The organism is Formosa haliotis (assembly GCF_001685485.1).
GTDB classification, from domain to species: Bacteria; Bacteroidota; Bacteroidia; order Flavobacteriales; family Flavobacteriaceae; genus Formosa; species Formosa haliotis.
Map to the genome: position 1 here is coordinate 2080927 of NZ_BDEL01000001.1, position 57671 is coordinate 2138597.

The 57671-nt window shown below is 34.6% G+C and carries 54 protein-coding genes, 1 tRNA gene and 1 pseudogene (2 of these 56 only partly in view); 18 read left to right on the forward strand and 38 right to left on the reverse strand.

All coding sequences use genetic code 11. The features are described 5' to 3' along the window. From A9D35_RS08495 to A9D35_RS08525, 6 genes are all read right to left on the reverse strand, one after another. Window positions 1-586: the 5' end (the start) of a peptidylprolyl isomerase gene (locus A9D35_RS08495; protein WP_066221590.1), read on the reverse strand. It extends 1538 nt beyond the left edge of the window; the window shows 586 of its 2124 coding nt (coding positions 1-586); its start codon is at window positions 584-586; its stop codon lies beyond the left edge, outside the window. A gap of 107 nt (window positions 587-693) precedes the next feature. Beyond that, complete coding sequence (locus tag A9D35_RS08500; protein ID WP_066221592.1) at window positions 694-1983, reverse strand: hemolysin family protein; 1290 nt, start codon at window positions 1981-1983, stop codon at window positions 694-696. Window positions 1984-2218: 235 nt separating this feature from the next. Then, on the reverse strand, window positions 2219-2740 hold the full coding sequence (gene lptC / locus A9D35_RS08510; RefSeq protein WP_235817873.1) for an LPS export ABC transporter periplasmic protein LptC: 522 nt from the start codon (window positions 2738-2740) through the stop codon (window positions 2219-2221). Window positions 2741-2771: 31 nt separating this feature from the next. Further along, window positions 2772-4148: a type 1 periplasmic-binding domain-containing protein gene (locus A9D35_RS08515; RefSeq protein ID WP_235817874.1), complete on the reverse strand. Its 1377-nt coding sequence runs from the start codon at window positions 4146-4148 to the stop codon at window positions 2772-2774. A gap of 27 nt (window positions 4149-4175) precedes the next feature. Further along, entirely contained in the window at window positions 4176-5492 is a 1317-nt protein-coding gene (gene bamG, locus A9D35_RS08520; RefSeq protein WP_066221604.1) for a BamG family beta-barrel-assembly machinery protein, read from the reverse strand. After that, the gene (locus A9D35_RS08525; RefSeq protein WP_066221606.1) at window positions 5489-6220 is read right to left on the reverse strand and encodes a type III pantothenate kinase; all 732 of its coding nucleotides are present in this window, start codon (window positions 6218-6220) and stop codon (window positions 5489-5491) included. Before A9D35_RS08525 ends, bamG begins: the two co-directional genes overlap by 4 nt. A 100-nt stretch (window positions 6221-6320) precedes the next feature. Between A9D35_RS08525 and A9D35_RS08530 the strand changes: the two genes are divergently transcribed. Then, window positions 6321-6396 (forward strand) — tRNA-Phe (locus A9D35_RS08530). Window positions 6397-6504: 108 nt separating this feature from the next. Here A9D35_RS08530 and A9D35_RS08535 read toward each other — a convergent pair. The 4 genes from A9D35_RS08535 to A9D35_RS19675 all read right to left on the reverse strand — a co-directional run bounded on the left by A9D35_RS08535 (window position 6505) and on the right by A9D35_RS19675 (window position 9028). Beyond that, window positions 6505-7425, reverse strand: coding sequence for an ISAon1 family transposase (locus A9D35_RS08535; RefSeq protein ID WP_218017731.1), 921 nt, complete (start codon window positions 7423-7425; stop codon window positions 6505-6507). A gap of 58 nt (window positions 7426-7483) precedes the next feature. Next, window positions 7484-7837, reverse strand: a complete 354-nt coding sequence (locus A9D35_RS08540) for an ISAon1 family transposase N-terminal region protein (protein ID WP_066220852.1) — start codon at window positions 7835-7837, stop codon at window positions 7484-7486. A 76-nt stretch (window positions 7838-7913) separates the two neighbouring features. Further along, a complete protein-coding gene (locus A9D35_RS19670; protein WP_369692158.1) occupies window positions 7914-8540 on the reverse strand; it encodes a DUF2914 domain-containing protein in 627 nt (208 codons plus the stop codon). Beyond that, window positions 8537-9028: a hypothetical protein gene (locus A9D35_RS19675; RefSeq protein WP_369692159.1), complete on the reverse strand. Its 492-nt coding sequence runs from the start codon at window positions 9026-9028 to the stop codon at window positions 8537-8539. Before A9D35_RS19675 ends, A9D35_RS19670 begins: the two co-directional genes overlap by 4 nt. Before the next feature lie 420 nt (window positions 9029-9448). Between A9D35_RS19675 and A9D35_RS08550 the strand changes: the two genes are divergently transcribed. Next, the gene (locus A9D35_RS08550; RefSeq protein ID WP_066221609.1) at window positions 9449-10975 is read left to right on the forward strand and encodes a GH3 family acyl-acid amido synthetase; all 1527 of its coding nucleotides are present in this window, start codon (window positions 9449-9451) and stop codon (window positions 10973-10975) included. 1 nt (window position 10976) lies between these two features. On the opposite strand, the gene A9D35_RS08555 is transcribed toward A9D35_RS08550, so the two are convergent. Both A9D35_RS08555 and A9D35_RS08560 read right to left on the reverse strand, forming a co-directional pair. Further along, window positions 10977-11657, reverse strand: coding sequence for a M48 family metalloprotease (locus tag A9D35_RS08555; RefSeq protein WP_235817875.1), 681 nt, complete (start codon window positions 11655-11657; stop codon window positions 10977-10979). Beyond that, window positions 11632-12534 carry a mechanosensitive ion channel family protein gene (locus A9D35_RS08560; protein WP_066221611.1) on the reverse strand — a complete coding sequence of 301 codons (903 nt, stop codon included), beginning with the start codon at window positions 12532-12534 and terminating at the stop codon, window positions 11632-11634. The genes A9D35_RS08555 and A9D35_RS08560 overlap by 26 nt, the downstream gene beginning before the upstream one ends. 283 nt (window positions 12535-12817) lie before the next feature. On the opposite strand from A9D35_RS08560, the gene A9D35_RS08565 reads away from it, so the two are divergent. Continuing rightward, window positions 12818-15139 carry a patatin-like phospholipase family protein gene (locus tag A9D35_RS08565; protein ID WP_083191661.1) on the forward strand — a complete coding sequence of 774 codons (2322 nt, stop codon included), beginning with the start codon at window positions 12818-12820 and terminating at the stop codon, window positions 15137-15139. 11 nt (window positions 15140-15150) lie between these two features. Here the strand turns inward: A9D35_RS08565 and A9D35_RS08570 are convergent, their stop codons facing one another. Then, complete coding sequence (locus tag A9D35_RS08570) at window positions 15151-16392, reverse strand: cation:proton antiporter (RefSeq protein ID WP_066221617.1); 1242 nt, start codon at window positions 16390-16392, stop codon at window positions 15151-15153. Window positions 16393-16560: 168 nt separating this feature from the next. On the opposite strand from A9D35_RS08570, the gene A9D35_RS08575 reads away from it, so the two are divergent. From A9D35_RS08575 to A9D35_RS08640, 14 genes are all read left to right on the forward strand, one after another. Then, on the forward strand, window positions 16561-16896 hold the full coding sequence (locus A9D35_RS08575; RefSeq protein ID WP_066221620.1) for an arsenosugar biosynthesis-associated peroxidase-like protein: 336 nt from the start codon (window positions 16561-16563) through the stop codon (window positions 16894-16896). Window positions 16897-16950: 54 nt separating this feature from the next. Further along, entirely contained in the window at window positions 16951-18006 is a 1056-nt protein-coding gene (arsS, locus tag A9D35_RS08580; RefSeq protein WP_066221623.1) for an arsenosugar biosynthesis radical SAM (seleno)protein ArsS, read from the forward strand. 240 nt (window positions 18007-18246) lie between these two features. Beyond that, a complete protein-coding gene (locus tag A9D35_RS08585; RefSeq protein WP_066221625.1) occupies window positions 18247-18921 on the forward strand; it encodes a TIGR04282 family arsenosugar biosynthesis glycosyltransferase in 675 nt (224 codons plus the stop codon). Then, window positions 18918-19730: a purine-nucleoside phosphorylase gene (locus A9D35_RS08590; protein ID WP_066221631.1), complete on the forward strand. Its 813-nt coding sequence runs from the start codon at window positions 18918-18920 to the stop codon at window positions 19728-19730. The genes A9D35_RS08585 and A9D35_RS08590 overlap by 4 nt, the downstream gene beginning before the upstream one ends. A gap of 161 nt (window positions 19731-19891) precedes the next feature. Further along, window positions 19892-20782 (forward strand): sterol desaturase family protein, encoded by an 891-nt coding sequence (locus tag A9D35_RS08595; RefSeq protein ID WP_066221634.1) that lies wholly within the window; start codon window positions 19892-19894, stop codon window positions 20780-20782. Further along, window positions 20775-21476 (forward strand): DUF547 domain-containing protein, encoded by a 702-nt coding sequence (locus A9D35_RS08600; protein WP_066221637.1) that lies wholly within the window; start codon window positions 20775-20777, stop codon window positions 21474-21476. The genes A9D35_RS08595 and A9D35_RS08600 overlap by 8 nt, the downstream gene beginning before the upstream one ends. Further along, entirely contained in the window at window positions 21469-22170 is a 702-nt protein-coding gene (locus A9D35_RS08605) for a TIGR04283 family arsenosugar biosynthesis glycosyltransferase (RefSeq protein WP_066221640.1), read from the forward strand. Before A9D35_RS08600 ends, A9D35_RS08605 begins: the two co-directional genes overlap by 8 nt. Window positions 22171-22245: 75 nt before the next feature. Then, window positions 22246-23784, forward strand: a complete 1539-nt coding sequence (locus A9D35_RS08610) for a carboxypeptidase-like regulatory domain-containing protein (protein ID WP_066221642.1) — start codon at window positions 22246-22248, stop codon at window positions 23782-23784. 201 nt (window positions 23785-23985) lie between these two features. Next, complete coding sequence (locus A9D35_RS08615) at window positions 23986-25284, forward strand: NAD(P)/FAD-dependent oxidoreductase (protein ID WP_066221645.1); 1299 nt, start codon at window positions 23986-23988, stop codon at window positions 25282-25284. Then, window positions 25281-26879, forward strand: coding sequence for a 4Fe-4S binding protein (locus tag A9D35_RS08620; RefSeq protein ID WP_066221647.1), 1599 nt, complete (start codon window positions 25281-25283; stop codon window positions 26877-26879). The genes A9D35_RS08615 and A9D35_RS08620 overlap by 4 nt, the downstream gene beginning before the upstream one ends. A gap of 76 nt (window positions 26880-26955) precedes the next feature. Then, complete coding sequence (locus A9D35_RS08625) at window positions 26956-27648, forward strand: glycosyltransferase family 2 protein (protein WP_066221650.1); 693 nt, start codon at window positions 26956-26958, stop codon at window positions 27646-27648. After that, complete coding sequence (locus tag A9D35_RS08630; protein ID WP_066221653.1) at window positions 27645-29135, forward strand: cellulose synthase family protein; 1491 nt, start codon at window positions 27645-27647, stop codon at window positions 29133-29135. The genes A9D35_RS08625 and A9D35_RS08630 overlap by 4 nt, the downstream gene beginning before the upstream one ends. Window positions 29136-29344: 209 nt before the next feature. Continuing rightward, window positions 29345-30349: a methylmalonyl Co-A mutase-associated GTPase MeaB gene (gene meaB / locus A9D35_RS08635; RefSeq protein ID WP_066221657.1), complete on the forward strand. Its 1005-nt coding sequence runs from the start codon at window positions 29345-29347 to the stop codon at window positions 30347-30349. Window positions 30350-30418: 69 nt separating this feature from the next. Next, window positions 30419-31039, forward strand: coding sequence for a hypothetical protein (locus A9D35_RS08640; RefSeq protein WP_066221659.1), 621 nt, complete (start codon window positions 30419-30421; stop codon window positions 31037-31039). Between the two features lie 91 nt (window positions 31040-31130). Here the strand turns inward: A9D35_RS08640 and scpA are convergent, their stop codons facing one another. The 8 genes from scpA to mce are packed head-to-tail and all read right to left on the reverse strand — an operon-like array spanning window position 31131 to window position 40712. Further along, on the reverse strand, window positions 31131-33269 hold the full coding sequence (gene scpA, locus A9D35_RS08645; protein WP_066221662.1) for a methylmalonyl-CoA mutase: 2139 nt from the start codon (window positions 33267-33269) through the stop codon (window positions 31131-31133). 59 nt (window positions 33270-33328) lie between these two features. Next, window positions 33329-35152, reverse strand: coding sequence for a methylmalonyl-CoA mutase family protein (locus A9D35_RS08650; RefSeq protein WP_066221664.1), 1824 nt, complete (start codon window positions 35150-35152; stop codon window positions 33329-33331). An 18-nt stretch (window positions 35153-35170) separates the two neighbouring features. Then, window positions 35171-36457: an acetyl-CoA hydrolase/transferase family protein gene (locus tag A9D35_RS08655; RefSeq protein WP_066221667.1), complete on the reverse strand. Its 1287-nt coding sequence runs from the start codon at window positions 36455-36457 to the stop codon at window positions 35171-35173. 45 nt (window positions 36458-36502) lie between these two features. Then, entirely contained in the window at window positions 36503-37819 is a 1317-nt protein-coding gene (locus A9D35_RS08660) for a sodium ion-translocating decarboxylase subunit beta (protein ID WP_066221670.1), read from the reverse strand. Between the two features lie 58 nt (window positions 37820-37877). After that, window positions 37878-38300 (reverse strand): biotin/lipoyl-containing protein, encoded by a 423-nt coding sequence (locus A9D35_RS08665; protein ID WP_066225968.1) that lies wholly within the window; start codon window positions 38298-38300, stop codon window positions 37878-37880. Window positions 38301-38340: 40 nt separating this feature from the next. Further along, window positions 38341-38721 carry an OadG family protein gene (locus A9D35_RS08670; protein WP_066221672.1) on the reverse strand — a complete coding sequence of 127 codons (381 nt, stop codon included), beginning with the start codon at window positions 38719-38721 and terminating at the stop codon, window positions 38341-38343. Further along, complete coding sequence (locus A9D35_RS08675; RefSeq protein ID WP_066221675.1) at window positions 38721-40280, reverse strand: acyl-CoA carboxylase subunit beta; 1560 nt, start codon at window positions 40278-40280, stop codon at window positions 38721-38723. The genes A9D35_RS08670 and A9D35_RS08675 overlap by 1 nt, the downstream gene beginning before the upstream one ends. A gap of 24 nt (window positions 40281-40304) precedes the next feature. Then, on the reverse strand, window positions 40305-40712 hold the full coding sequence (gene mce, locus A9D35_RS08680; RefSeq protein ID WP_066221678.1) for a methylmalonyl-CoA epimerase: 408 nt from the start codon (window positions 40710-40712) through the stop codon (window positions 40305-40307). A gap of 175 nt (window positions 40713-40887) precedes the next feature. Here mce and A9D35_RS08685 point away from each other — a divergent pair, with 175 nt between their 5' ends. After that, a complete protein-coding gene (locus A9D35_RS08685) occupies window positions 40888-42261 on the forward strand; it encodes an MptA/MptB family glycosyltransferase (protein WP_066221681.1) in 1374 nt (457 codons plus the stop codon). Window positions 42262-42495: 234 nt separating this feature from the next. Here the strand turns inward: A9D35_RS08685 and A9D35_RS08690 are convergent, their stop codons facing one another. The 17 genes and pseudogenes from A9D35_RS08690 to A9D35_RS08770 form a co-directional block, all read right to left on the reverse strand. Beyond that, window positions 42496-42723 carry a hypothetical protein gene (locus A9D35_RS08690; RefSeq protein ID WP_066221684.1) on the reverse strand — a complete coding sequence of 76 codons (228 nt, stop codon included), beginning with the start codon at window positions 42721-42723 and terminating at the stop codon, window positions 42496-42498. Window positions 42724-42728: 5 nt separating this feature from the next. Then, window positions 42729-43082 (reverse strand): hypothetical protein, encoded by a 354-nt coding sequence (locus A9D35_RS08695; RefSeq protein WP_066221687.1) that lies wholly within the window; start codon window positions 43080-43082, stop codon window positions 42729-42731. Between the two features lie 16 nt (window positions 43083-43098). Continuing rightward, window positions 43099-44073 carry a deoxyhypusine synthase family protein gene (locus A9D35_RS08700; RefSeq protein ID WP_066221690.1) on the reverse strand — a complete coding sequence of 325 codons (975 nt, stop codon included), beginning with the start codon at window positions 44071-44073 and terminating at the stop codon, window positions 43099-43101. After that, complete coding sequence (gene speB, locus A9D35_RS08705; protein ID WP_066221694.1) at window positions 44063-44998, reverse strand: agmatinase; 936 nt, start codon at window positions 44996-44998, stop codon at window positions 44063-44065. Before speB ends, A9D35_RS08700 begins: the two co-directional genes overlap by 11 nt. Beyond that, on the reverse strand, window positions 44988-46388 hold the full coding sequence (locus tag A9D35_RS08710; protein WP_066221698.1) for an arginine decarboxylase: 1401 nt from the start codon (window positions 46386-46388) through the stop codon (window positions 44988-44990). The genes speB and A9D35_RS08710 overlap by 11 nt, the downstream gene beginning before the upstream one ends. A gap of 345 nt (window positions 46389-46733) precedes the next feature. Next, window positions 46734-47591, reverse strand: a complete 858-nt coding sequence (locus A9D35_RS08715) for a pseudouridine synthase (protein WP_066221704.1) — start codon at window positions 47589-47591, stop codon at window positions 46734-46736. A gap of 65 nt (window positions 47592-47656) precedes the next feature. Continuing rightward, window positions 47657-48562: a geranylgeranylglycerol-phosphate geranylgeranyltransferase gene (locus A9D35_RS08720; RefSeq protein WP_066221706.1), complete on the reverse strand. Its 906-nt coding sequence runs from the start codon at window positions 48560-48562 to the stop codon at window positions 47657-47659. 47 nt (window positions 48563-48609) lie between these two features. Then, window positions 48610-49538 (reverse strand): annotated as a pseudogene (locus A9D35_RS08725) (mevalonate kinase family protein). A gap of 167 nt (window positions 49539-49705) precedes the next feature. Next, the gene (locus A9D35_RS08730; RefSeq protein WP_066221709.1) at window positions 49706-50797 is read right to left on the reverse strand and encodes a diphosphomevalonate decarboxylase; all 1092 of its coding nucleotides are present in this window, start codon (window positions 50795-50797) and stop codon (window positions 49706-49708) included. Between the two features lie 4 nt (window positions 50798-50801). After that, on the reverse strand, window positions 50802-51338 hold the full coding sequence (locus A9D35_RS08735) for a DUF1697 domain-containing protein (RefSeq protein WP_066221714.1): 537 nt from the start codon (window positions 51336-51338) through the stop codon (window positions 50802-50804). Then, window positions 51335-52558, reverse strand: a complete 1224-nt coding sequence (locus A9D35_RS08740) for a BaiN/RdsA family NAD(P)/FAD-dependent oxidoreductase (protein ID WP_066221716.1) — start codon at window positions 52556-52558, stop codon at window positions 51335-51337. Before A9D35_RS08740 ends, A9D35_RS08735 begins: the two co-directional genes overlap by 4 nt. A gap of 792 nt (window positions 52559-53350) precedes the next feature. Beyond that, window positions 53351-54040 carry a glycerophosphodiester phosphodiesterase gene (locus A9D35_RS08745; protein WP_066221719.1) on the reverse strand — a complete coding sequence of 230 codons (690 nt, stop codon included), beginning with the start codon at window positions 54038-54040 and terminating at the stop codon, window positions 53351-53353. 3 nt (window positions 54041-54043) lie between these two features. Next, entirely contained in the window at window positions 54044-54916 is an 873-nt protein-coding gene (locus A9D35_RS08750) for an acyl-CoA thioesterase (RefSeq protein WP_066221722.1), read from the reverse strand. Window positions 54917-55063: 147 nt separating this feature from the next. Then, complete coding sequence (locus tag A9D35_RS08755; RefSeq protein WP_066221725.1) at window positions 55064-55498, reverse strand: hemerythrin domain-containing protein; 435 nt, start codon at window positions 55496-55498, stop codon at window positions 55064-55066. Window positions 55499-55519: 21 nt separating this feature from the next. Continuing rightward, complete coding sequence (locus tag A9D35_RS08760) at window positions 55520-55888, reverse strand: YtxH domain-containing protein (RefSeq protein WP_066221730.1); 369 nt, start codon at window positions 55886-55888, stop codon at window positions 55520-55522. 108 nt (window positions 55889-55996) lie between these two features. Continuing rightward, window positions 55997-56953 (reverse strand): aldo/keto reductase, encoded by a 957-nt coding sequence (locus tag A9D35_RS08765; RefSeq protein WP_066221732.1) that lies wholly within the window; start codon window positions 56951-56953, stop codon window positions 55997-55999. A 64-nt stretch (window positions 56954-57017) separates the two neighbouring features. Beyond that, window positions 57018-57671, reverse strand: the 3' portion of a protein-coding gene (locus A9D35_RS08770) for an L-histidine N(alpha)-methyltransferase (protein ID WP_066221735.1). Its footprint extends 285 nt past the window's final position; the window shows 654 of its 939 coding nt (coding positions 286-939); the start codon falls outside the window, past its right edge; its stop codon occupies window positions 57018-57020.

Genomic DNA, 57671 nt, shown 5'->3' on the forward strand with positions numbered 1-57671 from the left:
TATCTACTTTATTGTTTTCTAAATCATGCTCTACTTTTCCTTCTGCTAAAGTACCATTAACACCCGCCTTAACCATATTTACATAGTCTTGTTGCATGCCGCTTTCTGCAATAGATTGTTCGTAATCTACCCATTGTTGGTATGCTTCAGCCGACGTAGCTTTTAAACTAGCGATATATTCATTTAATTTATTCTCGTCGAATAAACCAGCTTCATTTTGGAATTCAGGGCTATTAGATAAATTTGTTCTTAACAAATCTCTCATTTGATCGCGCTCTACACTAAACCCTAATGGCTTATATTGAGATTCTAATACAGCTTGTCTCACTTCTTGCTCCCAAACACGGTTCATAGCTTGTGTGTTAGTAACACCTTGCCCCATTTGTCTTTGTGCAAATTCTACTTTACGTAAAAAATCTTCTCTAGAAATTTCTTTCCCGTTAATAGTAGCAACTACATTTTGAGATTTATTTGATAAAGCACTACCATTTTGGAACAATCCAGATAGTACAAAAGAAAATAATGCTAATGCAATAATTAGGATTAAGAAAAGTGAACGTTGTCTAATTTTATTTAAAACTGCCATTTGTCATTTAAATTATATGAAATATTGGGCGCGAAAATACCATTTTCTATTTAATAATAAAAGCAGAAAACATCAATAATTCATTTAATTTCTAGGATTTAGACAAATTAGTCGGGCTTAACTTTAGATAGTGCGACTAAGTCGATTTTTGTATTAGATACTTCAAGAATTTTAAACTGAAAATCTCCTACTACAACCACTTCATCCTGAGCAGGAATTTCTTCGGTATGGTTAACTATAAATCCACCAAGCGTCTCGTAATTTTCACTTTCCGGAATATTTAATTTATAATTTTCGTTTAAATAATCTACTTCTATCCTAGCAGATAGGGTATAATTATCATCGTCTATTTTTTCCTCTATAAGGTCTACAGTATCGTGTTCATCTTCTATTTCGCCAAACAATTCTTCCACGATATCTTCTACTGTCATAATCCCAGAAGTCCCGCCATATTCATCTAAAACCACCGCGATACTTTTTCGCTTTTTTATAAGCACACTCAACACATCTTTAATAAGCATGGTCTCTGGAACAAGCTCTACTGGTAATAAAATAGACTTGATAGTTTTCGGTTTTTTAAACAACTCAAAAGAATGTACGTACCCCAAAATATCATCTATAGTATCTTTATATACGATTATTTTAGAACAGCCTGTTTCTGTAAATAAACTGTTTAAAACCTTAGTCGATTCATGAAGTTCTACGGCTATAATTTCGGTTCGTGGCACCATGACTTCTCGGGCTTTTACTTCCGAAAATTCTAATGCATTCTGAAAAATCTGAATTTCGGAATCGACTTCGTCATGTTCTTCAACCGATTGCATTTGCTCTGTAATATAATTTCCTAGCTCTACCTTAGAAAAGGCTAACTGCACTTGATCGCCTTCGGTTTTAAAAAAACGTTTTAAAACAAAGTCTGAAATCCATAACACAAAATCTGAAACCCAAGAAAACAAACCGTAAAAAATATAAGCCGGTACAGCAAAGACTTTTAGTAGGTTGTTGGCATAAATCTGGAAAAATACTTTTGGTAAAAATTCTGCAGTAATTAATATAATAAGTGTCGAGATTACGGTTTGAGTTAACAAACTAAGATCGTTTAGCATATAATCTATAAATGCAGATCCCGATGGCAACATAGACTGAAACCATTCTACTAACAAATCGCCCATAAAAAACCCATAAATAACCAAGGCTATATTGTTTCCAATAAGCATGGTGGCAATAAATTTAGAAGGTTTAGCCGTAAGCTTGGTTAAGATTTTGGCAAGAAATCCTTTTTGTTTTTTTTCGATTTCGATATGGATTTTATTAGACGACACATAGGCAATCTCCATACCCGAAAAAAATGCAGATAAAATTAAGGACAGTATAATGATTATAATAGCAGAACTCATTTACAACTATTCGTCTTTATTTTAAATTTCTTATTGAATTTCTGTCTGAAGAAAAACATAAAAGTTGCTGCTATACAAAGTAACAGCGAAGAATATGTAATAACTCCTGTATTCATATATTTTGTAATTACATCATATAAAAAATATAAAGCAAAAGCCAAATACGCGTATTGAAAAATCTTAAAAGCGTTATTCATGATTTAGGGTAAATTAAATTTAAAGTAAAGGTAACGAATTATTCGTCAAGTGTAATAATTCCGTTAATTTCTAGCACTTCGGCTTCTTCGAATTTAACATCGGAATCGAAACCATTTCCGTGAATTAAATCACCTCCGGTTCTAAACGTTACGGGTTGGTTTGTAGAAAGCCATTGTTTGGCCTGATCGTAATATAATTGGTCTGCAAATAGCGTGTCGTTAGTAGCTGTAGAGAGCATAACATTACCTTGCAAATCGATTAAACCTGTTTTATCGTAAACAATGGCATAATCTGAAATAATGGTACTTTTATTTCTATCCTTATCGTAAATATATAAATTAATGCCTTCTGTAAATTCTGAAAATGAAAACTCTCTATTCGAGTAATCTAACATTTTTGGACTAAGCAAATTGGCTTTTAGCCTGCCAGAATCGGTATATTTTAAGTTAATATCTTCGGCTACACCTCCTGGTTCGTTTACAGAAAAAGCCGTGTTACTAACTTGTTCTAAGCCTTTACTACAAGAAACAAACATGGTCATAGCAAACGCTATGACCATGAGTATACATTTATGATGTTTAAAAAACATATTATAGGTTTGGTACAGTTACACTAGAACCAATCCAACATCCAATTTTAATAGTTTGTCCAGCATTCCCCTCAGAGAAGATATCTGATTTTTGAGGTGCTTTAGCTCTATAACTTGTAGCCGATTGAGAAGCATGAGATTTTAAAGTTGGATCTACACGACCAGCTTTACTAGCTTCGTCTGCAGCTAACCAGAATACAGCACGTTTGTTAAAGTTTGTATCTCCACAATCGTTAGCACTTGCTGCATACATAGATGCGATTTGTAAGTGAGGACGACCGTTTGATGGGTTTAAACTTAAAGACTCACGGTAGTAGCTTCTCGCTTTACTGTAAGAGTGTTGTTTCTTTAATTTATCTCCAATTTTACTGTATAATTTAGCTTTCTTATAAGAATCTGTTTCTAAACTTAAAGCTTGCTCGTAATACTTAAGTGCTTCGCTACTTTTGTTTTCTTTATCTTTTAAGATTCCTAAGTAGTATGCAGAGTTAGCCGAAGGTTTTAAATCGTGGTATGCATTTACCAATTTAAAGAATAATGGGTCGCTTGTACATTCTTTCTCAGACATTTTTCCTGCTGCTCTTTGTAACCAAACTGCATTTGTTTTGTTAGCTTCGAAATCTTTTTCGTATAACGGAATTAAGTTTTCACAATTAGCACGCTCTCCTAATTTACCATTAATACTACCACCAATCTTATCGTAAGCATCTAGGTAACTAGAGTACATTTTTTTGTATTGTAATTCTTTACTTGTTAAGGCAGTACCAGCTTCTTCTTTAGCAATTAATTTATTTAAATCTTCAGAGTAATTTGCTACTTCTGCATCTACACGCTCTACAACGTCATCGTATTTGTTAAATAAATCTTGAGCCGATTTTTCTTTAGCGTCATATAAATCTACCATTAAAGAGAAGTAAGTATATAATCCTTTTGGACTTTTAAAGTTATCCTTATCTGTAGTATAAGCTTTATCGAACGCGTTATAAACATCTAAATCTGATAATCCTAATACCGCTTTGTTATCGTACATTAATTGGGCTTTTTGAACTAAAACTTCTCCTTGAGTTGTTCTACTTGGAAAGTTTGTTAACTCTTCGTCCCAAAGTTTCATTTGGTCTTCGATAAATGCCTTCTTTTCTGCTCCTGCAGATTTTTCGATTTTATGATCTAAAATCTTGTTACCATCAATAATGATCGCTTTATTAAATTTAGGACAGGCCTTTCTAACAGCCATCCAAGGCTCGTATGCAGCATCAAAATTTTTAGCTTTTACGTACTCGTGAAAGATAGATAATTTAGTTGTACATTCTTCTTGACTTTGAGCAAAACTATTAGTTAGCCCTAAACACAATAGTGCTACTATTAAAGTAACTTTCATTTTCATCGTTTTTATTTTGAGTAATAATTAATCATATTTACGTTTTACAAACCATCTGTCGTTTAAAGATAAACTGACGTTAAAATTAAAAAAATTTTCTTGAATTAAATTTTTATTTGTTGTTCCTCTTTTTCCAATCTCAAATCCAATATTGGCATTAGAAAAAATGGTGCCTAATGGTAAACCTGCACCAAAAGATATGCCAAATTCATTAATCGACTCATCATTAACAACTAAGCCCGTACTTTCTGTTCTAAATCCAGCGCGATATACTACGCGATTCCAATATCCCGTAAAGGCATTATAATTTGGAATATAAAATCCTCCTAAAGACATACCAACGGCATCTTTATAGGATACATTCGGACTTTCGTTGTGTTCGTTTGCAAATTTAGAAGTTTGTCTAAAAGTACCTTCTACCCCAACAAACCATTGTCTTGGCTGACCAATACCTGTACCTACGGTAAATTGCGAAGACACATCTACTTCGGTCTCTAAACGACCTGCATCGATAAGCGATTGCTCTCCATCTATAACATCGACAATAGTTTCCGATCCTGTAGTAGGATTAATGGTAATGGTAGAAAATGTTCTAGAATTTTGCGAATGTAACACATTGCTAGGCGAGTAAGTTGCCGATGTTACCCACTCAAATCGATCGTTAATCATAGTCGTATACGACGCTCCTAGATTAAAACTAATTCCGCTTAAATCGGATCTATTATTTTGTTTGGTTTGATAATTTAAAAGTAAGCCGTCTGTATCATACACATACTCTATAACGCTATTTTTAAGGTTTCCGAAACCATATCTAGCCTCAACACCTACACTTAATCCTTTGGTTACTAAATACCCAACCGATAAAAACACATTATTTAAACCTCCTTCTCCATCAAAGCGATCGTTAATAGAACCATCGTCATGATGTGTGTTTAACTTATATCCTACAGAAGTATAAGGCATTAAACCAATTCCTACACCAAATCGACCAATAGGAATAGATAAGGCAATATAGTCGAAAGTAGATGAGTTGGAATTATCTGAATTATTTTCGCTTTCTAAGCTAGTTCTTGTATAACTTCCTCCAATAGCAAATTTTACTGGACGACTTTCGTTATTATAGCCTTTTAGATTTTCTGTAGCGTAAGATGCTGGATTTCGAAGATTAATATGGATACTGTCATTATAAACACTAAGGCCACCCATACTTCTATTCTCCACAGTTCCCCTGAATTTCTGACTACCTATACCGTAATACGAATAAGGTGAAGATGTACCACCACTTTGAGCATAACTATTAACTGCAAAAGCAGCAATAAAAACTAATACAAGTTTTTTTATCATTCTTGTGAATTAAATTGTAAAATTGAGTTCAATCCTTCTAAAAGAAAATTCGAGATCGCAAATATGCTACTTTTTAATTGCTTAGACAAGAAATTCGTGTCACCTCCTGTTAAAATAACTGTTAAATCTCCAAATTGTTCTTGGTAATTTAAAATGTTTCCATCTATTTCATTTAAAATTCCGAATACAATTCCAGAATGAATTGAAGCTCGTGTAGAGTCGCCAATAAGATTTATAGGCATCTCTGGTTCTAACAACGGTAATTTTGCCGTAAAATTATTTAAGGCCTTATATCTTAAATTTAATCCTGGAGAAATTCCACCGCCGTGATAAATTCCGTCGCTAGATACAAAATCGTAAGTAATGCATGTTCCTGCATCTATCACCAACACATTTTTGTTTTTAAATTGCGACACAGCGCCACTTACCAACGCAATACGATCTATACCTAAAGTTGAAGGTGTGGCATATTGATTTACAAAGGGCACTGGTGTGTTATGATCTAGTTGCAATAATTTACAAGACTGTTTTATGGCTAAAACATCTAATTCTGATAAATTTCCTACCGAAGACAGGATACCCTTCTCTATATTTTGATGCTTTTCAATAAATTTTTTAAATTTTTCTAAAAAATTTTCTGCCCGTACAATTTCTTTATCAAAAATTCTATCCGCTTCAAAAACAGCAAGTTTCACAAACGAATTTCCAACATCTATTATTAAATTCATATCAAATTATTAGAAATGCTAATTTACAAAAGCATTTTTTATAAAATTTATTTTGGAGAACAATAAAAAGGATATATATTTGCACTCGCAATTACGCACTGGTGCCTTAGCTCAGTTGGTAGAGCAAAGGACTGAAAATCCTTGTGTCCCTGGTTCGATTCCTGGAGGCACCACCAGAAAACCCTGAAAACTTTACGTTTTCGGGGTTTTTGCTTTTTAAACGGTTTCTTAATTGTCAACCAATAATACTACGGATCAAGTCTAAAAGTTGTGGGATTTATATATTACGCATAAATAGATGCTAGTCTAAATAAGAAAAAATCTATATTTCTGACACCTCTAAATTGTGCTCTAAAAGCTTTTATTTTAGCATTGAAAGATTCAGCCGATGCGTTTGTACTTCTGTTATCGAAATAATTTAGTATATTTTTGTAATGAATAGACATGGTTCTTGCTATTGTATTAAAGCTTTTAAACTCCGCTTTTCTTACTTTTTCATCCCATTTCGCTAGTCTAATTAATGCAGATGTTTTATCTTTTGAATTATTAAATATCCATGATAAGTTCTGACATAGATTATATGCCTTTTCTAAATCTGGATATCTCTGAAATAGAACTTCCGCTCTTTGAGATTGATTTTTAGTCCATTTTGAACTTGATTTGTATAGTAAATATCTGCTTCTAGCGAGTAACTGTTTGAGTGTATCTCCATTTTTAAGGAGTTCAGGGGTAAACTTCAGGGATTTACTTCTTGCTTTTTCTATAGCATCGTTTTCTAGGTCTATAGCATCCCATCTATGCTTAATTCTAATCTCTTGTAATGCATCTAGTGCTAATTTTTGAACATGGAAACGATCTATAACCAATGTCGCATTGGGGAATGATTTCTTAACTATCAGTCCCATATTTCCAGCCATATCTAAAGTTACTTCCTTAACCTTACTTCTTTGTTTTAGAGGGATTTTGCGTAGTATATTAATAACCGTTTCAGCTTTGGTTCCTTTTACCATTGCTATTATAGCTCCTGTCTTTCCTTTTGCGGATTTATTTGTTATTATGGTATATAAATCACCATTGGAGAAAGCTGTTTCGTCCAATGAAAGGTAACCCCCGATGTTTTGAGGAAATAACATCCAATTTCTTGCATGCGACTTTTGATCCCAAGATTTAAAGTCACTTAAATAATCTTTATATTGTCTTTGCATACTTCTAGGGTTTACTCCATAGAATTTAGCGACCAGAGTTGTGCAAGAAGCATTATTACTAATAGAGTTCTTTTAAAAAAGCAGCAAATTCACTAGTCATTCTAGTGCCTTTTGCTACTAATTTCCAATCCCTTGTAACCACTTTATTAGTGTCTTGATTAATCCATCTTCGTCTAGTGATATGTAAGAAAACATTCTTACCTCTTATGGGGAAATCCTGAATACTAGCTTCTGGAAAAAAACCTTTAGAGTGTAGTTTTTCATCTTTATGATCCAATGGTGCATTGTTTAGTTCTGTGAAATAAAAATGAATTTCTTCAGCTTTAACCTCATGCTTAGTTAAGTCAAAATAGGTTACTAAAACTTCTGGAAGTAATAAATTAGCAATTGATAATAGAGTGTCTGAGGACATGTATTTCTTTTATTCAAAGGTCTTCCAATTTTTTGTACTCCACAACTTTTTGTGTTGAGCCAATACTACCTAATAATTAAAATGTTTTCTGGATTACACGAATCGCATCTTGAGGGCTTCGTGTTATAATATCGAAATTAATTATACCTAGAATTAAACCTTCCTCGGTAACTACTTCAACTTTCCACAAACCTGGTTTCACATTGCTTTTGTAAGTATATCCACGATAACCTGCGTCCCTTCCGCCAGTAATATCATAACCAATTTCATCTACAACTTCCCAGTCCTGGGTACTTGTATTATACCATTTCCAACGATGAAAAATCGACTTTTTTATATCTGTAGGCGCAAAAATGGAAGTAAAAACATACACCTCTTCTCCTGGACTATAATTATATTTAAACTTATGTGCTCTCCAAAACACGTACCACTTGTCACTTTCATAAGCAACCACATACTTGTTATTTTCTTTTTTAACACTGTGGGCCACCATACCATCTTCTAAAGCTAGAGGCACGGGCGGAATAAGGTTGAAAAAATAAAACAAATTTATAGTACCATATATAAGCGCCACTAAGCCTAACATTTTACCTAAATGAATTTCACTACGCGTACTCGGGCTACTCTTATAAATAACAATAATTAACAACAGGGTAATAACTAAACTTATAATCCCCGATAAAATAAATACATTCGTACTCATTGCTTTATAAAAACCGGAATGATAAAAGTGAAAAAAGTAAAACTCAAAAAAAAGTAGACACTAAACTGAAGGTATTTATTAGAAATTCGCTTTTTTAAAAACTCGTTAGCCACCAGCAACATTATAAGGATAATAAAAAATGAAACGGTTTTTGTTAAAGACACACTTCTAGAAAAATAAATAACATAGGCACTAGACAAGGCCCCAAAAAAGAATTGAATAGCCAGAGGAAAATACTCTTGAAACTTATTGAGCATTGTATCTACCCACTTCCCGTCATCGGCTAAATTATAAAGATATAATGTAATGGTTAACGACGACATATGCAGGCACAACACCACCAAATCATAAGTTCTATCAATACGACCAAGCGTTAAGGTGTCGAAAATAAATCCGCCTATAAAAAAAAGCAGTGGCGTATACTTTTTATGTCTCACAATAAAATTCTGAAACTTACTATCCTTAAATTTAGCTATAGTATTATGCATTTTCACCCTTGTTTGTAATTCCCAAAACAGATAGTAACACTCCAACTAAACCTTCTAAAGAATTCTGCATGTAATATTTCATTTTTTTCTGTTGAAGCACGTGTAAACCCTTTCATTCTTACATCAATTTCAATCATCTATTTTTAATTGATAGTGTATTTAAATAGACTAAAGATTTAGCACACTTAGATAAACAAAGATATAAAACCTAAAAGTACATTTTTAACTCTAATCAATTTGATGCTTCGGCAGTCAGTTATCAGCCCTATTTAATCCTTAAAAATTATGTACTACATTGGCACAGATAATTATTTGTTTTAGAATAAAATTTCAGGCATTTAAGTTATATTTTAGATGAATAGAGTACTTCAGGTTACGCTTAAATAATTACATTTATATCGATAAATAATCGCATAAAAAATGGCTATAATTGGTAGTATTATAAAAGGTGTTATTCAACTAAAAGACACATTAACTCCAGAATCGAATCCTGTAGAAAATCAGAAATTGGTTTTAAAATCATTATTAGAAACCGCTAAAGACACTGCTTTTGGATCTCATTATAATTTTAGCGCTATTTTGCAAAGCGAAAATATAGCTAAAGCGTATGCCGACACCATACCTTATTTCGATTATAATAAAATTAACGACGAATGGTGGTATAGGTTACACGAAAACGAAACCGATATTACCTGGCCCGGAAATCCAGATTATTTTGCATTAAGTTCTGGAACTACCGGTAATTCTAGTAAGCGCATTCCTGTTACTAAAGAGATGATAGAATCTATTAGAAATGCAGGAATAGAACAAGTTTTTGCTCTTAACAATTTCGATTTACCGTCTGATTTCTTTGAAAAGGAAATCATGATGCTTGGAAGTTCTACCGACTTAATTGAAAAAGAGGACCACATGGAAGGAGAAATTAGTGGGATTAGTGCGAGTAATATTCCGTTTTGGTTTCGCGGGTATTACAAACCTGGAATAGAAATTTCAAAAATTGACGATTGGGACGAGCGCATACAACGCATCGCAGAAAATGCTAAAAATTGGGATATTGGCGCACTAAGCGGCATTCCCTCTTGGCTTGAACTCATGCTTAAAAAAGTTATCGATCATCACAATGCAAACGACATTCACGATGTTTGGCCAAATTTACAGGTTTACACTAGCGGAGGCGTAGCTTTCGAGCCTTACGAGAAAAGTTTTAACGCCTTAACCAAAAAGCCAATTACCGTAATTGATACCTACTTGGCTTCCGAAGGTTTTATAGCCTTTCAAGCACGACCGGAAACCTCAGCCATGCAATTGGTAACCGATAATGGTATTTATTTTGAATTTGTACCGTTTAAAGCGGAATACATTTTAGAAGATGGCTCTATAACTGCAGATGCTCCTTCAATTACTTTAGCCGATGTTAAACAAGATGAAGAGTATGTCCTTATTATAAGTACAGTGTCTGGAGCATGGCGTTATCTTATAGGAGACACTATAAAATTTACAGATGTAGAACGTGCCGAAATAAAAATTACAGGACGTACAAAATTCTTTTTAAACACTGTAGGGTCGCAGCTTTCTGTAAATAAAATGAATGATGCCTTACTCCATATTGAAGAAGCTTTTGGTATGAAAATTCCTGAATTTACTATTTGTGCGAAGCAATACGATGGCGATTTTTATCACAGTTGGTATTTAGGAACCGAAAACACAGATAAAGACGCCCAAAAAATAGCCGAAGCCATAGATTCTTATTTAAAAGACGCCAATAAAAATTATAAAGTAGCTCGATCTAAAGCTCTAAAAGGAGTAAAAGTAAACCTTATAAAACCAGAATTGTTTTACGATTGGAATGCTGAAAATAAAAAGAAAGGTGGCCAAGTAAAAATGGAACGTGTTATGAACGAAGACAAATTTGCTACTTGGGAATCTTTTATAAAAACTAAGTCTTAAATTAATCCGACGCTTCTTTTGCGTCACGCTCTTCAACAAGAATCATAATTTCTTCTGGCGATAAATAATATTTCCGCATTCTATTTTTATAGCTTTCGGGAATATTGGCATGATCGAGTATGAAATTTTTTGTCGCTATTATATATTTTTCCATACCATTTGAAATGGCATAAGAATCTGCCGTACGCTCGGCTTCTCTTAAATAGGAGTCTGAAAACAAATATTTAAAGCCAAATCCAATCAGTCCGAAAGCACTTCTGTTTTGATAATCTCTTACATGGCCTAATTCGTGCCCCAACCAGCCCACAATAATTTCAGAAGGAATATGCTTTGTAGAAAATTCACTACCGGTAATTTTTATTTTCTTACTAATAAAAATCACATACCTACGCTTCTTTCTATTTTTAAACAAACTCTTAAATTCGGGTTGCGCCTGCATCGTCGATTTTTTGATATCCTTTTTAAAACGGATAGCAATACTTACTTCGGCCAACTCCGGGTAAAAGGAAAAGGCCAATTTAGCCTCTTCTTGAATAGATTCTGGCACCGAATGATAATCGCTTAATAAAACTGTAGACATAGATTGTGATTGTAATAGAACAACTAAGGGTACTAAAATTACTTTTGAAAACAAAAACTCTAATCGTTTTCCTAATTTAGTTTGTCTCTTTTGGTGTGTCATCTTCAAGTGCTACGCCATTAAATCCTGCTGGAAAATCAAGTGTTCTAATTGGGAACGGAATGTTAATATCATGGGCATCAAAAGCAGATTTTACAGCTATAATAGCTTCAGATTTTGCTTTCGCCACCTCTAAGGCAGAGGTAGATTTTATCCAAAATCGCGTTTCAAAATTAATAGAGCTATCACCAAATTCTTTAAACATAAAAAGCACATCTTGTTTACTTTCTACAGCTTCAAAATGTTCCACGATTGTTTTTACAACCAAGTCTCTAACAAATTTTAAATCGCTATCGTAAGCCACGCCACAATCTAAAATAACTCGAGATTGCGAAGTACTAGAAAAGTTTTTAATCGGGTTTTCAACGACCATTTTATTTGGCATGTATACCAGATTATTATCGGCTTGTTTTAAAGTTACCGATCGCAAATCAATATTAACAACTTCACCTTCTACGCCGTTAGTTTCAACCCAATCTCCAAATTTTATAAAATGTACATACGATAAAATAACACCCGAATAAAAGTTTGCTAAAGCGCCCTGTAGAGCCAAACCAACAGCTAAACCTACAACTCCAGCACCCGCCAACACTGTTTTTAGGGCATCATCTAAATTTAATATCCCCAATACGATAAACAGCCCTAACATGATTACGACAGCAGAAACCAATCTAGAAATTAAATGCTTCATTGATTTTTGAAGCTTAGTACGATCTAGTAATTTTAAAATTAATTTATCTACATATTTAGATAAGAATAATACAAGTAAAAATACGAGCAAGGCTATTATAAAATTAGGCAACCCTAATACTAAATCTTCAAACCAAGCATCTAATTTTCCCAGCATTTTGTTCCATGCCTGAATCATTTTATCCTTCATAAATCGTTTTTACTTTAAATTTTTACCTTCATAATATACTAAAAATAGTGCAAACCCATTTCATTTTTAGCCGTGCTTTATATTAATTAAAATACCCCAACTCATTTAAACAATTCAACCTTCTTAAAACCAGATAAATACACTAACAACACTGCGCTTCAAACCCCGATCTATCAAACAAAAACACAGTTAAAATAAAGCATGTTAAAATTATAAGGAACTTTAAATTTAATTTAATTGTTATTAAGTTTGCATTGCTTTTCGATAGCCAAACTCAATTAAAATGAATCTACTTCGCCCCCTTAAAAGTCTTATACTTTTCTTTTTTATTTTATTGCCTTTACTTGAATTACATGCTCAAACTGAAGAAGAGCCCTTAAAAAAGAGGCCCAAAATTGGTGTAGTTTTAAGTGGTGGTGGCGCCAAAGGCATGGCTCATATCGGGGTTTTAAAAGCCTTGGAGGAAGCTGGCATTTATCCGGATTATATTACAGGAACCAGTATGGGTAGTATAGTGGGTGGATTATATGCTATAGGCTGGACACCAGAGAATATTGAGACTATGGCCAATAAAATAGATTGGAATTTTGTGCTATCCAACAATATTTTACTTAATAAAGTAGCCTTCGAAGAAAAAGACTTTTACGGCCGATACCTCGCCGAATTTCCTATACGTGGTAAAAAGATAACCCTCCCTCAAGGTGCGATAGAAGGACAGGAATTAACTTTACTGTTAAGCAAAATTACAAGAGAAGCCCATAGTGTAAAAGATTTTAACGATTTCCCTACCCCGTTTGCTTGTGTTGCCACAAACATAGAAACCGGAGAGCCCGAAATTTTAAATTCAGGCTCCTTACCCGAAGCCTTAAGAGCGAGTATGTCTATACCGTCTATTTTTACTCCCATGGAAATAGGAGACAAACTTTATGTGGATGGCGGATTAACAAGAAACTTTCCTGTTCAAGAGGTTTTAGATATGGGTGCAGATATCGTGATAGGTGTTTTTGTTAGTACAGATTTAAACAAAAAAGACAAGTTACAGTCTATGATTTCAGTTTTATCGCAATCGGCTTTTGTGATGAGTGTTCACGACTCCAACAAACAAAAGAAACTTGTAGATATACTTATTGAACCAGAATTAGGCGATTATTCTACCGGTAGTTTTAAAAACACACCCGAAATTATAGAAATAGGTGATAAAACAGGAGAAAAATATTTACCTGTTTTTAAAAAACTCGCCGACTCTTTACGTCCGTTTGGTTTACGAAAAAAACCAGAACCCCTTCCTTACAAAGAAAGCTACGACATTAAAGAAATTATTGTAAAAGGCAACGAAAACATCCCCATAGATCTTATTTTAGGAAAAATGGATATTCAGCCAAATACAAATATTTCTATAGATGATTTAGAAGAAAAAATTGTGATGCTGTATGGTACGCAGTATTTTTCTAAAATTGTATATACCATAGAAAACGACAACAAACTTATTTTAAAAGTTAAGGAAGCCCCTAAGGGAGCTGTAAAAATTGCTGGACATTACGACTCCGACAACTACGCGAGCTTACTATTTAATCTTACCCTAAGAAATATGTTACTTCCAAATTCCAGGTTTGTTACCGAAATTAATTTCGCTCAGAACCCCGGTGCACGTTTAAACTATTTGAAATATGTGGGAGAAAAACAAAATCTAGGAATTACCTTGGGTTCTACAATATTTAAATCGGAAGTGCCATCTTACTCCGATATTAATCACAACAATAATATTGAAATAACTAGAACGGGACTTCTTAACCAATTAACATGGTTTAGCCATATTGGGGTTCAATCAACTTACAATACCAATCGTTCCGCCGGTGTTTTATTAGGCTATAATTTTGAACGTTTTACTCCAGAAATTACCGATCAAGTCTCTGAAGGCGATGGAAACGAAATTGCCATAGACGTTTATAAAAGTAAGGAATTTAATCTTCAGGCTTTTTACACCATAAATACTCTAAATAAATTATACTTTCCTACCAAGGGTATCTTTTTTGATGCTCGGTTAAATTATTATTTCGGTAGACATTTCGACATTGAAATTGACGAATTTAACGGTGATGGTTTTGATTTAAATTTAACCCCTGAAGCCATCTGGAAAATAGAAACTAATTTTGGTGGTGCATTAAAATTAACACGAAACCTTACTTACTTAGGAAATGCAAGATTGGTGATGAATAACGGGACTTCGGAATTAGAAAACTTTTCTCAAAACACCTTTATTGGAGGATTTGCTCCTAGAGGTCTCTATGTGCAACCCTTTTGGGGAATAGATTCTAAATACATTTCGGCATCAAATTTCTTCTTTGCAGAATCTCAACTTCAATGGAATTTTAAAACTAATTTTTATTTGAATTTTGGAGTCAATTATTTAGACTTAGAAAACCCGATGCAATGGATTAAAGATGACATTATAATTACCGATGCCGATTATCAAAGACAATTTGGTTTTATGGCTACAGCAAGCTACTTCTCTATAATCGGACCAATTTCAGTGGGAGTTTCTAAAGGACAACACCATAAAGGTATTCAGGGCTTTATTAGTATTGGATATGCTCCAAAATATTAAACCCAAACCATTTATGCCAATAAGCGTTTTACAAGTCTACCTACAGTTAACCCTTGAACTAATATAGAAAACACCACTAGCATATAGGTAATTACCAAAAATAATTCGCGATGCATCTCGGTAGTTAAGCTCAGCGCTAAAGCTATAGAAATACCACCACGCAATCCGCCCCAAGTCATAATCTTATCGGTTTTTGGCACAAAACCTATTCGTTTTTCGAACATACTAATGGGTCCGTATAAAGACAGGTATCTACTAATTAAGGCAATTGGAATAGCACATAATCCTGCCAAAATATAGGCCCATTTAAATTCTAAAACCAACATTTCCATACCTATTAATACAAATAAAATCGTATTCAATAGGATATCGACTAGTTCCCAAAATTTGTCGACATAATTTTCTGTAATTTCAGACATGGCGCTACCTCTTAGTGTATCATTTCCTACCACAAGTCCCGCAGTTACCATGGCTAAAGGCGAGGATAAATCTAATTTCTGAGCTATCACGGTTCCAGACATTACTGCAGCCAAAGTTATAATAACTTCAATATCATAATCATCTATAGACTTCATTAACCGGTACGTACCATACCCTAAAAGCAGTCCTAAAATAATACCTCCAATAACCTCTCTACCAAATAATTTTAAAACCTGACTAATCTCAAAACCATCCCCTCCGGTCGAATTGGCTATTTGAAAAATAGTTAAAAACACAACTACTCCAACCCCATCATTAAACAGAGATTCTCCAACAATTTTGGCTTCCAAATCTTTAGGGACACCCACTTTTTTCAAAATCCCTAATACTGCAATGGGATCTGTAGGGGAGATTAATGCCCCAAAAAGCATACAATAAATCAAGTCGACATTCAAACCTAAAAGCATTAAAACACCATACATCATCACGCCTATTAAAAATGTAGAGCCCAAAGTTCCTAACGTCGCAAATACAAAAACTGGCCAGCGTTGTATTCTTAACTGCTCGAAATTGGTATGTAAAGCTCCCGCAAACAACATAAAACTCAGCATTACATCTAACAGTACAGTTTTAAAATCGATTTGGGTAATTAATTTCCTTTCGGCCAATAACAAGGTTTTGTCTATGGTAGCAATACCTAATACAACTAGGGTAAAAACTAAAGTCACCAACATTAACCCTATGGTATTTGGCAACTTTAAAAATCTCACATTTATATAACCAAAGGCAGCAGAAAGCGTAACCAAGGCCGTAATTATTACAAAATAATCCATAGTTCGTATTTAAGTCGAATAAAATAAAACATAATTATACACATTAACAACAACTTAGGAGAATCAATTTAATAATAGTATAAATTAGCTGTTAATTTTAGTCGCACGTCCCGACTTAGTCATTTTTAAAAACATTAAATATTTATAACAACACTTATTCAAAATACTATGCAAAAGACCTATTACGACCCGGCCGACCTAAAAAAATTCAGTAAAATTTCTGAATGGAATGAAACTTTAGGCGAAAAATTCTTCGATTACTACGGAAAAGTATTCGAAGAAGGTGCCTTATCAGAAAGAGAAAAATCCTTAATTGCATTAGCCGTTTCTCATACCGTACAGTGTCCATATTGTATTGATGCTTATACTGGAGATGCCTTACAACGCGGTATTACCAAGGAAGAAATGATGGAAGCTTTACATGTATCTGCTGCCATTCGCGGAGGCGCATCTTTAGTACATGGTGTGCAAATGATGAATAAAGTAAATAAATTAGAAATGTAAGTTTCTAAACTTTGTTCAGTCTAAAACAAAAGCAAATACATTTAACATCTTTTAATGATTCATACTTCTTTACAAAAACGCAATAGTGATTTAGCACAAAGTAACCGTCAGTTAGAATTTTTATCGAATGGTATTTTTAAAAACGGAGACTTACCAACATTCAAATCTAAGCTATCTGAAACCGCTCAATTTCCACTGAAAGCAAAAAAACTAGAGATCTTACAAATCAATGTAGGATACATGTGCAACCAAGTTTGCGCACATTGCCATGTGGATGCGGGTCCAGACCGAAAAGAAATCATGACGCGAGACACCATGTTACAGTGTTTAGACGTTATAAAAAACACAGGAGCACACACTTTAGATTTAACTGGAGGCGCTCCAGAGATGAATCCGGATTTTAGATGGTTTGTAGAGGAAGCTGCGAAAGCAGGAATTAAAGATTTTATTGTACGCTCTAATCTCACCATTATTCGTGCTAATAAAAAGTATCATGATTTGCCCCAGTTTTTTAAAAAACATAATGTACATGTAATAAGTTCGATGCCACATTGGACACAGGGTAAAACCGATAAACAACGTGGGGACGGTGTGTTTGCAAAATCCATTCAGGCTTTAAAAGACTTAAACGCCATAGGTTACGGTATACCGGGTAGCGGATTACGATTAGACCTCGTTTACAATCCGTCGGGTGCTTTTTTACCAGGAAATCAAGATGCTTTACAACGCGATTTTAAAAAGGCTTTACTAGACGATTTCAACATTCAGTTTCACAATCTATTTGCCATAACCAATTTACCAATAGCTCGGTTTTTAGATTATTTAATTGCTTCTGAAAATTATGAAGATTATATGTACAATCTTGTTGAAGCATATAATCCTTCTGCTGTCTCCAATGTTATGTGTACAAATACCTTGTCTGTAAGCTGGGACGGCTATTTATTTGATTGCGATTTTAATCAGATGCTAGAATTGCCAGTAAACAGCAAAGTGAAACATATTTCTGAATATAACGAAGACCTTCTAGAAAACAGAGAGATTGTGATTTCTCAACATTGTTATGGCTGTACCGCCGGGGCAGGAAGTAGTTGTCAGGGAAGTGTTATTTAACCAAGCCTGCAACAACACCTTGCTTATTGGATATTGTTTTTTTGAATTTTTACCGAAGACAGAACAGAATCAGCAAGAATTAAACATCTTTTTAGAAAATCACTTCTTGTTATAAAACGGGAGGGCTTTCAGTTAAAAAATGATTAAAAAACAATGCGATATCAAGCTATTTAATCTCTAGATTGTATTTTTGAGAAGCAGACATTTCGTTCTCTCAATGGATAATAAAAACACAAATTTATGGGACTTCTAAGTTCAAAAGATACGGGTAGCGATAATGAAGTTGCTTATAACTTTCATTTTCCAACCTCGAAAAAAGCATTAATAATTTTTACTAGAAACCCAGAACTAGGCAAATGTAAAACGCGTTTAGCTAAAACCATTGGCGACCAAAATGCTTTAGATATTTACAACATCCTATTACAGCATACCGCAAAAATTGCAGCTCCAGTAAAAGCTGATCGTTATGTGTTTTACTCTGAAAACATCCAGAATGAAGACCTTTGGGATACGGAACTTTTCAGAAAAAAATTACAATCGGGCAACACTTTAGGCGAACGCATGCAGCATGCGTTTTCAGATTTATTTCAGAATTACTACAAGAAAGTGATTATTATTGGTAGCGACATTTTAGATCTTACTACCGAAATGATTGACGAGGCTTTTAATCAATTAGAACATCACGATGTTGTTATTGGTCCAGCAAAAGATGGTGGTTATTACCTGTTAGGCATGAAAACTTTAGCGCCTCATATTTTTGAAAACAAAGCTTGGGGAACAGAAACCGTGCTACAAGACACTCTAAAAGATTTAGAGAACAAATCGGTATCTTTACTTGAAGAATTAAATGATATTGATACTTTTGAAGATATAAAAACGTATCCGCAATTAAATAAATTCACGATAAAATCATGATAAAATATATAAACGAAACCACAGAATACTTATTAAATAAAGGCTTCGACAAACCAGAAATTGGAATTATTCTTGGAACTGGATTGGGCAAATTATTAGAAGATGTAAACATCATTCACGAAGTTAGCTACAACCACATCCCCTATTTCCCTACAGCAACGGTAGAATTTCATAAAGGAAAATTAATTTACGGCGAACTGGAAGGTAAAAAGGTTGTTGTAATGCAAGGCCGTTTTCATTTGTATGAAGGTTACTCGCTACAAGATATTACCTACCCGGTTAGAATCATGGAAAAATTAGGCATCCATACCTTATTGGTTTCTAATGCTTCTGGTGCTGTTAATTTAGATTTCCAAAAAGGCGACTTAATGCTTATAGATGACCACATTAATTTACTTGGTGGATCGCCTTTAGCTTTTAAAGGGGTATCTAAATTGGGCGAACGTTTTGTAGATATGAGTGCCCCATACGACAAGGCTATAAATGAAACATTTAAAAGCATTGCCAAAGCAGAAAATATTACCTTAAATACCGGTGTTTATGCCAGTATGCTAGGGCCACAATTAGAAACCCGTGCAGAATACCGCATGCTTAAAATTCTTGGTGCCGATGCGGTAGGAATGAGTACCGTTCCAGAAATTATTGTTGCCAATCATTTAAAATTAAAGGCTGCAGCCGTTTCTGTAATCACAGATCAAGGTGATCCAGATAATTTACATCCGGTAGATATTAACGATATTATAGCGGTAGCCGAACAAGCAGAACCTAAAATGATTACGCTGTTTAAAGAGCTTATAAAAACCCTTTAACAAGCATTAAAAAATATTAATGAGGCTGTCCGAAAAGTTTAAAAATCTATCATTCTGAATACCTATCTTCCAAAAGACATGGCTGTTCAGATTGACGAAAACGCAACATTTTAGGCAGCCTCATAAAATTAGTCCGACAACCCATTTCAAATTTTTGAATTATGGATAAATACATAGACATTATTCAACGGTCGTATTCGGGCTATTGGCGCTATTTAAAACACGAATTAATTACCGTAAACCATTGGGATAATTATTTTTATGGTTTAATCATTATTTCCCTAATTGTTTGGGGCTTAGAAATTGCATTTCCTTGGCGTAAAAATCAGGCTATTTTCAGAAAAGATTTTTGGTTAGACACCTTTTATATGTTCTTCAATTTTTTTCTTCTGAATTTAATTGTACTCATAGCCTTATCGAATACCGCTGCACAACTTTTTAATGATTTCTTGGGCGTTTTCGGGCTAACCCTTCAAAACTTACAACTTTTTGATGTAGACGACTTGCCAAAAGCACTCGGGCTATTCATCTTTTTTATAGTAAGCGATTTTGTACAATGGAACACACACCGCTTATTACACCACATCCCAATATTGTGGAACTTTCATAAAGTGCATCACTCTGTAAAAGAAATGGGGTTTGCCGCGCATTTACGCTACCATTGGATGGAGCCTGTTGTTTACAAGTCTTTGCTCTATATTCCTTTAGCGATAATTGGTGGTTTCGACGCACAAGATGTGGCTTTTGTTCATTTTTTCGCAATTACTATTGGGCATTTAAACCATGCCAACTTAGGTTGGAGTTACGGTCCGTTTAAATACATACTTAACAATCCTAAAATGCATATTTGGCACCATGTAAAACACTTACCAAAAGAACACCAATCGGGCATAAACTATGGCATAACCTTAAGTATTTGGGATTATTTGTTTAAAACAAACTATATTCCTCATAACGGAAAAGATATAGAATTAGGGTTTGAAGGTGATGAACATTTTCCGAAACATTTTATGGGTCAGGAATTATATCCTTTAAATAGAAAAGATGCGTAAATCTATAGTCGTACTACTTATAATTTTTGGTATTATACCCTCTGTATTTTCACAGCAGGTAAACCATGACATATGGACTACTGTTTTAAAAGAAAACGTCGATAACAACGGACATGTTAATTACAAAAACTTAAAACAACATCCACAGAATTTAAACACCTATCTCGACCTACTTTCGAAAAGTAATCCAAATTCTAGTTGGTCTAAAAATGAAACTTTAGCCTTTTGGATTAACGCTTACAATGCCTTTACCATTAAACTGATTATAGACCATTATCCTATAAGTAGTATTAAAGATATTAGCAAACCTTGGGATACACCTTTTATCTCTATTAATAACACCTCTTATTCTTTAGGAGACGTAGAACACAATATTTTAAGAACTATAAACAAACCACAAATTCATTTTGCTATCGTGTGTGCCTCCGTGTCTTGTCCTAAATTATTAAACGAAGCCTACACTGCAACACATTTAAATGCGCAATTAGATACTGCAGCGGTAAATTTTATCAATTCAGATAAAAACCAATTAACCGCCGGAACCATTAAACTATCTAAAATTTTTAAATGGTTTTCTAAAGACTTTAAAACCAAAGGGTCTTTAATTCAGTTTATAAATACTTATGCCAAACATCCTATAAATGCCGATGAACACATAGGATATTTAAGTTACAATTGGGATTTAAATGAGTAATATTTCTATAATAATACCCGTTATTAATGAAGCTAAAAATATTCAGAAATTAATACCGTATCTCCTTAACAACACGAATCCAAAAGATATTTGTTCTATTATTATTGTTGATGGAGGAAGTACAGATGGTACTCAAAAGGTGGTTAAATCTTTTAAAAACGTTCAACTTGTTATTTCAGAAAAGGGTCGTGCAAAACAGATGAATTTAGGAGCAAAACACGCCAAAGGAACTATTTTATATTTTCTTCATGCAGATTCTTATCCGCCAAAACACTTCGACAAGGAAATCTTAAATGCTGTAAAAGATCATTATGAATCAGGATGTTTTAAAATGGCATTTACCAGTCAACATTGGTGGCTAAAATTAGCGGGATGGTTTACCCAATTTAACTGGAAAATATCTCGTGGTGGAGATCAGAGTTTATTTGTAAGTCAATCGCTATTCCACTCCCTTGGCGGATTTGACGAAAGCTATAAAATTTACGAAGACAATCATTTTATTCAAAAACTATACAAAACATCAAACTTTAAGGTCATTCAAAAAACGCTAACCACATCTGCCAGACGATACGAAACTATGGGCATTTGGAAACTTCAATACCACTTTTGGATGATTCACCTAAAATACAGATTAGGCGCCTCTCCTGAAACACTTTACAGCTATTATTTGAAGCACATAACTGTTAAAAACTAATAAATTTTACTTAATTAATTTATAAAGTACATTTATGATTTGGTGTAATATTCTACTTTCACAAAAACTACCAACATGAAGCACCTTTACCTTTTCTCCCTAATTCTGTTCTGTATATTTTCAAAATCTGTTGTTGCTCAAACCGAAATTCACGCCAGAGTAATCGACTCTATAACACAAGCTCCAATTGCATACGCTACAGTTTCGTTTAATAATACTTCCGGCGTAATTAGTAACGATGTCGGGCAATTTCAGCTTCAAATTAACACGCCAATCACAGAACAAGACTCCCTGTTTTTTAGTTGCTTAGGATTTGAATCGAAACAGTTCTCTGCCAAAACATTTCAAGACAGTCTAGTAGTTTTAAAACCAAAATCTATTGAATTAAACGAAGTGATGTTGTTCAATAAAAATTATACTGTCGATGAAATTATGGACAAGGTAGAAGAGCAACTCGATAAAAACTATACGGCAAGCTTCGAAAAAAGCAAACTCTTTTTTAGAGAGACTTACGAGTCTACCATCCTTAAAAAATCGGTAAAAATTAAAGAATCGACCATTCCTGAATTTAATCAGGAATTAACCGATAGTATTTTAAGAGATGTGCCTATAAACTCATATCATTACACCGAGATTTTAGGTGAATTATATAAGAACAAAACCGATAATTCTGCAGACACCATAACCAAATTAGATATTATAAAAGCCTCTGAATTATATGACAAAAATAATGAAATGACCTTCGAGGCTTACGAGAAGCAACTAAACGATATTGTTAAAAAACGGGTTAAACGCGATTCGTATTTCAAAATTAAATCGGGTTGGTTTGGCACCACCCAAGATATAGATTCTACAGTTTTTCAAGACCATTCTAACACAAAATCTGAAGCTTATATAGAGGCCGAAAAGAAAAAAGAAGCGGAAAAGAAAAAGAATTTTTTAAAATACAGAAAACGTGTTATTCACAATCTTGAGAAAAATAGTTTTGTAAATAAAGACTCTTACTTAAATTTTATTCACAAGTCTAATCGATACGAATTTGAGTTGCTTGATTATTCATTTTTAAATGATCAATACGTGTATAAAATTGCGTTTAAACCTAAACGAAAAGAAGATTACAAAGGCGTTTTATACATAAACACAGATGATTTTGCCATAATTAGAGTCGATTTTTCGAACGTAAAATCACTAAAAACATTTAAACTTTTAGGTGTTTCATTCGACGTGTATTTAAGAAAAGGAAGCTTAATTTACGCTAAAAACAAGGCGAATACCTATAGCTTAAAATATGCCGAAATTGAAGGTGCAAACAAAACAGGAATAGACCGTCCGCTTAAAATAATAGAAAAAAACAAACATGTTAAAGGCCGTAGAAAACAAAATGAACTTTCTGCCGATATTCATTTTATTGCCACCAATCGTTCTAAAAAAGAAATGGTTGTATTTGAAAACGAAACCATAACCGAAGCCGACTTTAATGCCTTTACAGAGAAAGCCGACATTAAACCTATTTATCAACCCGCTTACGATCCTGAATTCTGGAAAGGATATAATATTATAGAACCAAATAAAGCCATTAAAGATTTTAAGAGTATCGATTCAGACCAAGACTAGAGTAAATTGAACATGGCCTATATTTAAATGCTTCCACTTTTTTTCAAGAGGAAGCTTACCCCTATTCTGTTAAAAATAAGCTAGAAAGCAGATGAAACCCCTGATTTACCAAATTGATTATGCTTAAATTTAAATAAAATTGAGGGTTTTGCATTAAGTTTTCATCTATTGATGCGACATAATTATAAATACATTAAATCTATGGAGCATATTGTAATTATTGGCAATGGTATATCTGGCGTCACTTTGGCACGTCATATTAGAAAACTATCTGACAAGAAAATCACAATTATTTCCGCTGAAACAAAATACTTTTTCTCCCGTACCGCATTAATGTATGTGTATATGGGACATATGAAATTTGAACACACCCAACCCTACGAAAACTGGTTTTGGGAAAAGAACCGCATAGATTTAATACAAGAAACGGTTACTGCAATACATCCTGAAAGTAAAGAACTGCTGTTTAATAACAACACCACTCTTAATTACGATAAACTCGTTATCGCCACAGGTAGCAAACCCAACAAGTTTGGATGGCCCGGACAAGATTTAAAAGGTGTTCTAGGCATGTACCATAAACAAGATTTAGACTTGCTAGAACAACTGGCACCAAACAATTCGGTGTGTAAACGAGCTGTTATCGTGGGAGGCGGACTTATAGGTATTGAACTTGCAGAAATGCTCTCGACTAGAGATATTCCCGTAACCTTCTTGGTAAGAGAGTCTAGTTTCTGGGGCAATGTACTTCCTAAAGAGGATAGCGAATTAATTAATAAACATATTACATCGCACCACATTGACTTAAGATTATCATCAAACTTAAAGGAAATTATTTCTGATGATTCGGGACGTGTAAAATCGATTATCATTGAAGAAACGGGAGAAGAGATTCCTTGTAATATTGTGGGACTTACAGCTGGTGTCTCTCCAAATATTGCGTTTTTAAAAGATAGTGGCATAGAGACCAATCGCGGGGTTTTGGTAAACAAAGAGTTACAAACTAACATAAAAGACATTTATGCTATTGGCGATTGTGCCGAACAACTCCAGGCCATTGGCGAACGTCGACCAATAGAAGCGGTTTGGTATACCGGCCGGATGATGGGAGAAACCCTAGCCCAAACCTTATGCGGAAATACCATGCCGTACAATCCGGGACATTGGTTTAATTCTGCTAAATTTTTCGATATAGAATATCAAACTTATGGTTGGGTGTATGCAACCCCGAAACCGAAGAACACGCATTTTCACTGGCAGCATAACGACAATACAAAATGTATTACTATTGAATATGAACTTGAAACAGGAATCTTTAAAGGCATAAACACCTTTGGCATACGAATGCGTCACGACGTTTTCGATCGTTGGCTTACCGAAAATGCCACGGTTAATTATGTGATAGATCACTTAAAAGAAGCCAACTTCGACCCTGAATTTTATAAATCTTTTGAAAAAGATATTCAATCTACTTTCAAACAACAAACAGTAAGCTTATGAGTCTTAAATTAAATAAAAGCATGTCGCTTTCTTCGCCAGATGCCGCCGATCTAAATACCAAACAAAAAATAGGTACGGCAATTGGTATGGTTGGGCTGTTTATTTTTGTACTCGCTATTTTTAACATTACCCTACCTCATCCTACTTTAGTTTTAATCGCAGGATTGGGCTTAATTACTTTGGGTGTTGTGGTCTTTACTCAAGGGAGTTATGCCCACAAACAACCAGGAATAAAAAATGATGCTGTTTGGTTTAAATCTATTAGTTCGCGTGGTTTCTGGGGCTGGATTACAGGAGTAGCCCTTACTGGTTTTTACATCATCTTATACTTTTACCCGCATTTACTCGGGCTCGGAGCTAAAGGTGAACCCAACACCGGCCTTATCGCGGTTTTCGACCCTTTAAGTAGAGCCCTCAGCGGAAACCCTGCCAGTCAATGGTTTGTTTACGGAACCTTTTATACACTAGCCATAGTTGTATTCGGATATAAATTTTTAAAAAAATATCGTCATAATAGGTACGAACAATTACGAACCTTTTCGGTGATGTTCTTTCAATTAGCCTTTGCTTTTTTTATTCCAGAGCTCATGGCTCGATTAAATTCTGATACCTTTCATTTGCCATACTACGATTTAAAAAACATGTGGCCCTTAAATTATTATAATTTTGAACAGTATCGGGTTAACGATTTTATTAATGCAGGGACCGTGGGGTTGGCTTTACTTCTCTTCGGAATTATCTCCATTTTTGTCATTTCGCCAATTTTAACCTACAAATACGGGAAACGTTGGTATTGTTCTTGGGTTTGTGGTTGCGGTGGCTTAGCCGAAACTGCTGGTGACTCTTTTAGACAGTTAAGTAACAAAAGTCTGAAAGCCTGGAAACTAGAACAATGGTTGGTACATACTGTTTTAGTTTTTGTGGTAATAATGACCACCGCTGTCATTTTTACGTATTTAGGCTACGACCCAAATAAATATTGGTTAACACGCGATGTATTTCTTGCCTTAGTCGGTGGATTTTTAACCCTTATATTCTCATTAACCATGATTTTTAAACGTCATGAGTTAGGTAAAGATGCCAAATACGGGGCTATAGGCTATTTTACAGTTATTGTAGTTTTAATTGCCATGTATTATTTTGGAGGCACAGATAAATTATTCTTTTTTAAAGCTGAAACACTGCGCTCTACATACGGATTTTTAATAGGATCTATCTTTTCTGGTGTTATTGGCACAGGGTTTTATCCCATTTTAGGAAATCGCGTTTGGTGTCGTTTTGGTTGTCCTATGGCGGCTGTTTTAGGATTTCAGCAACGTTTATTTTCAAAATTCAGAATTACAACCAATGGCGGGCAATGTATTTCTTGTGGAAATTGCTCTACCTATTGCGAAATGGGGATCGATGTTCGTGCTTATGCCCAAAAAGGAGAAAATATTGTACGTTCCAGTTGTGTGGGCTGTGGTATTTGCAGCGCTGTTTGTCCGCGTGGCGTTTTAAAACTAGAAAACGACGGTATGAAAGGCCGTATTAATTCGCAAGATGTTTTATTAGGAAACGATGTGGATTTAATGGATCTGGTAAATCAAAAATAATTTTGAATAAAATCTTTAAAACGTATAGAAAACCATAAGGATAACTCCTATTTTCGCACACTAAAACTCTTAGTTAATGCCTAATATTAAAGTTATTATTCCGGCTTATAACGAAGCCGATTCTATAGCAAAGGTTATATATGATATCCCAGCCTATGTCAATGAAATTATTGTTGTAAATAATAACTCCACAGACCAAACGGTGCTGAATGCCGAAAAAGCAGGAGCAACGGTTTTAACAGAAACAAATAAAGGCTATGGTTATGCCTGCTTAAAAGGGATGGATTACATTGCTAAGCAAACTACAAAACCAGATATCATTGTGTTTTTAGATGGCGATTATAGCGATTACCCTGAACAGTTAACAGATTTAGTAGCGCCCATACTAGAAGAAAATATCGATTTTGTTGTTGGTGCACGTACGAAAAATCTTAGAGAACCTGGTTCTATGACTATCCCACAAGAATTTGGAAACTGGTTGGCAACATTTTTAATGCGACTATTTTTTAATTCAACCTTTACAGATTTAGGCCCTTTTCGCGCCATAAAATACGATAAGCTACTGAATTTGAATATGATAGACAAAACTTATGGCTGGACAGTAGAGATGCAATTAAAGGTTTTAAAGCAAAAATTTACATATCGCGAAATTCCTGTAAAATATCGTAACAGAATTGGTGTTTCAAAAGTGTCTGGTACAATAAAAGGTGCTATATTTGCCGGCGCAAAAATCTTGTACTGGATTTTTAAATATAGCCTCAAAAAATGATACTTGAAATAATTATAATTGCCATTTACTCAACATCTTTAGCACTCATTTTTATGTATGCTTTAGCACAGTTGAATTTATTATTAAACTACCTTTCTGCTCAAAAGAAAGACACAAATTTACCGCCTTTAGACATCTCTAAAGAACAAGATCTTCCAATTGTAACTATTCAGTTACCCGTTTATAACGAAATGTATGTTATGGATCGCTTGCTAGAAAATATTGCTACCATACAATATCCTAAGCATAAATTAGAAATCCAAGTTTTAGATGATTCTACAGACGAAACCGTAGCCACAACAAATTCGCACGTAGAAAAATTGAAAGCTACCGGACTAGATATTGTTCATATAACTAGAACAGATCGTAGCGGATTTAAAGCTGGTGCCTTAAAAGAAGGTTTAAAAATTGCTAAAGGTGAATTTATAGCCATTTTCGATGCCGATTTTTTACCCGAATCCGACTGGTTACTCCGTACGCTTCCGTATTTTAAAGACAGAAATATAGGTGTAGTACAAACCCGTTGGGGCCATATAAACCGCGAATATTCTTTACTTACTCGCATTCAAGCATTTGCTCTAGACGCACATTTTACTTTAGAGCAAGTGGGACGAAACAGTAAAGGTCATTTTATTAATTTTAACGGTACTGCTGGAGTTTGGAGAAAAGCCTGTATTCTTGATGCTGGAAACTGGGAAGGCGACACGCTTACCGAAGACTTAGATTTAAGTTACCGTGCGCAACTTAAAAACTGGAAATTTAAATACCTAGAAGACGTAGAAACTCCTGCCGAACTTCCAGTAGTTATTAGCGCTGCACGTTCTCAGCAATTTCGTTGGAATAAAGGTGGTGCCGAAAATTTTAGAAAAATGCTTTGGCGTGTATTAAAATCTGAAAACATTTCTGGAAAAACAAAACTTCACGGCGTACTTCATTTACTAAACAGCACAATGTTTTTAAACGTATTTATCGTGGCTGTTTTAAGCATCCCGATGTTGTATATTAAAAACGAATACGCCCACTTAAAGCCCTACTTTTATGTTATGAGTTTCTTTGTGGTAAGTAGCGTTATTTTCTTTATTTGTTATTGGTTTATGTACAAAAACATTTATGGTGGTGGCATTAAAAACTTCTTGAAATACATTGGTATGTTTTTCACATTTTTCACCGTAGCTATGGGCTTTTCGCTGCATAATTCCATTGCCGTTTTAGAAGGACATGCAGGAAAAAGAAGTGAATTTGTACGCACACCAAAATTTAATATTAGCACCTTAAAAGACAGCTGGAAAGACAACAAATACATCAAGAAAAACATCTCTTTAAACGTTCTTTTCGAAGGTGTACTAACCCTGTATTTCGCCTTCGGAATGTACAGTGCCTTTGTAGTTGGAGACCAAGGTGGTGATTTCGGACTTTTCCCATTTCACCTCATGTTATTCTTAGGATTCGGTTATGTATTCTTTAAATCTATAACATCTAAAGCATAATTTGGGCGTTCCCCAAGGGTCGCGCTTTTCGTTTCAATCTTTTGCTAAAAAGCAAAAGGATTTCCTCTGCAATCGCTAACGCAAAAAACATCAATTTTACAAGGCTAAAACCTCAAAAAACAGCCTCGTAAACATGGTGTTTTTTTGCTTTATAAGTATCTTTGTAAAACACCCATCACTTAGATAAGAGATTAAATTATTGCCTCAAGATGAAAGTTTACAAGCCTAAAAACAGATTAACAGCGAAACAATATATAGATGGTGTTTTAAATGGCGATCGTGTTATACTTTCTCGAGCAATCACAATCATTGAAAGTAATCTAGAAAGCGATAAAATTCTTGCTAAACAAATTATTCAGGCTATTTTACCTCATGCAGGAAACTCCATGCGTATAGGAGTTACCGGTGTTCCTGGTGTTGGAAAAAGTACTTTTATAGAAGCTTTTGGCAAATACCTAACCACGCTTAACCATAAAGTGGCCATTTTATCGATAGACCCAAGCAGTCAACGGTCTAAAGGAAGTATTCTTGGAGATAAAACCCGAATGGAAGATTTAAGTCATAACGACAAGGCTTACATCAGGCCTTCGGCTTCTGGTGACACTTTGGGAGGCGTAGCCAATAAAACAGGAGAAACTATGTTGCTTTGCGAAGCTGCAGGTTTCGACATCGTCCTTATAGAAACCGTTGGTGTTGGTCAATCTGAAACCGCCGTTCATGGCATGACCGATTTCTTTTTACTATTAATGCTCGCTGGTGCCGGAGACGAATTACAAGGCATAAAAAAAGGCATCATGGAAATGGCAGATATGGTGGTAATAAATAAAGCTGATGGCGATAATATCAAGAAAAGTGAAATGGCACGACTACAGTATCAAAATGCCTTACACATCTTCCCGCAACCCGAGTCGGGCTGGACACCTGTAGTAACCAAAGCATCTTCAACTAAAAACACGGGAATAGATTCGGTTTGGGATGAAGTCCTAAAATATAAAGATTTGGTAGACCAAAATGGCTATTTCGCTAAAAACAGAAATCAGCAAAACATTAAGTGGATGTATAACAACATAAACGAAGAATTAAAACAATTATTCTACGGATCTCCCGCTATAAAAAATACACTTGCCGAACTGGAAACCGATGTTGTATCTTCAAAAATATCGCCTGTAAAAGCAGCACAATCTATCATAGAGTCTTTTAAAAAAAGTATATAAATTATAATAGTACAATTCAATTTGATACAATTAGTGAATAGTGAGAGGAGATGATTAAATTTGAAACTTATGAAAGACAAAAAGCTTAAAGAAGTTATAACGACATTAAATCATCTTCAGTCTCAAATTAATTTAACAGTAGAAAGCTTAAATGAAATAAATCGACACCAACATACTCTCGAAGAAATTAAATTAGAAAATTATTTTGATAAAAATTTTAATTTAAAATTAGCTACAAGCGGCGTATTGGCTAATTATTCTATTCTTCTTTTTTGTTCTTTTTTAGACGAATACAATGATTTTTTTAATGTAGGGTATTTAAAATCCTGTAATCACGAGACCATAGCAAGGGTAAGGCAACAAAACAGAGCTGGTATAAAGAGAATTAATAAATGGAAAGATTTATATAACTTCAGAAACCATCTTATAGCGCATAATTTTAGGATAAAAAATAATTCATTTTTTTCCAATGAAACTGAAATGTATGAATATAAAATACCGAATACATTATCAGAAAAAAACTTATTTTCTGGTATAATTTATTTTATCTGCCTAAATATAAGAGACGCATTCCCAGAGGTAGTACATGAATTAAATATGCCTAAGAAAATGGTTGAAAAACTAAATTTAATTGGAGAAGTTGTCGACAGTGAAGAGGAGTTAAAGCTATTATTTGAGAATATGAAATAAAGAAATGAATAAACCCTTTCATTTTAAAACATAAAAAACCCCCATTACAAATACATCTGCAATGGGGTTTTTTGTCAACAATAAAAACATCTTAAACTTCTTCGTGTTCTAAATATTTTTCTAAAATGGTAATGGCCGACTTAGAAATCACTGTTCCTGGCCCGAAAATGGCAACCACTTTTCGATCGAATAAATAGTTGTAATCTTGCTCCGGAATTACTCCACCAGCAAACACCATAATATCTGGTCTTCCTAATCTTTCTAATTCGTTTATTAATTGCGGAATTAAAGTTTTATGACCTGCTGCCAAACTAGAAGCACCTACAAAATGCACATCGTTTTCTATGGCCTGTTTTGCAACTTCTTCCGGTGTTTGGAATAATGGCCCCATATCGACATCAAATCCTAAATCTGCAAAACTAGAGGCCACTACTTTAGCACCTCTATCATGACCATCTTGTCCCATTTTGGCAATCATTACGCGCGGACGACGCCCCTCTATTTCTGCAAACTTATCGGCGAGTTTTAAAGCCGATGCAAATGTTGAATCATCGCTAACTTCTTTACTATACACACCACTAATTAGTTTTGTATCTGCTTTATGGCGACCAAAATGCACTTCTAGAGCATCTGAAATCTCTCCTAAGGTTGCAAAATTTTCTGCAGCCGTTACGGCCAATTCTAATAAATTTCCTTCGCCTGTTCCCGCACAATCTGTTAATGCTTTTAAACATGCATCAACGACTGTTTGGTCACGATTATCCTTTAATTTTTTCAATCGTGCAATCTGCGAATCTCTAACCGCTGTATTATCGACTTCAAGAATTTCCATAGTCGATTTTTCATCGGTTTTAAATTTATTAACCCCTACTAAAACATCCTGACCAGAATCTAAACGGGCTTGTTTACGCGCCGAAGCTTCTTCAATGCGCATTTTAGGCACTCCTGTTTCAATCGCTTTTGCCATACCTCCAAGAGTTTCAACTTCTTCAATAAGAGCCCAAGCTTTTTTAGCAATCTCCTGAGTTAAATACTCTACATAATACGAACCTGCCCAAGGATCTACAGCCCTAGTCATTTGCGTTTCATCTTGAATATAAATCTGTGTATTTCGAGCTATTCTCGCAGAGAAATCTGTTGGTAACGCTATAGCTTCATCTAAAGCGTTGGTGTGTAAAGATTGTGTCCCTCCAAATCCTGCAGCCATAGCTTCGATACAGGTTCTAGCCACATTATTATACGGATCTTGTTCACTCAAACTCCAACCCGACGTCTGACTATGAGTACGTAAAGCCATAGATTTTGGGTTCTTCGGATTAAATTGTTTTATAATTTTTGCCCAAAGCATACGCGCAGCACGCATTTTAGCAATCTCCATAAAATGATTCATGCCTACCGCCCAGAAAAATGATAATCGCGGTGCAAATTCATCTATTTTTAAACCCGATTTTAAACCTGTTCTAATATATTCCATACCATCGGCTAAGGTGTACGCCAACTCAATATCTGCCGTTGCTCCAGCTTCTTGCATATGGTAACCACTAATAGAAATAGAGTTAAACTTAGGCATGTTATTGGTTGTATATTCAAAAATATCACCAATGATACGCATAGATGGTAAAGGCGGATATATGTACGTATTACGCACCATAAACTCCTTTAAAATATCATTCTGAATGGTTCCACTTAATTGATCTAACGCAACACCTTGTTTTTTGGCCGCTGCTATATAGAATGCCATAATTGGTAAAACGGCACCATTCATGGTCATAGACACAGACATTTTATCTAAAGGAATTTGGTCGAATAAAATCTCCATATCTAAAATAGAATCGATGGCTACACCTGCTTTCCCCACGTCTCCTGTTACTCTAGGATGATCTGAATCGTAACCCCGATGTGTTGCCAAATCGAAAGCTACAGATAATCCTTTTTGTCCGGCAGCTAAGTTACGTCGGTAGAATGCATTAGACTCTTCGGCTGTAGAAAATCCTGCGTATTGCCGAATTGTCCAAGGCCGAGTAACATACATCGTACTATAAGGTCCTCTTGTAAACGGTGGTAAACCAGCCGCAAACTTAAGGTGCTCGGCATCTTTAATATCCTCTTCGGTAAAATGTGTTTTTACAGGAATCCCTTCTGGAGTATTCCAAACGTCTGTATTATTTGAAGGCACAGCTTCTTGTTTTGAAGTTGTGTCTAATGTTATATTTGAAAAATCTGGTCTCATGTGTTTCATTTTTTGTTATTCCACAGTCATATGCTAGCATGCGTCTTCTAAATTGAACGTTACGATTTCACAGCACTACTGTTAATATGCTTCTGAATTTTATTCTGAACCTTAGAAATCGTGTCTATTACATCAGATTTCATATGAATACAGCCATCTAAACCTGCCTGAATTAAATCGTCCAAAATAGCTACCGGATTACCCGCTAACAATAATACTTTATCACGATTTAAAGCTCTAAACTTTTTAACAAATGGCAAAGCATTTACCTCGTAATCTGCATCTGAACTACAAATTACAACCACACGCGATTCTGATTTTGCACTAGCTTCGGCAGCCAATTCGGCACTCTCATAACTTTGTTCTTGCCAAACATTAAAACCGCTAACTCCCATAAAATCGTATGCAAAGGCAGCTCTTGCTTTTCGCATGGTTAAATTTCCAAAACTAGCGAGCTCGATAATAGGGCGTTTCCCCGCTTCGCCCACCATAGCCTCCGATATTTTACGCAAGGCTTCAATTTCTAAAGCGGCGCGTCTTGGTGTTAACACCTTTAAATGATTTTCGGGTAACGAAGATAACACCTTTGCATTAACGGTTTCCATTAGGTTTGGATATTTATTAACTCCAACCATAGGTAAGCGTCTTTGGCTAATTAATTTTATTTTTTCTTGACGAATTTCTGCTATTTGTTCTTGAATCCACTCTTTTTCGAAAGCCGCAACAAAACCACCTTTAGTTTCAGTTTCTTTAAATAAATCTAAGGCTTTTTGCGCAATTTGAGTACTTACTTCTTCGATATAATACGATCCATCTACCGGATTTGATACTTTTCCAAAGTACGATTCTTCTTTTAAGATTGTTGTTATATTTCCTGAAATTCTACTTGAAAAATCTGAAGCTGCATTAAATTCACTATCATAAGCATCGACTAATATTCCATCGACATTCCCTAAAATAGCCGACATAGCTTCGGTAGTGGCGCGCAACATATTGGTATGTGCATCGGTAACAGATTTGGTCCAAACCGATGTTTTTGCCGTTAGCGTATAATCGATTTTAGAAACGCCATAGGTCTCTGCAATTTTATGAAGCAAGCTGTTTAAAGCTCTGTATTTACCCATTTCAACAAAATACTCCGATCCAATGGCCAATTGCACGTGTAAACTGTTAAACACAGATTCTGCCGAAACTCCCTGAGCTTCGCATTGCTCTATAACATACACCAAGGCATTTAAGGTGTACGCAATTTCTTGAACTTGATTCGCTCCCGAATCTAAAAACGTGGTTCCAGAAATGGTTACACATTTAAAGTTAGAAAATGCTTTACCTAGAGTCATCACTTTTGTTAAAGTTTCAAATACCTGTGGGTCCAGCTTCGCTGTAGTCACATAATTTGATACCATCCCTAGGTCGAAATATCCTTTTAAATTGGATGTGTCTGTTACGTTATTTTTAGCATAGGCGAAAAAATCTGTAGCAAAAGCGATAGTATTTGGGGTGATTACAAAAGCGATTGCTGTTGTATTTAAATTGATACCTTTTAGTAATTCTGAAGGCGAGCAAGTTTCATCTAACTGAAAAACCAAACCGTTCATACCTTCCTCTTCAGCTTTTAATGCCAAAGCATTTGCCTCATCTGCAGCAGTCACTTTAATACTTCTATAGTTCACTAAGGCTTGTGCATTTTCACCCGTGTTTTTAAGATAACTTAGAGCATCTTCAGTGTTATAAAATGGCTGAATATTAATAGCGCTTAAATTTTTCCAAACTAATTTTTTATTAAAATCTGCGCCTTTTAAATCTATATTAACTTTCTCCAACCACTCAGATTTAGTAACCGGATTAAAATTGGAAAAAAGTGTCTTCTTTTTAGTGCTCATACAATGTGTATTACGTGATTAAACCATAATGCTACTTCCAAATCTTTCAAAAATAGCTTTATCTAAAGTTTCTCTATGGTCTGGATGTGCAATGTCTCTTAAATTTTGTGCCCGTTGTTTCAGTGTTTTCCCAAATAAATCTGCAACACCAAATTCGGTAACTATAAATCGTGCATGCGCTCTAGTGGTTACCACTCCTGCACCTTCCTTTAAAGTAGGAACAATTTTAGACACGCCTTTTAAGGTTGTAGAATTTACAGCTATTATAGGTTTTCCGCCTTTAGACAAGGCAGCGCCCCGCATAAAGTCCATTTGTCCGCCAACTCCAGAAAACATACGTGTGCCAATAGAATCGGCACAAATTTGCCCAGTAATATCAATTTCAATTGCCGAATTAATGGCCGTTACCTTCGGATTTTGGCGAATTATAGAGGTGTCGTTTACATAAGCGATGTCTAACATTTCTATTTCGGGATTATCGTCCATAAAATCGTATAACCGCCTGGTTCCCATAGCAAACCCAGATACTATTTTATAAGGATTTAATTTTTTATGAGAACCGTTTACAATGCCTTTCTCAACCAAATCTACGATGCCTTCGGAAAACATTTCGGTATGAATTCCTAAATTTTTATGATTTGTTAGATAAGTTAATACGGCATTCGGAATACCTCCGATTCCCATTTGAAGCGTTGCCCCATCCTCTATAATGCTAGCCACATGTTTACCAATGGCTTTTTCTTCTACAGAAGGATCTACAAATTTCATTTCGTAGATATCCTCTTCAACCTCTACACATGCGGCAAATTGATTGATATTTACAATGGCATCACCAAAGGTTCTTGGCATTTTAGGATTAATTTGTGCAATAACTTTTTTACCCATTTCTATCCCAGAAATCACAATATCTACCGAGACTCCTAAAGAGCAAAACCCGTGTTTATCTGGAGGAGATACGTTTACCAACACAACATCTAAGTCCATGTAACCTTCACGAAACAAACTTGGAATATCGCTTAAAAATATTGGAATATAATCGGCTGTAACACCAATCATTTTTCTAACATTTCCCCCTATAAAGAAAGCGCTTGTAGTAAAACTATCGTTTAATTCTGGAGCGATATATCCGCAGGCTCCTTCGGTATGCAGATGCACAATGTTTACACCTCTTAATTCTGGAGCGTGAGCCACCATAGCTTGAATAAGCGTTTGAGGTGTTGCCGAACCACCTTGAATTAAAACACGATCCCCCGATTTAATTAACTTCACTGCCTCTTGAGCAGACATTTTATTTGGAATGTTCATGATAAAAAAATTTAAAATTGCATTTCTATTACATCCTTAATCCTGTTACCCGAAGAAACTTAAAATAATACCCGCTGCAATGGCAGAACCAATTACACCTGCAACATTAGGTGCCATGGCATGCATTAATAAATAGTTTTGCGGATCGGCTTTTAAACCTTCGGCATGTACCACTCTGGCACTGTCTGGCACTGCAGAAACACCTGCGGCTCCAATAAGTGGATTGATTTTTTCGTCGCCTTTTAAGAATAAATTCATAAACTTTGCGAATAATAAACCTCCCATAGTAGCGATAACAAATGAAATGGCTCCTAGTCCAAATATCAGCAATGAATCTTTTGTAATAAAGATATCGGCTTGTGTAGAAGCTCCCACTGTAACCCCTAAAAGAATGGTTACGATATCGATCATTTTAGTACGAGCTGTATCCGCTAAACGCTCTGTTCTTCCAGATTCCTTTAATAGGTTTCCGAAGAATAACATTCCTAATAATGGTAATGCACTTGGCGAAATAAACGTTGTTAATAATAAAGCTACTACAGGGAAAATCATTTTTTCTTTTTGAGAAACTGCTCTTGGAGGTTTCATACGAATTAAACGCTCTTTTTTGCTAGTAAGCAATTTCATGATTGGAGGCTGAATTACCGGTACTAATGCCATATACGAATAGGCTGCAATAGCAATGGGTCCGATTAAGTTTTTAACAGTTGTACCGTCGGCGAGTATATTAACTCCGTTGGCAAGTTTAGACGATAAGAAAATGGCTGTTGGACCATCTGCTCCACCAATAATCCCAATAGCTCCAGCTTCTGGCAAATTAAACCCTAAGTAAAGCGCTCCTAAAAAAGTGGCAAAAACCCCTATTTGAGCAGCACCTCCTAAAAGCATTAGTTTCGGGTTTGCTATAAGCGAGGAGAAATCCGTCATTGCCCCAATACCGAGAAATATAAGAGGCGGATAAATACCTTTAACAACACCAAAATACAAATAGTTTAGCACCGATCCGGCCTCGTAAATACCGGTTTGATTGCCTGCGACAAAGGGAATATTTCCTATAATTACACCAGCACCAATAGGAATAAGCAGTAAAGGCTCGTAATCGAATTTTATACCGAGGTAAATAAACACAATACCAATAATAATCATGATGATATTTCCTCCGGTAGAATTCGCAAAACCTGTGTATTTATAAAATTGTTTTATACCGCCTATCGCTTCAGAAACAAAACTTTTTTCTGATGTTTCTTGACTCACTACAGACGTAGTCTCTGTATTAGTTGCCGCATTTAAAGTTAACCCTAAGGCAGGTCTTATAAACACGAGTAGCGATAGAACTCCAAATATTAATATTATTTTTTTCATTTTTTTTTGTTTTGAATTGCATAGTGCTTTCATACTATTGAAATACTATGCTTTAATGCTATTCTAATTCTATCATCACTTCACCTTGTAATACCTGTTGCCCTACAGCAACGTTAACGGCAGTAACAACTCCGGCTTTCTCAGACGTAATATTGTTTTCCATTTTCATGGCCTCTAAAACTAGAAGCAAATCACCATCTTTAACCGTATCGCCAACTTTTACATTTAAACCTAGAATAACACCAGGTATAGGAGCTTCAACTTTAATTTTCCCTGAACTTGCACTGCTTATTTTAACGGGCTCTATAGCCGCTTTTGAAGGCGTTCGCACCAAGGTTGGTGTTTTTATGGTTTTAACCTCTTCTTTCATTTTAACAGCATAAGCGGTTCCGTTCACCTCTAGGTTAATAGTGTTGTTTTCTTGCGAAACGATACGAACACTATAACTGTTTTCATTTATATTGAATGTGAAATTTTTCATTGTATATCTTTCTTTTAAATCTTCAAAAAACACTCGCCAACTACCGTTTGTTATAAACCCCATAGATTTTAGAACTCCATGGCGAATACATTTTTCGAGCTTGTTTTATAGTTAATATGGCATTTTCATTATCATGCTGTTCACTTAAATGCAAATGAATGGCTACAGAAATAGCCGCTGCAATCTCGCCCGTAAATTCTTCATTTACTTTGGGAGAAATTTCGGAAATCTTCTTATCTGGCCCTTTAGAAATCAACTTGTAGATGTATAACATAAAAGGCAAAGCATACTTAAAGATTAAGGTTAAAAGGATTAATCCACTAAATACAATGAGCAATCCCGTAACTAAAATGATGTAACCCTCTTCTATAGGGTCTACCATAGGTTCTGTAAATTCTGTTAACGCTAAAAAATGTATCATTATAGTGGAATATTTGAATGTTTCTTAGGCGGATTTACCTCCTTTTTATTGGCTAACAACTCTAAGGCTCTTACTATTCTAAATCGTGTATTTCTTGGCTCTATAACATCATCAATAAAACCATACTTCGCTGCTACATACGGATTCGCGAACTTTGTATTATACTCGTTCTCCTTTTCTTCTATATAATGCAATTTCTCGTCGGCATCTTCAATTTTTCTAATATTAGAACCTTCTAACACTTCTACTGCACCTTTAGCCCCCATAACTGCAATCTCTGCAGTTGGCCATGCATAATTTAGGTCGCCTCGTAATTGCTTACAGCTCATTACATCGTGCGCTCCACCATAAGATTTACGCAGGGTAATAGTTACTTTTGGCACCGTAGCTTCGCCGTACGCAAATAACAATTTGGCACCGTGTAAAATGATACCACCATATTCTTGTCCTGTTCCTGGTAAGAATCCTGGCACATCGACTAAGGTTACAATTGGAATATTAAAGGCATCGCAGAATCTAACAAAACGCGCTGCTTTTCTTGACGCTTCGCAGTCTAAAACACCCGCATAATATTTAGGCTGATTAGCAACTAAACCCACAGAGCGCCCATTAAATCGAGCAAAACCAACAACTATATTTCGCGCATAGTCTCTGTGTACTTCTGTAAATTCTCCATTATCGGTAAGGATAGAAATTACATCTACAATATCGTATGGCTGATTGGCATTTTCTGGTATAATTTCGTTTAAAGCATCGTCTAAACGGTCTATAGGATCATCGCAAGGAACCGTTGGAGCTTCTTCTAAATTGTTTGAAGGCAAATAGCTTAACAACTTTCTTATTAACAATAAATTCTCTTCATCGTTATCGGCTAAAAAATGCGACACTCCAGATTTTGTAGAATGTATTTTTGCACCACCTAGCTGTTCTGTAGAAACAACTTCACCTGTAACAGATTGCACCACTTTAGGTCCCGTTACAAACATATAACTCGTTTGGTCGGTCATGATCGTAAAATCTGTTAACGCAGGAGAATATACTGCTCCACCAGCACAAGGCCCTAATATGGAAGAAATTTGAGGAATAACACCTGAGGCCATTATATTTCTCTGAAAAATTTCGGCATAACCTGCAAGCGATCTCACCCCTTCTTGGATACGCGCCCCACCACTATCGTTTAATCCGATTACAGGCACACCAATTTTCATGGCCATATCCATAATCTTACATATTTTTAAAGCATAGGTTTCAGAAAGGGAACCTCCAAACACCGTGAAATCTTGAGAGAATACATAAACAATTCTTCCATCTATAGTACCATGTCCTGTAATGACACCGTCGGATAAATAGATTTGCTTATCTAATCCGAAAGATTTGGTTCGGTGGGTAACAAACATATCAAATTCTTCAAAACTGTCATCATCTAAAAGAATATCTATTCTCTCGCGAGCGGTTAACTTCCCTTTCGCATGCTGAGAATCTATTCGTCGTTCTCCACCACCTAGTTTTGCTTTGGCCCTTTTTTCAATGAGCTCATTAATTTTTTCTTGATTTGCCATGAGTATGATATTTCTTTAAAATGATTATTTTTCTTTTGAACACAGTTCTGTAAGCACCCCATGTGTAGATTTAGGATGCAAAAACCCTATGTTAAGCCCTTCAGCACCTTTTCTAGAGATTTTATCAATTAATGCAACACCACTGTTTTCTGCTTGTTTTAAAGCCTCTGTTGCGTCTGGAACAGCGAATGCAATGTGATGCATACCTGGACCTTTTTTAGCGACAAATTTGCCTATAGGACCATCTGGAGATGTACTTTCTAATAATTCAATTTTTGTGCCTCCTACTTGAAAGAAAGCCGTTTTTACCTTTTGGTCTTCGACTTCCTCGATTGCATAGCATTTTAATCCTAAAACACTTTCGTAATAGTGTATGGATTCTTCTAAATTTTCGACTGCAATTCCGATGTGTTCAATGTGTGAAATATTCATTTTAAAATTGTTAATTAGGGTTTATTTATAAGGTACTATACAAAATTACACTACTATTATTTGTTAAATTATGATAGTTATCATGTAAAACAGACTAATTTACAGTGGAATTTCAAACGTTTTAAATTACACATTTACCTAAGAATCAGAAAATTAATTCGATTAATATTTTATTATGAGTTTAAAATTCCCCCTTAACAAAACGCTAACATTTCAACTCCTAATTGTGTTTGTAACGGGAATATTTTACAGCAGTTTTGCCTACAATTTAGTACGAACAGATTATGCTAAACTTATCATCCTATATTTTGCACTGTTCTTTTTAAGTGTCAAACTGATTCAATTTAACAGAAACAACACCAAGGCATTATGGCGTTACTCTATTTTGTTTAGAGTGATTTTTATAGTATCCATTCCCAATTTATCTCAAGATTTTTATAGATTTATTTGGGACGGCCGTATGCTTTTCGAAGGCTTTAACCCCTTTCTACACACTCCAGATTCATTTATTTTAAACGATGAATTTCCTATAGCTCAAGCCCAAGACTTATATCAAGGTATGGGTGCATTAAGCGCTTCTCATTTTACAAACTACCCTCCTGTAAGTCAGTTGTGTTATTTTTTGGCAGCGCTATTTGCTAAGCAATCTATTTTAGGCGCTGTAGTTGTTATGCGCCTGCTTATTATTTGTGCAGATATCGTAACACTATATTTTGGAAGTAAATTACTGAAACACCTTAAATTACCCACTTACTATATATTTTGGTACATACTTAACCCTTTTATAATTATAGAACTAACTGGGAATTTACATTTTGAAGGTGTTATGATTTGCTTTCTGGTTATAAGTTTATATCTGTTACAAAAATTAAAGTGGCAATGGGCGGCCGTTACATTTTCATTAGCTGTAGCCACAAAACTGATTCCGCTTATCTTTCTTCCTTTAATTTTAAAATATCTAAGATTGAAAAAAGGCCTGTTGTTCTGCGCCATTGTGGGCATTATTAATATCGCCTTATTTCTTCCGTTTATGAGTATGGAATTTATAAGCAATTACACCGAAACTGTAGGCTTATGGTTTAAAAATTTCGAGTTTAATGCGAGTATTTTTAATATCGTAAAGGGGATTGGCTATGCCTTTACAGGGTATAATAAGATTAAACTTTTAGGCCCAATAATGGCTGTATTAGTTATTATTTATATTACTATTTTAACCTACAAAGCGCCTTTAAAACATATTAAAAATCTTATGGTGAATATGCTGCTTGTAATAACGATTTACTATTTTATGAGCACTACAGTACACCCTTGGTATATTAGTTTATTAGTAATATTGGCGGTATTTACAAACTATAAATTCCCTTTAATTTGGAGCTTAGTTGTTATTTTTAGTTATCTGGCCTATGCAAATGCCGATAATACTGAAAATTTGTGGGTAATTGGTTTAGAATATGTATTTGTGTATAGTGCCTTTATTTATGAAGTTGTTTTAAAAAAGCAAATTAATTTTTGGGGAGTTAGTTCAAGCGGAATACAACCAAATAATTAAACACTTATGTTTTTTTGAAGGTCTAGGCTCCAACATCTTAATTTAGGTAGAGACGACAAAAAAAGCCTAACATATAACTCGTCTTATATGTTAGGCTTCTATTAAACTTACAGTATATTTCTCTAATGAAGTCACATTTCATTGAAAGGCATACCAAAACCGTTCCAATACATTGGTGCTACTTCTATTAGAGCAAATGTACTTTATTAGTATCGCTTAACTATTAGCGCTTGTTTACGATACAAGCTTTAAATTATCGATTCTATAAATTACAGAATCGTCTGAATCTCCTGGTACTTCAACAAAAGTGACCTTAAAGGTCTGATCGACGAAACTTTTATCGTTCTTTAAATCGAACTGTTTTAAAGCTCGAGGGTGAATTTCATCGAAAATCATGTCTTCACCATTTTGAAATATAAAGGTATAATACCCGTTTTTATAGGATTTAAATACAGCTTCCATAATATTTAGTCTTTGTCGTCGTCCTCGTCGTCTTCGTCTTCAATATCGTTTACCTGATCGTCGTCGTCATCATCATCTCCATCTTCAGCTTTTACTTCATCAAAATCAACGTTATCATCTGGGCTTACATCATCGTCGTCGTCTTCAATAAAATTCACCATAGCTTGTGCCAGGCGCACCCCTACTTTTACTAGGTAAACAGTGTCTTCTGTTCTAACTTCTACAGCTTCAACAACTTCATTTTTGGCATTTCTGAAGGAAATAATATCTGCATCATCATAACCATCAGGAAATTTTTCTACAAGAAGATTTAAAATATCTTCGTTCAATTTTTGGTAGTCAACAATTACTCGTTTCATTTTTTAATAAATGGGATTACATATCTAATAAATAAGCAAAAACTAATGGTGCAACTATGGTTGCATCACTCTCTATAATAAATTTCGGGGTATCTATATCTAGTTTTCCCCAAGTGATTTTTTCGTTTGGTACAGCTCCAGAATACGAACCATAACTGGTTGTAGAATCTGAAATCTGACAGAAATAACTCCAAAATGGTGTATCTGTACGTTCCATATCTTGATATAACATAGGTACCACACATATTGGAAAATCTCCTGCAATTCCGCCTCCAATCTGGAAGAATCCAATACCATTTTCAGAATTTTCGGTATACCAATCTGCTAAAAATGTCATATATTCTATACCCGATTTCATGGTACTTGCTTTTAACTCGCCTTTAAGCACGTAACTTGCAAAAATGTTACCCATGGTACTATCTTCCCAACCTGGGCAGATAATAGGTAGATTTTTTTCGGCAGCAGCATACATCCAAGAATCTTTTAAATCGATCTCGTAGTACTCTTCTAACACTCCAGACAACAACATTTTGTACATATATTCATGCGGTAAATAACGCTCACCTTTAGCTTCTGCATCTTTCCAGATTTTGAAAATATGTTCTTGTAAACGTCTAAATGCTTCCTCTTCTGGAATACAAGTATCTGTTACACGATTTAAGCCCTTTTCTAACAAATCCCACTCTTCTTGAGGCGTTAAATCGCGGTAATTAGGAACACGTTTATAATGTGAATGTGCCACCAAATTCATGATGTCTTCTTCAAGATTTGCTCCAGTACAAGATATAATTTGCACTTTATCTTGACGAATCATTTCTGCAAAAATCTTTCCTAACTCTGCTGTACTCATTGCTCCCGCAAGAGACACTAACATTTTAGCACCTTTATTTAATTGGTCTTCGTAACCTTTAGCGGCATCAACCAAAGCTGCTGCGTTAAAGTGAAGATAATATTTTTCTATAAAATTTGAAATAGCTCCTTTAGTACTCATCATCATTAAATTTAGTAACGTTATTTTTTTGAGCTTTACTTTCGTAAGTGTTATCGTAATCGTCTTCTACGTTTTCACCCATAAATTTATAACTCAACATTTTATAATACAATTTTGCAGCAAGAAAATCTGAAGATTTTTCAATTTTATTCGGACAAAGCTCTACGATGTCGAATCCTACTACGTTTTTTTCTGTAAAAACTTTCTTTAAAAAGTCTAAGGTTTCATACCAAAATAAGCCTCCTGGCTCTGGTGTACCCGTACTTGGCAATATAGACGGATCGAATGCATCTAAATCGAAAGTTATAAATACATTATCTGTCATTTGATCGATAGCACTATCTATCCAAAACTCGTTAGTTGCTAACTCATGTGCAAAGTACGTTTTTTCGGGATCTAAAACCGTGGTTTCTTTAACATCCATAGAACGGATACCAACTTGAATTAAATTGGTGGTCTGGCTAGCCTCGTAAACCGCGCAAGCATGGTTGCAGGCAGAACCTTGATAGCTTTTACGTAAATCGGCATGCGCATCGATATGTAACACGGTTAAATTATCGAAACACTCGTTAAAGGCCCGGATAGAACCAATAGAAATAGAATGCTCTCCTCCAAAAAGTGTTACAAACTTATTCTTTTTTATAAAGTGTTTTGTGGTTTTGTGCACCGCCTCTACCATGGCTTCTGGCGAACTATTTTCGGTAACAGCATCGGCTAAAAAAACACCTTGTTGGTAAACTTCGGTTGCTGTTTCTATATCGTAAGTTTCCATGTTTTCTGAAGCATTTAAAAAGGCTTCTGGCCCTTTATCTGCTCCTTTTTGCCATGTGCTTGTTCCGTCGTATGGCACTGGAATTAATACAATTTTAGAAGTTTCTAATTTTGCATATTCTTGAGGAATTCCAGCATAAGTTTTACTGCTCATTGTAACCTAATATTTTAAGTAAGTCTTCACTTTTTTGTTGTTCGCTAAATACTTCTTTAACAAGGTTTCCGTCCTCGTCTCTGTTAATTAATATATGTTTTGGCGACGGAATTAAACAGTGTTGTAAACCGCCAAAGCCACCTATAGTTTCTTGGTATGCACCTGTATTAAAGAACCCTATATACAAAGGCTTATCTTTATTATACTTTGGCAAATAAATGGCATTCATATGCTGTTCGCTATTGTAATAATCGTCGCTATCGCAAGTTAAACCACCTAATAATACACGCTCGTAACTTTCGTGCCAGCGGTTAATAGGCAACATAACAAAACGTTTATTTATAGCCCAAGTATCTGGTAGGGTTGTAATGAAAGATGAATTAATCATATTCCATTTTTCACGGTCATTTTGTTGCTTTTGATATAAGACTTCGTAAATAGCCCCTCCACTTTCACCTACGGTAAAGCTACCAAATTCTGTAAATATATTTGGAACATCTACCTCTTCTTCATCGCAAACCGCTTTAATCTGGTTTAAAATTTCATCAACCATATATTCGTAATCGAATTCGAAAGCTAACGAGTTTTTAATAGGAAAACCTCCACCAATATTTAAACTGTCTAATGTTGGACAAATCTTTTTTAATGCCGTATAAACTTTTAAACATTTTACTAATTCGTTCCAGTAGTAAGCATTATCGCGAATCCCTGTATTGATAAAAAAGTGAAGCATTTTAAGCTCTACTTTCGGGTTATCTTTTATCTGACGATTATAAAAAGGCACTATGTTTTTATATCCAATTCCTAAACGAGACGTATAAAACTCGAATTTTGGTTCTTCTTCTGAAGCAATACGAATTCCTACATTAAAATTACCTTTAATTTCTTGCGATAATAAGTCGATTTCCTCATAGTTATCGATAATAGGAATTGCATTTTTATGGCCGTTATTTATTAATCGTGCAATATTAGTAACATATTGCGCACGTTTAAACCCATTACTTATAACATAGGTATCGTCGGTAATTTTTCCTTCCTTTTTTAAACGCTCTACAATATCTATATCGAAAGCAGAAGACGTTTCAATATGAATATCGTTTTTTAAAGCTTCGTTTAACACGTGTTTAAAATGCGAGCTTTTTGTGCAATAACAGTAATTGTACTTGCCTTTATAATTATTTTTTTCAATAGCTCTTGCAAACCAGCCTTTAGCTCTGTTTATATTATTTGAAATTTGAGGCAAATAGGTGAATTTTAAAGGTGCACCGTATTCTTCTACCAATTTCATTAAGTCGATATCGTGAAATTCTAAAGTTTTATTTCGTAATTTAAATTCTTCCTGTGGGAAGTAAAAGGATTGATTTATAAGATCAATATATTTAGTATTCATGTGTGTGTTTTGAAAAATAGTTGTTAAAAAAATTTAATTTACGCAGACTAGCATACGTAACAAAATTAAAAATGTTAACTATTTATCAAATCTGAATTTGACTTTGGGTTGTAGGCATAAAACCAAACACATGTTGGCTTTTTACAATGGAGTATGCGGAAGTTAGCTCTAAAATTCGGTTGCTCATCTTATAAGCCGCTTTTGAATATGACTTCCTAATCCTCAAAAGCCCGAACATACAAACACTTTTCATTATGTTCAGCTAAATGCTTGTACAAATGTGCTATAAAAAATCGAAAAAAAAAGCTTTTTTTCGATTTTTTTGAAAAACTTTTACATGCTGATTTACAACATTTTGAGACTAATAACTTCTTGTTCTGTTAAGTGTTTCCAGTGTCCACGAGGAATATCCTTTTTAGTAAGCTGCCCAATACTAACGCAATCAATCTTTTCGATGTCGTATTTTAAATAATCAAAAATAGAACGGATAATAGTACTACCTGTATTTTTAATTTTTAAGCCAATCTCTTTTTTAGAGGCTTTATCGATATAACTAATTTCTTCTACCGCGACTAGCTTTCCTTCAATTTTAAAACCGTCTTGAATTTTCTTAAAATCTTCGTGTTTCAAGTTTTTATTCAATTCTATATGAAACAATCTTGGAACACCATTTTTAGAATTCGTGAATTTTTTAGCAATATCTTCATCGTTCGTAAATAAGATTAACCCTAAGGAGTTTCTTCCTAAACGTCCAATTGGCTTAATTCTTGAAGTGGTTGCATTGGCCACTAAATCCATTACAGTACGGCCTTTACCTTCACTAGTAGTGGTAGCAAATCCTTTAGGTTTGTTTAGTAAAACGTAAGCTTTTTTCTCTGGATTTACTCTACCTCCATCAAAACGAACCTCGTCGTTTAACTTCACCTTATACCCCATTTCGGTTACAATTTTACCATTTACAGAAACCAACCCTGTAGAAATGTGCATATCGGCATCGCGACGCGAGCAAATGCCCGAATTCGCAATGTACTTATTTAAACGGATTTCGTCCGGATTCGATTTTTTATTGGGTGTTTTAGGCTCGCTTGTTGCCACCTTCTTTTTAATAGGTGCATTTCCTCTTGCATAACTTGTACTTCGTGTATTATTTGTTCCACGTCCTGAAGCCTTTCCTTTTTTACTGCCACCTTGTTGTCTGCTCATCTTGAGATATATTTTGTACAAAGATAAACTATAATTTACGATTTTTTATTGTAATGTAAATCCTTTTAAAAAAGTCGGTTTAACACCACATTTACATCAATTAAAAGCACACTTAAAACACCAGAAAGAATTATGAATTTTAAAATATTATGCAGTATTAAGTAATGTTTTTTAGAATTAGAATTCCAAAGTAAAACCAAGAATATAGCCAGTAAAAACATGGTCGCATAAAAAAAGTAATACATATGCCCAATGTTGTATTTTGTTAGTAAAAAGTAAACAGGCACTAATGTTAACAAGGCCAAAACTGTAAGCATTATTTTTGAATATTTTTCGCCGTAAGCTATAGGAATTGTTTTATAGCCTTGTGCTAAATCGCCTGGAATCGTTTCCAAATCTTTGGTTAACTCCCGCATGGAAATGATTAGAAAAAGATAAGTGGCATGTACAAAAATTACATGTTCGAAATTTTTGTAATACATAAAAATGGCAAAGAATGGAGTTATGGTTAAAACGGCCGAAGTTAAATTCCCAACAAAAGGCAATTTTTTAAGTTTATGCGAATACAACCAAATAGAAAAAATATATAAAGTAAAAAAGACCACTGCTTTAAACGACACATAGCTGGCCATAACAACGGCTAAAAAATTAAGGACAAAATACAAGGACAATTTCGTATTCTGACTTACCAAGCGATCTAACATCGATTTATTTGGCCTGTTTATTAAATCTTTTTCTGAATCGTAAAAATTATTGATGATATAACCACCAGCAATAGTGGCCGAAGAAGCCAGGACTAGCATAAATAAATTAAGATCGAAAACAACCGCTCTCACTGGTTTATCATGTGCTAAAATATAAACAGCTGTAACGTATTGCGCCACAACAACCATAAGCACATTATAGCCACGAACTACAGAAAACATACTGAAAAATTTCAATAAAATATGTTTATGCTTCCTAGAGAACATAGCGACTATATTTTAAAAAGATGGGATTTAATCTATGGTTTACAAAACTAGAAATTGTAAACAACTTCTAATTTATGTCCCTTAAGGGCTTGCTTAGCTTTTTCAAAATCTTCTGCAAAACCAAGGATATAACCACCTCCGCCAGAACCACAAAGTTTTAAATAATAATCGTTAGAGTCTAAACCTTTCTTCCATAAGTCGTGAAACTGATGCGGAATCATAGGTTTAAAATGATTTAAAACCACCTTAGATAATTGCTTTGTGTTTTTGAAAAGCGACTTAATATCTCCTTTTAAGAAATCGTCTACACAGGCATCTGTATGTTTTACAAACTGATGTTTTATCATGTTTCTAAACCCTTCCTGCTTCATATTTTCCATAAAGATGTGAACCATTGGTGCTGTTTCGCCAACAATACCACTATCAATTAAAAACACAGCCCCCTTTCCGTCACTTTTTTGCGAAGGAATACCAGTAGCTTCAATATTGTCTTTAGAATTGATTAAAATTGGAATACTTAAATAACTGTTTAAAGGGTCTAAACCAGAAGACTTTCCGTGAAAAAGGATTCCATTTCAGAAAAAATGGCTTTCAATTTTAAAAGTTTTTCACGGGTTAAATTTTCAAGAACAGTTATCTTATCTTGGGCATACTTATCGTAAATAGCCGCCACTAGCGCACCACTACTACCCACGCCATACCCTTGTGGTATAGAGGAATCAAAATACATCCCGGCATCTACATCGTTATGTAATGTATTTAAATCGAACACAACTAAATCAGGGCTAATAGTCCCCAAATATGTTGCAAATCGCTTTAAACTTTGATTAGAATTTACAGTAGTTTCGGTTGGTATTTTGGTCATTTTTAATGCCCCATTATAAAAGTTATAAGGAATAGATAATCCCTTGCTATCTTTTATGATACCATACTCACCGAAAAGTAAAATTTTAGAATAAAATAAAGGTCCTTTCATATACGAAATGAAAATTTATGATGCAAAGTTAACAATTATCTTCTTTTTAATGCCGTAAAAATACAATAAATCGTTTTAAACCATTAACCGTACCACATTGATTATTAATGCAATTAGAAATTTATCTAAAAAAATTATAGAACTAAATCATTTTTAATTACAAATTGTCAATTGTTAATTATCAGCTGTTTCGCTCCAAAACCTATTTCATCGCAAATAAACTGACCGTTTTGGCAATGCCCCTTTAGGTCCGTTTTGATAAAATCGAGTATCGCATCTTTTTCCTCTTTCGGATACAAAATATGCACATTTGCTCCAGCATCTAAAGTAAAACCAATATGTAAACCCGTACGTTTTCTAAATGCCCAAATTTTATTAATAACTTCTAAAGTATTAGGTTTCATAAGTATAAAATACGGCATACTGGTCATCATCATGGCATGCAAGGTTAAGGCTTCACTTTCTACCAGCGAAATAAACGCATCTAAATCACCAGATTTTAAAATCGTTTTTAATGTAGAAAGGTTTTCATGAGCTTGCATAAAACGTTGTTTCGCAAACGGATGTCCATGCATTAAATTATGTCCAACCGTGCTACTTACCTGCTTTTCTCCTTTATCGACCAACAAAATAGTATCCTGATAATGTTTAAAATTATCATGAACCTCATAAGGATATTTCACGCCAAACAAATCTGAACTTCCCTGAACAGTTTCATTTTCGCCCCAAACAATCAAATCGCCTTCAATACTTCTGCAGGCGCTTCCAGAACCTAAACGTGCTAAAAACGATGCTTTTTTATTGAAAAATTCTGATGTCATTTCTGGTTGAAGCTCCTTTTCTATACTCATTAAACATAAGGCTAAGGCACTCATTCCTGAAGCCGACGACGCTATTCCTGAACTATGTGGAAAAGTATTAGTTGTTTCAATTTTAAATTGAAACAATTTCAAAAATGGCACATAAACTTCAATGCGTTTAAAAAAGGTTTCAATTTTCGGTTCAAAATCAGGTTTATGCTCCCCATCTAAAAACACTTTAAAATCAAAATCTTCTGCATTTTCTTTCTTTGCATAAGTTAAAACCGTAGTTGTTTTACAATTATTTAAAGTGAAACTAATCGATGGGTTTTCAGGAATCTGATCCTGCTTTTTTCCCCAATATTTTATAAGCGCTATATTACTTGGGGACTCCCAAGCCACGCTTCCATTAAATATGTCGTTTGAATAAGTCTGAGGAATAAATTGTTGTTCGGTCATGAATTTATAAATCTGAGCACAAAGATAACAACTTCTGCATCGTTTTAAAATTTCTTGTTGTAGCCGATACGTTTAATTTGCGTTCAAAAAAGTTATTATTACATTTTGCCTTACCATAGCTTTGAGTGGAATAAAAATATACGCAAGCATCAGTCACGACAAACACCTCATTCGCATAGACTTCATTAGACACCATAGCTTTTAACTGGGCTGCTGGCTCTGATTTTAAAAGTGTAAAATAACTTGATTCTTTTTCGGTTTCTGAAAATGGGTTGGCTTCAAAAATAGTCCGAATTTCATTTTCACTTTTCACTAATACAGGCACTTCAAATTGGAAAGTTTTTACGATACTTTTAGAAATCATTTGTTCCAACTCAACAGTATTAGTTTCTATACTTTGAAATACCACATTCCCACTTTGGATATAGGTTTTCACATGTTTAAACCCTAAACCCGTCATAAGTTCTCGCAACATAGCCATAGGCACTTTTTTCTGTCCCGAGACATTTATGCCTCTTAATAAAGCGATATAGGTTTTCATGTTTTTTTAGTAATAGCTTCAGAAACAATAAAAGCACCTGTCCATGCATTCTGAAAATTAAACCCTCCAGTAACGGCATCAATATTTAAAACCTCTCCCGCCAAATACAAATTTTTATGCTTCTTACTTTCGAAGCTTTTAAAATTAATTTCTTTTAAGTCCACACCTCCTGCAGTTACAAATTCTTCCTTGAACGTACTTTTACCATCCACTTTAAAAACGGCCTGTGTTAACTGATTTGCCAACCCTTCTAATTGATTTTTATTAATATCTCCCCAACGGTCGGTTTCGGTCATCTCGGCAGCCAAAACCAATTGCTGCCACAAACGTTTAGGTAAATCGAATTTAGGAAACTTAAACACTGTTTTTTTAGCCGAATCTAATTTCTCTTGTTTTAAAATAGCTATTACCTCTTCTGCCGTTCGTCTTACAAAATTGATTTGTATACTAAATTTATAATCCCGTTTCGCTAACTCTAAAGCACCAAAAGCCGATAATTTTAAAATAGCAGGTGCACTTAATCCCCAATGGGTTACTAGAACAGGACCTTCGGAAAATAAATCGGTTCCCAAAACGGTGACTTCTGTATTTTGAGCTACAACTCCGGGAATTTCTTTAAGTCGGTTATCCTTAATGTTAAAAGTAAATAACGAAGGAACAGGTTCTAAAATACGATGTCCTAATTGCTGTAAAAGTTTCCAAACTTTTGGGCTGCTCCCTGAGGCTATTACAAGTTGTTCACTTATAAAATCGTCATGATTGGTTTCTATTTGCCACAAATTTTCAGTTTTAGAAATCGTCTTAACAGCATGATTGGTTAACACTTCAACCTTATGTTTTTTAGCTTCGTTTAAAAAGCAATCTATTATGGTTTGGGAATCGTTAGAAACTGGAAAAATTCGTCCGTCCTCTTCTATCTTTAAAGTCACACCACGCGCTTCAAACCAAGCCATGGTATCGCCAGTCATAAACTGATGAAACGGCCCCAATAATTCTTTCTCGCCCCTCGGATAATACTTTACTAATTCTTGTGGAATAAATTCGGCATGGGTAACATTGCACCTGCCCCCTCCAGAGACTTTCACTTTTCCTAAAACGGCATTACCGCGTTCAAGAATGGTAACTTTTAACTGCGGATTCTTCTCAGCAATATTAATGGCTGCAAAAAAACCTGCAGCGCCTCCACCAACTACTAATACATCCCTCCTTTGTTTTAACATAGAGGTTATTTATTTTATGATTTGCTGTAAAGATATAAATAATAAAAAAAGAAAATTTGGACATGAGATTTTCGCCTCCATAACCAGATTTATATAGAAGATATTATATTAACAAACTATAGTTGCATAATTAAAAAAAGAAAGACTAGAATTCTAGCTGTTTCATTTTTAAAACAAACCGTTTTAAACTTTAATAAAATCAGCTAGATTCCCAGTCGCGACATACCAATAGGTACAAAACAAAAATACGCTCAAGATTTTATCTTAATACACTTCAAGGTATTAAGTCCTTTATTACGTAATTAATTTAAATGTTTGTATCGGTAAGAATTAAAATAAGGATTGTAAATCCAATAGCCATAATAGTCGCTATTCTAATTGTTCTCAAAGTAATTTTAGTCTCCATGGGTTAATTATTTTTAATGTTATACGAGGGATTAAAGAATTTTCATTCTAAAAATTTGTTTCGACATAACACAACGTAGGAGCTGAAGTAGATTCAATAAATTATTTGGACAAGCCTAATTTAACAAACTTTTTACTTATTTTAAAATTATAGACCCCTGTTTTTGAGAATATTCTACCAAATGTTAAAATATCAGATAGAATACATAATTCGAACCCTAAAATAAATAAGTGAACGCTTTTAAAACGAAAAATAACATAGATCTTATTGAATTTAAGCCCTTTACTTCGACTCAAGTCCATGAGATCTTAACCTCGGTTTTCTCCTAGCTTATTAGCTAAAAGAAATCGGCCGAGATGCTCCAATTCTAATTTCAACCAACAGCCTTATACCCGATCTGGGTTATCAGAAATAATGGCGTCTACACCATAATCTTTCATCCTGTTAATGGTTTTTATATCGTTTACAGTCCACACATTAACCTTATAACCTTGCTCTTGTGCCTTTTTAACATTATCGCGAGTAAGAATCGCATAATTAGCATGTATCGCTTTTGCCTTTATGGTTTCTGCAAACTCCATAGCCTCTACAACGCTGGCTTTAGATAGAATGCCTAACGGGATCTCCTTATCGAAACCATACACATCCTCTAGTTCGCGATGTTGAAAACTAGACACTATAAAATCTGAATAATTCCAACCGTGATTTTTAATATATTCTTGGATAATTTCACAAGTGGCTTCTGCTGTAAATTTTCCTTTTAACTCGATATTTAAAACACATTTCCTATCTATTAAATCTAAAACCTCAGCTAAAGTAGGAATAGAAAATTCCCCATTCACTTTAAGTACTTTTAATTCTGAAAGAGTGTATTTAGATATTTCGCCTTCTCCGTTGGTCATGCGGTCTAATGTAAAATCGTGAAAGACTACTAATTCTCCCGAAGCACAACAATGCACATCGACTTCAATACCATCTACATTAAAATCTAAGGCTTTTTGAACAGATTCTAGAGTATTTTCTGCAACATAGGCTTTGGCACCACGATGCCCCATAACTAAACAATTTGATTTCATATTTTATTTTGATTTAATAATTGGACGCATTAATCCTTCTTGGGCGACACATGCAATAAGCTTGCCATCTCTAGAAAATATATTTCCTTTTGCAAAACCACGCGCATTTGAAGCATTAGGTGTTTCTATGGAATACAACATCCAATCCTCGAAATCGAAATCTCTAAAAAACCACATAGAATGATCTAAACTCGCCATTTGTGTGTTTCCAAAATGTGCTTTACTAGCATGCGGCAACAAAGCTGCTGCCAATATGTTATAATCGGATATATAGGTTAAAATTTGTTGTTTTGTGGCTAAGTCGGCATCTGGAATAGCCTTCTTCAATTTAAACCAGACATTAGAATATGGTGGTAAATCGGATTGCTTTAAAGGGTTTAAAACCTCTACAGGTTTAAAATCTATTGGGCGCTCAATCTCTAAAAAACGCTTGGTTAACCCTGGTAAAACATCACCAAACTTCAATAGCATTTCACTCCAACTTAACAACTCTTCGGGTTGCTTTAAACTGGTATTCATTTCTATTTGATGGTTATGTCCGGTTTCTTCCTTATGAAACGATGCCGCCAAAATAAAAATAGTCGTCCCATTCTGACTGGCTAAAACTCGACGGGTAGAGAAACTTCCGCCATCGCGAACTTCATTAACCTCATAAGTAATAGGCACATTTAAATCGCCCGCTTCTATAAAATAGGCATGTAAGGAATGTAGAATCCTATTATTTTTTAGGGTCCTATAGGCTGCATTTACCGCTTGTGCTAAAACCTGACCTCCAAACACATTAGGACTTCCAATGGTTTGACTGACACCTTCAAAATGAGAAGCATCTATCTTTTTTAAATCTAAAAGTTCTAATAAGTCGTGAGCAGATTTCATATACATTGGGTTTAGAATATTCAAAGCTATTAAAATGATTTTTCACAACCTCATCTTTATGGAGTTTTATGAAGAACAAAAAAAAACACCAAACTGCGTAAATTTTACGCAATTTGGTGAAAGGAATAAGCTATTAATCTACTGTTCTTACCTATTCTTTTTCATAAATGTTTCATAATCTGAAGCGAGAGAAGTTTTCTGTTTTTCAGACAAGGTTTTACCTGCCAATTGAAAAAAGGTATGTTCTTCGTCTTCCAGATGATGTTCTACTTTTTCCTTTAATTTTTTTGCTATTTTCAACCAAGCAGACGAATCATATTCGGTATCTTCAAGCTGCTCAATTAACTCATCTATTTCATGATGTTCTGCAATACCATGTCGTGCATGATCTTGCATCATATCCGATGAAATTAACGGTTTATAAAAATGACGCTCTTCTGCATTAGCATGAACTTCAAGTTCATTTCTTACCGCTTTAAAAAGCTCATCTCTGTTTTTAGTATCGCCCGAAGATTGCACTAATTTATCGAGTAAATCACGTTGAATATCATGATCGTGTCTTATGGCTTCAAAAATAGTCATGTTTCTTACTGTTTTTTTTAATTAAACTGTAGCTGTAGTTTTCGTACTTCCGTTGGTTTTCACTTCTTTATTAAAGTGTCTGTTTTTAGTTCTTAAAACCTCCAACTTTTTTTCTAAAGCCTTCATAATATCTTCTGTTTTATGACTACCATCGGCTACTATAGATTCTATTTGTTCTTCTAAAGTTCCTTTAGTGATATTCACTTTTTTAGCTACCATATCGGCAATATCTGAAGCTTGATCGGCTATTTTATTCTTTGTATTCTCGGCTTCTTTCGAGATTTTTTTACGTGTCTTACTACCTTTATCAGGAGCAAATAGTATTCCCATTGCTGCCCCTAAAGCGGTTCCTGCTATAACACCTAAAAATGTACTTCCTGAATTATTCATAATATTTTTGTTTTAATAGTTAAACTTGATATTACAAAGGTAGTTTGGATGCCTGCTCTGTATTAACTCTAAACATTTTAAAATTAACCGAATACAATAACTATAAAATTAGCGCCACTCTAAAGCACTGCGTTCTTCCCAATAAGCACTAGATTTTGTGGCAAAAATTTGAAGTTGATGTAATTCTTCTTTTGAAAAATTAAATTGAAGGGCTTTTAAATTTTCTTGAAGTTGCGTAGTTGTTAATGCACCACTTAGCACATAATCGGGTTGTAAACTATCTATTACAAATCGGATGGCAATAGCGTCTACACCTATATTATAGTGTTTTGAAAGCAAATTAAAATAAGTATACGCTTTAGCATAATGCGGATAAGCACTGTTTTCGAAAATACGCCCATTGGCTAAGGCTTCTTTAATAATTACGGTTTTTCCTTCGGCAAGAATTTGTTTTAAAATAGTATAGGTAGATTGTTCAAAGATATTATACGTAACCTGAAAACTTGTAAATAGGTCTTCGCCTTCCATTTTTATACTTAAAGCCCGTTCTATAATCTCGGTCTGATTGGCACCACTAGTTGTGATTCCAATCTGAACTCCTGTTTCTTTTTTTATACGATGTAATGCTTCAAGTACTTCTTCGTTATCAAAAATACCACTCTCTAAAGTGGCCGAATGCACTTGATAGATTTGTAATTCGGGTAATAGTATTTTAGACACGTCCCACTGTTCGCGTAATTTGGAAACACTATGCTCTTTAATTTCGTGTTTCCCGGAATACCCCAGCTCCCAATTCGCCATATAAGTATAGCCCCATTTGGTACTTAAGGTCACATCTTTATGTTGCCTTAAACTGTGCCACTGCATTAAAAATCGTTCCCCTTTACCATAAGATGGCGCGGTATCGAAATAGCGAAGACCCAAGGTATAAGCCTCGTCTAAAACCTGCATGGCATTCGCTTCAAAAACAGCTTCCGACTGCTGAATTTCTTCTTCTTTTATATTGATATATTCCGGGCGACCAATAGCTGCCAACCCTAAGCCTAGTTGTGTGTGTTTCGACATATTATAAGTACTATTTATGCATTCAAGGTACTAAACTAAGAACATCTAAGGCTTACATTTTTAATTATTTTTCCCACAAACTATCGCTGAAGTAATGCTTACAGTCTAAAAAGTGTGTATTTGGCTTAAAGCCGGTAGTTTGTGCCAAATGGTCGATTTCTGAAAGGCTATATTTTTTTGAAAGTTCTGTCCAAATCAATTCATTCTGCTTAAAATGTATGGTTTCACCAAAATTTTCGAAATATACATCTTGGGCCTTTAAACTCACTAAATAACTTTTAACCTGACCTGTTGTAGGATCGTAATGACAATAAAAATCGAAATCATCCAGCTTAAAATCAGCTCCAAATTCCCGATTCATGCGTTGCAATAAATTTAAATTAAACCGCTTGGTAATCCCGTATTCGTCGAAATAAGCTTTTGTAATGGTAATTGGATTTTTCTTTAAATCGAAACCAATCAATAATTTGTCGCCAACATTCATATTTTTATGAAATAGCGCCAATAAATCTAAAGCATCGGCTTTTAAATAATTCCCAATATTACTTCCTAAAAACAGTAACAAATTCGGAATGGTTTCTGCCGACATCTCTTTTAAAATCTCAAAATAATCGCCTACCTGAGGCTTAATACTTAAGTCTGGTAATCGCGATTTTAATTTTTCTGCAAGCATGTTTATAGCTTCACCAGAAATATCTATCGGCACATAGTTAAAAGG

Excerpts from the sequence above, each read along its gene's own strand:
- A9D35_RS08720 (WP_066221706.1), bottom strand. The coding sequence starts at position 48,562 with ATGTTCTCTAGGAAGCATAAACATATTTTATTGAAATTTTTCAGTATG.
- A9D35_RS08755 (WP_066221725.1), bottom strand. The coding sequence starts at position 55,498 with ATGACTATTTTTGAAGCCATAAGACACGATCATGATATTCAACGTGAT.
- A9D35_RS08565 (WP_083191661.1), top strand. The coding sequence starts at position 12,818 with ATGAATCTACTTCGCCCCCTTAAAAGTCTTATACTTTTCTTTTTTATT.
- A9D35_RS08650 (WP_066221664.1), bottom strand. The coding sequence starts at position 35,152 with ATGAGCACTAAAAAGAAGACACTTTTTTCCAATTTTAATCCGGTTACT.
- A9D35_RS08735 (WP_066221714.1), bottom strand. The coding sequence starts at position 51,338 with ATGAAAACCTATATCGCTTTATTAAGAGGCATAAATGTCTCGGGACAG.
- A9D35_RS08745 (WP_066221719.1), bottom strand. The coding sequence starts at position 54,040 with ATGAAATCAAATTGTTTAGTTATGGGGCATCGTGGTGCCAAAGCCTAT.
- lptC (WP_235817873.1), bottom strand. The coding sequence starts at position 2,740 with ATGGTCATAGCGTTTGCTATGACCATGTTTGTTTCTTGTAGTAAAGGC.
- scpA (WP_066221662.1), bottom strand. The coding sequence starts at position 33,269 with ATGAGACCAGATTTTTCAAATATAACATTAGACACAACTTCAAAACAA.
- A9D35_RS08500 (WP_066221592.1), bottom strand. The coding sequence starts at position 1,983 with ATGAGTTCTGCTATTATAATCATTATACTGTCCTTAATTTTATCTGCA.
- A9D35_RS08670 (WP_066221672.1), bottom strand. The coding sequence starts at position 38,721 with ATGATACATTTTTTAGCGTTAACAGAATTTACAGAACCTATGGTAGAC.
- A9D35_RS08560 (WP_066221611.1), bottom strand. The coding sequence starts at position 12,534 with ATGAAGGATAAAATGATTCAGGCATGGAACAAAATGCTGGGAAAATTA.
- A9D35_RS08695 (WP_066221687.1), bottom strand. The coding sequence starts at position 43,082 with ATGAAACGAGTAATTGTTGACTACCAAAAATTGAACGAAGATATTTTA.
- A9D35_RS08615 (WP_066221645.1), top strand. The coding sequence starts at position 23,986 with ATGGAGCATATTGTAATTATTGGCAATGGTATATCTGGCGTCACTTTG.
- A9D35_RS08535 (WP_218017731.1), bottom strand. The coding sequence starts at position 7,425 with ATGCAAAGACAATATAAAGATTATTTAAGTGACTTTAAATCTTGGGAT.
- A9D35_RS08625 (WP_066221650.1), top strand. The coding sequence starts at position 26,956 with ATGCCTAATATTAAAGTTATTATTCCGGCTTATAACGAAGCCGATTCT.
- A9D35_RS08700 (WP_066221690.1), bottom strand. The coding sequence starts at position 44,073 with ATGAGTACTAAAGGAGCTATTTCAAATTTTATAGAAAAATATTATCTT.
- A9D35_RS08555 (WP_235817875.1), bottom strand. The coding sequence starts at position 11,657 with ATGACACACCAAAAGAGACAAACTAAATTAGGAAAACGATTAGAGTTT.
- A9D35_RS08765 (WP_066221732.1), bottom strand. The coding sequence starts at position 56,953 with ATGTCGAAACACACACAACTAGGCTTAGGGTTGGCAGCTATTGGTCGC.
- A9D35_RS08655 (WP_066221667.1), bottom strand. The coding sequence starts at position 36,457 with ATGAACATTCCAAATAAAATGTCTGCTCAAGAGGCAGTGAAGTTAATT.
- A9D35_RS08710 (WP_066221698.1), bottom strand. The coding sequence starts at position 46,388 with ATGAATACTAAATATATTGATCTTATAAATCAATCCTTTTACTTCCCA.
- meaB (WP_066221657.1), top strand. The coding sequence starts at position 29,345 with ATGAAAGTTTACAAGCCTAAAAACAGATTAACAGCGAAACAATATATA.
- A9D35_RS08550 (WP_066221609.1), top strand. The coding sequence starts at position 9,449 with ATGGCTATAATTGGTAGTATTATAAAAGGTGTTATTCAACTAAAAGAC.
- A9D35_RS08730 (WP_066221709.1), bottom strand. The coding sequence starts at position 50,797 with ATGACCGAACAACAATTTATTCCTCAGACTTATTCAAACGACATATTT.
- A9D35_RS08630 (WP_066221653.1), top strand. The coding sequence starts at position 27,645 with ATGATACTTGAAATAATTATAATTGCCATTTACTCAACATCTTTAGCA.
- A9D35_RS08640 (WP_066221659.1), top strand. The coding sequence starts at position 30,419 with ATGAAAGACAAAAAGCTTAAAGAAGTTATAACGACATTAAATCATCTT.
- A9D35_RS08620 (WP_066221647.1), top strand. The coding sequence starts at position 25,281 with ATGAGTCTTAAATTAAATAAAAGCATGTCGCTTTCTTCGCCAGATGCC.
- mce (WP_066221678.1), bottom strand. The coding sequence starts at position 40,712 with ATGAATATTTCACACATTGAACACATCGGAATTGCAGTCGAAAATTTA.
- A9D35_RS19670 (WP_369692158.1), bottom strand. The coding sequence starts at position 8,540 with ATGAGTACGAATGTATTTATTTTATCGGGGATTATAAGTTTAGTTATT.
- speB (WP_066221694.1), bottom strand. The coding sequence starts at position 44,998 with ATGAGCAGTAAAACTTATGCTGGAATTCCTCAAGAATATGCAAAATTA.
- A9D35_RS08575 (WP_066221620.1), top strand. The coding sequence starts at position 16,561 with ATGCAAAAGACCTATTACGACCCGGCCGACCTAAAAAAATTCAGTAAA.
- A9D35_RS08605 (WP_066221640.1), top strand. The coding sequence starts at position 21,469 with ATGAGTAATATTTCTATAATAATACCCGTTATTAATGAAGCTAAAAAT.
- A9D35_RS08610 (WP_066221642.1), top strand. The coding sequence starts at position 22,246 with ATGAAGCACCTTTACCTTTTCTCCCTAATTCTGTTCTGTATATTTTCA.
- A9D35_RS08675 (WP_066221675.1), bottom strand. The coding sequence starts at position 40,280 with ATGGCAAATCAAGAAAAAATTAATGAGCTCATTGAAAAAAGGGCCAAA.
- A9D35_RS08570 (WP_066221617.1), bottom strand. The coding sequence starts at position 16,392 with ATGGATTATTTTGTAATAATTACGGCCTTGGTTACGCTTTCTGCTGCC.
- A9D35_RS08740 (WP_066221716.1), bottom strand. The coding sequence starts at position 52,558 with ATGTTAAAACAAAGGAGGGATGTATTAGTAGTTGGTGGAGGCGCTGCA.
- A9D35_RS08660 (WP_066221670.1), bottom strand. The coding sequence starts at position 37,819 with ATGAAAAAAATAATATTAATATTTGGAGTTCTATCGCTACTCGTGTTT.
- A9D35_RS08515 (WP_235817874.1), bottom strand. The coding sequence starts at position 4,148 with ATGAAAGTTACTTTAATAGTAGCACTATTGTGTTTAGGGCTAACTAAT.
- A9D35_RS08760 (WP_066221730.1), bottom strand. The coding sequence starts at position 55,888 with ATGAATAATTCAGGAAGTACATTTTTAGGTGTTATAGCAGGAACCGCT.
- A9D35_RS08600 (WP_066221637.1), top strand. The coding sequence starts at position 20,775 with ATGCGTAAATCTATAGTCGTACTACTTATAATTTTTGGTATTATACCC.
- A9D35_RS08590 (WP_066221631.1), top strand. The coding sequence starts at position 18,918 with ATGATAAAATATATAAACGAAACCACAGAATACTTATTAAATAAAGGC.
- bamG (WP_066221604.1), bottom strand. The coding sequence starts at position 5,492 with ATGATAAAAAAACTTGTATTAGTTTTTATTGCTGCTTTTGCAGTTAAT.
- A9D35_RS08665 (WP_066225968.1), bottom strand. The coding sequence starts at position 38,300 with ATGAAAAATTTCACATTCAATATAAATGAAAACAGTTATAGTGTTCGT.
- A9D35_RS19675 (WP_369692159.1), bottom strand. The coding sequence starts at position 9,028 with ATGCATAATACTATAGCTAAATTTAAGGATAGTAAGTTTCAGAATTTT.
- A9D35_RS08540 (WP_066220852.1), bottom strand. The coding sequence starts at position 7,837 with ATGTCCTCAGACACTCTATTATCAATTGCTAATTTATTACTTCCAGAA.
- A9D35_RS08525 (WP_066221606.1), bottom strand. The coding sequence starts at position 6,220 with ATGAATTTAATAATAGATGTTGGAAATTCGTTTGTGAAACTTGCTGTT.
- A9D35_RS08690 (WP_066221684.1), bottom strand. The coding sequence starts at position 42,723 with ATGGAAGCTGTATTTAAATCCTATAAAAACGGGTATTATACCTTTATA.
- A9D35_RS08715 (WP_066221704.1), bottom strand. The coding sequence starts at position 47,591 with ATGAGCAGACAACAAGGTGGCAGTAAAAAAGGAAAGGCTTCAGGACGT.
- A9D35_RS08750 (WP_066221722.1), bottom strand. The coding sequence starts at position 54,916 with ATGAAATCTGCTCACGACTTATTAGAACTTTTAGATTTAAAAAAGATA.
- A9D35_RS08585 (WP_066221625.1), top strand. The coding sequence starts at position 18,247 with ATGGGACTTCTAAGTTCAAAAGATACGGGTAGCGATAATGAAGTTGCT.
- A9D35_RS08595 (WP_066221634.1), top strand. The coding sequence starts at position 19,892 with ATGGATAAATACATAGACATTATTCAACGGTCGTATTCGGGCTATTGG.
- arsS (WP_066221623.1), top strand. The coding sequence starts at position 16,951 with ATGATTCATACTTCTTTACAAAAACGCAATAGTGATTTAGCACAAAGT.
- A9D35_RS08685 (WP_066221681.1), top strand. The coding sequence starts at position 40,888 with ATGAGTTTAAAATTCCCCCTTAACAAAACGCTAACATTTCAACTCCTA.